This is a genomic window from Nonomuraea sp. NPDC050556 (assembly GCF_044457355.1).
GTDB lineage: Bacteria > Actinomycetota > Actinomycetes > Streptosporangiales > Streptosporangiaceae > Nonomuraea.
The window spans coordinates 1634538-1690803 of sequence record NZ_JBITGU010000001.1 but is presented as its reverse complement, the minus strand read 5'-3'; the positions used below and the strand labels follow the sequence as shown (position 1 = coordinate 1690803).

General features: G+C 71.7%; 54 protein-coding genes (1 of these 54 running past the window's edge). 26 read left to right on the top strand and 28 right to left on the bottom strand.

The window, feature by feature from the left end:
- The 3 genes in view from ACIBG8_RS08545 to ACIBG8_RS08535 are tightly spaced (at most 30 nt apart) and all read left to right on the top strand, a layout consistent with a single transcriptional unit that may run on beyond the window.
- On the top strand, positions 1-174 hold the final stretch of the coding sequence (locus ACIBG8_RS08545) for an MFS transporter (RefSeq protein WP_397341963.1). 1029 nt of this gene lie to the left of the window's left edge; the window shows 174 of its 1203 coding nt (coding positions 1030-1203); the start codon falls outside the window, past its left edge; it ends in the stop codon at positions 172-174.
- Between the two features lie 30 nt (positions 175-204).
- A complete protein-coding gene (locus ACIBG8_RS08540) occupies positions 205-558 on the top strand; it encodes a metalloregulator ArsR/SmtB family transcription factor (protein ID WP_397341962.1) in 354 nt (117 codons plus the stop codon).
- Positions 555-1568: an ArsO family NAD(P)H-dependent flavin-containing monooxygenase gene (locus ACIBG8_RS08535; RefSeq protein ID WP_397341961.1), complete on the top strand. Its 1014-nt coding sequence runs from the start codon at positions 555-557 to the stop codon at positions 1566-1568. Before ACIBG8_RS08540 ends, ACIBG8_RS08535 begins: the two co-directional genes overlap by 4 nt.
- Here the strand turns inward: ACIBG8_RS08535 and ACIBG8_RS08530 are convergent.
- Together ACIBG8_RS08530 and ACIBG8_RS08525 are read right to left on the bottom strand one after the other, a co-directional pair.
- Positions 1565-2197: a LuxR C-terminal-related transcriptional regulator gene (locus ACIBG8_RS08530; protein ID WP_397341960.1), complete on the bottom strand. Its 633-nt coding sequence runs from the start codon at positions 2195-2197 to the stop codon at positions 1565-1567. The genes ACIBG8_RS08535 and ACIBG8_RS08530 overlap by 4 nt on opposite strands.
- Before the next feature lie 182 nt (positions 2198-2379).
- A complete protein-coding gene (locus ACIBG8_RS08525) occupies positions 2380-2505 on the bottom strand; it encodes a hypothetical protein (RefSeq protein ID WP_397341959.1) in 126 nt (41 codons plus the stop codon).
- 21 nt (positions 2506-2526) lie between these two features.
- On the opposite strand from ACIBG8_RS08525, the gene ACIBG8_RS08520 reads away from it, so the two are divergent.
- The gene (locus tag ACIBG8_RS08520; RefSeq protein ID WP_397341958.1) at positions 2527-2889 is read left to right on the top strand and encodes a GNAT family N-acetyltransferase; all 363 of its coding nucleotides are present in this window, start codon (positions 2527-2529) and stop codon (positions 2887-2889) included.
- A gap of 134 nt (positions 2890-3023) precedes the next feature.
- On the opposite strand, the gene ACIBG8_RS08515 is transcribed toward ACIBG8_RS08520, so the two are convergent.
- The gene (locus ACIBG8_RS08515) at positions 3024-3719 is read right to left on the bottom strand and encodes an aquaporin (RefSeq protein WP_397341957.1); all 696 of its coding nucleotides are present in this window, start codon (positions 3717-3719) and stop codon (positions 3024-3026) included.
- Positions 3716-4051, bottom strand: coding sequence for an ArsR/SmtB family transcription factor (locus ACIBG8_RS08510; RefSeq protein ID WP_397341956.1), 336 nt, complete (start codon positions 4049-4051; stop codon positions 3716-3718). Before ACIBG8_RS08510 ends, ACIBG8_RS08515 begins: the two co-directional genes overlap by 4 nt.
- Before the next feature lie 83 nt (positions 4052-4134).
- Here ACIBG8_RS08510 and ACIBG8_RS08505 point away from each other — a divergent pair, with 83 nt between their 5' ends.
- Positions 4135-4476: an arsenate reductase ArsC gene (locus ACIBG8_RS08505; protein ID WP_397343911.1), complete on the top strand. Its 342-nt coding sequence runs from the start codon at positions 4135-4137 to the stop codon at positions 4474-4476.
- On the opposite strand, the gene ACIBG8_RS08500 is transcribed toward ACIBG8_RS08505, so the two are convergent.
- From ACIBG8_RS08500 to ACIBG8_RS08490, 3 genes are all read right to left on the bottom strand, one after another.
- Positions 4421-5659 (bottom strand): GNAT family N-acetyltransferase, encoded by a 1239-nt coding sequence (locus tag ACIBG8_RS08500; protein ID WP_397341955.1) that lies wholly within the window; start codon positions 5657-5659, stop codon positions 4421-4423. The genes ACIBG8_RS08505 and ACIBG8_RS08500 overlap by 56 nt on opposite strands.
- Positions 5660-5671: 12 nt before the next feature.
- Complete coding sequence (locus tag ACIBG8_RS08495) at positions 5672-6001, bottom strand: ArsR/SmtB family transcription factor (protein ID WP_397341954.1); 330 nt, start codon at positions 5999-6001, stop codon at positions 5672-5674.
- A 147-nt stretch (positions 6002-6148) separates the two neighbouring features.
- The gene (locus tag ACIBG8_RS08490) at positions 6149-6460 is read right to left on the bottom strand and encodes a DUF1330 domain-containing protein (protein ID WP_397341953.1); all 312 of its coding nucleotides are present in this window, start codon (positions 6458-6460) and stop codon (positions 6149-6151) included.
- A gap of 91 nt (positions 6461-6551) precedes the next feature.
- On the opposite strand from ACIBG8_RS08490, the gene ACIBG8_RS08485 reads away from it, so the two are divergent.
- From ACIBG8_RS08485 to ACIBG8_RS08465, 5 genes are all read left to right on the top strand, one after another.
- The gene (locus ACIBG8_RS08485) at positions 6552-7016 is read left to right on the top strand and encodes a MarR family winged helix-turn-helix transcriptional regulator (protein ID WP_397341952.1); all 465 of its coding nucleotides are present in this window, start codon (positions 6552-6554) and stop codon (positions 7014-7016) included.
- A 31-nt stretch (positions 7017-7047) separates the two neighbouring features.
- Positions 7048-7824: a hypothetical protein gene (locus tag ACIBG8_RS08480; protein WP_397341951.1), complete on the top strand. Its 777-nt coding sequence runs from the start codon at positions 7048-7050 to the stop codon at positions 7822-7824.
- Positions 7825-7905: 81 nt separating this feature from the next.
- A complete protein-coding gene (lanL, locus tag ACIBG8_RS08475; protein WP_397341949.1) occupies positions 7906-10623 on the top strand; it encodes a class IV lanthionine synthetase LanL in 2718 nt (905 codons plus the stop codon).
- 6 nt (positions 10624-10629) lie between these two features.
- Positions 10630-10764, top strand: a complete 135-nt coding sequence (locus ACIBG8_RS08470) for a hypothetical protein (protein ID WP_397341948.1) — start codon at positions 10630-10632, stop codon at positions 10762-10764.
- Positions 10765-10835: 71 nt separating this feature from the next.
- Complete coding sequence (locus ACIBG8_RS08465) at positions 10836-11864, top strand: radical SAM protein (protein ID WP_397341947.1); 1029 nt, start codon at positions 10836-10838, stop codon at positions 11862-11864.
- Here ACIBG8_RS08465 and ACIBG8_RS08460 read toward each other — a convergent pair.
- The gene (locus ACIBG8_RS08460; protein WP_397341946.1) at positions 11831-12547 is read right to left on the bottom strand and encodes an SDR family oxidoreductase; all 717 of its coding nucleotides are present in this window, start codon (positions 12545-12547) and stop codon (positions 11831-11833) included. The genes ACIBG8_RS08465 and ACIBG8_RS08460 overlap by 34 nt on opposite strands.
- A gap of 69 nt (positions 12548-12616) precedes the next feature.
- On the opposite strand from ACIBG8_RS08460, the gene ACIBG8_RS08455 reads away from it, so the two are divergent.
- From ACIBG8_RS08455 to ACIBG8_RS08410, 10 genes are all read left to right on the top strand, one after another.
- The gene (locus tag ACIBG8_RS08455) at positions 12617-13474 is read left to right on the top strand and encodes a LysR family transcriptional regulator (RefSeq protein WP_397341945.1); all 858 of its coding nucleotides are present in this window, start codon (positions 12617-12619) and stop codon (positions 13472-13474) included.
- A 131-nt stretch (positions 13475-13605) separates the two neighbouring features.
- A complete protein-coding gene (locus ACIBG8_RS08450) occupies positions 13606-21456 on the top strand; it encodes an amino acid adenylation domain-containing protein (protein WP_397341944.1) in 7851 nt (2616 codons plus the stop codon).
- A 14-nt stretch (positions 21457-21470) separates the two neighbouring features.
- Complete coding sequence (locus ACIBG8_RS08445) at positions 21471-28193, top strand: amino acid adenylation domain-containing protein (RefSeq protein WP_397341943.1); 6723 nt, start codon at positions 21471-21473, stop codon at positions 28191-28193.
- Position 28194: 1 nt separating this feature from the next.
- On the top strand, positions 28195-29190 hold the full coding sequence (locus ACIBG8_RS08440) for a hypothetical protein (protein WP_397341942.1): 996 nt from the start codon (positions 28195-28197) through the stop codon (positions 29188-29190).
- Positions 29191-29203: 13 nt separating this feature from the next.
- Positions 29204-29467: an acyl carrier protein gene (locus tag ACIBG8_RS08435; protein WP_397341941.1), complete on the top strand. Its 264-nt coding sequence runs from the start codon at positions 29204-29206 to the stop codon at positions 29465-29467.
- Positions 29451-30602 carry an acyl-CoA dehydrogenase family protein gene (locus ACIBG8_RS08430; protein ID WP_397341940.1) on the top strand — a complete coding sequence of 384 codons (1152 nt, stop codon included), beginning with the start codon at positions 29451-29453 and terminating at the stop codon, positions 30600-30602. The genes ACIBG8_RS08435 and ACIBG8_RS08430 overlap by 17 nt, the downstream gene beginning before the upstream one ends.
- The gene (locus ACIBG8_RS08425) at positions 30599-31621 is read left to right on the top strand and encodes an HAD-IIIC family phosphatase (protein ID WP_397341939.1); all 1023 of its coding nucleotides are present in this window, start codon (positions 30599-30601) and stop codon (positions 31619-31621) included. The genes ACIBG8_RS08430 and ACIBG8_RS08425 overlap by 4 nt, the downstream gene beginning before the upstream one ends.
- Positions 31618-32472, top strand: coding sequence for a 3-hydroxyacyl-CoA dehydrogenase family protein (locus tag ACIBG8_RS08420; protein WP_397341938.1), 855 nt, complete (start codon positions 31618-31620; stop codon positions 32470-32472). Before ACIBG8_RS08425 ends, ACIBG8_RS08420 begins: the two co-directional genes overlap by 4 nt.
- Positions 32473-32547: 75 nt before the next feature.
- On the top strand, positions 32548-32961 hold the full coding sequence (locus tag ACIBG8_RS08415) for an SgcJ/EcaC family oxidoreductase (protein WP_397341937.1): 414 nt from the start codon (positions 32548-32550) through the stop codon (positions 32959-32961).
- 51 nt (positions 32962-33012) lie between these two features.
- A complete protein-coding gene (locus tag ACIBG8_RS08410) occupies positions 33013-33975 on the top strand; it encodes a sigma-70 family RNA polymerase sigma factor (protein WP_397341936.1) in 963 nt (320 codons plus the stop codon).
- On the opposite strand, the gene ACIBG8_RS08405 is transcribed toward ACIBG8_RS08410, so the two are convergent.
- Both ACIBG8_RS08405 and ACIBG8_RS08400 read right to left on the bottom strand, forming a co-directional pair.
- Complete coding sequence (locus tag ACIBG8_RS08405; RefSeq protein WP_397341935.1) at positions 33951-35216, bottom strand: MFS transporter; 1266 nt, start codon at positions 35214-35216, stop codon at positions 33951-33953. The two genes, ACIBG8_RS08410 and ACIBG8_RS08405, sit on opposite strands and share 25 nt — an antisense overlap.
- Entirely contained in the window at positions 35213-35962 is a 750-nt protein-coding gene (locus ACIBG8_RS08400; RefSeq protein WP_397341934.1) for an MBL fold metallo-hydrolase, read from the bottom strand. The genes ACIBG8_RS08405 and ACIBG8_RS08400 overlap by 4 nt, the downstream gene beginning before the upstream one ends.
- An 87-nt stretch (positions 35963-36049) precedes the next feature.
- Between ACIBG8_RS08400 and ACIBG8_RS08395 the strand changes: the two genes are divergently transcribed.
- Positions 36050-36625, top strand: coding sequence for a CGNR zinc finger domain-containing protein (locus tag ACIBG8_RS08395; RefSeq protein ID WP_397341933.1), 576 nt, complete (start codon positions 36050-36052; stop codon positions 36623-36625).
- Here the strand turns inward: ACIBG8_RS08395 and ACIBG8_RS08390 are convergent.
- From ACIBG8_RS08390 to ACIBG8_RS08380, 3 genes are all read right to left on the bottom strand, one after another.
- Positions 36616-37635, bottom strand: coding sequence for a BtrH N-terminal domain-containing protein (locus ACIBG8_RS08390; RefSeq protein ID WP_397341932.1), 1020 nt, complete (start codon positions 37633-37635; stop codon positions 36616-36618). The two genes, ACIBG8_RS08395 and ACIBG8_RS08390, sit on opposite strands and share 10 nt — an antisense overlap.
- Positions 37636-37820: 185 nt before the next feature.
- On the bottom strand, positions 37821-38231 hold the full coding sequence (locus ACIBG8_RS08385; RefSeq protein WP_397341930.1) for a VOC family protein: 411 nt from the start codon (positions 38229-38231) through the stop codon (positions 37821-37823).
- Between the two features lie 72 nt (positions 38232-38303).
- Positions 38304-39470: an MFS transporter gene (locus ACIBG8_RS08380; protein ID WP_397341929.1), complete on the bottom strand. Its 1167-nt coding sequence runs from the start codon at positions 39468-39470 to the stop codon at positions 38304-38306.
- Positions 39471-39526: 56 nt separating this feature from the next.
- Here ACIBG8_RS08380 and ACIBG8_RS08375 point away from each other — a divergent pair, with 56 nt between their 5' ends.
- Positions 39527-40486, top strand: coding sequence for an ArsR/SmtB family transcription factor (locus ACIBG8_RS08375; RefSeq protein WP_397341928.1), 960 nt, complete (start codon positions 39527-39529; stop codon positions 40484-40486).
- Here the strand turns inward: ACIBG8_RS08375 and ACIBG8_RS08370 are convergent.
- Both ACIBG8_RS08370 and ACIBG8_RS08365 read right to left on the bottom strand, forming a co-directional pair.
- Positions 40483-41061 (bottom strand): FMN-binding negative transcriptional regulator, encoded by a 579-nt coding sequence (locus tag ACIBG8_RS08370; RefSeq protein ID WP_397341927.1) that lies wholly within the window; start codon positions 41059-41061, stop codon positions 40483-40485. The two genes, ACIBG8_RS08375 and ACIBG8_RS08370, sit on opposite strands and share 4 nt — an antisense overlap.
- Positions 41045-42079 (bottom strand): helix-turn-helix transcriptional regulator, encoded by a 1035-nt coding sequence (locus ACIBG8_RS08365; protein WP_397341926.1) that lies wholly within the window; start codon positions 42077-42079, stop codon positions 41045-41047. The genes ACIBG8_RS08370 and ACIBG8_RS08365 overlap by 17 nt, the downstream gene beginning before the upstream one ends.
- Positions 42080-42159: 80 nt before the next feature.
- Between ACIBG8_RS08365 and ACIBG8_RS08360 the strand changes: the two genes are divergently transcribed.
- Entirely contained in the window at positions 42160-42585 is a 426-nt protein-coding gene (locus tag ACIBG8_RS08360) for a VOC family protein (protein ID WP_397341925.1), read from the top strand.
- Positions 42586-42666: 81 nt separating this feature from the next.
- On the opposite strand, the gene ACIBG8_RS08355 is transcribed toward ACIBG8_RS08360, so the two are convergent.
- From ACIBG8_RS08355 to ACIBG8_RS08345, 3 genes are all read right to left on the bottom strand, one after another.
- Positions 42667-42960: an AQJ64_40280 family protein gene (locus tag ACIBG8_RS08355; RefSeq protein ID WP_397341924.1), complete on the bottom strand. Its 294-nt coding sequence runs from the start codon at positions 42958-42960 to the stop codon at positions 42667-42669.
- A complete protein-coding gene (locus ACIBG8_RS08350; RefSeq protein WP_397341922.1) occupies positions 42911-44134 on the bottom strand; it encodes a hypothetical protein in 1224 nt (407 codons plus the stop codon). The genes ACIBG8_RS08355 and ACIBG8_RS08350 overlap by 50 nt, the downstream gene beginning before the upstream one ends.
- 202 nt (positions 44135-44336) lie before the next feature.
- Positions 44337-45020 carry an HAD family hydrolase gene (locus ACIBG8_RS08345; protein ID WP_397341921.1) on the bottom strand — a complete coding sequence of 228 codons (684 nt, stop codon included), beginning with the start codon at positions 45018-45020 and terminating at the stop codon, positions 44337-44339.
- A gap of 251 nt (positions 45021-45271) precedes the next feature.
- Between ACIBG8_RS08345 and ACIBG8_RS08340 the strand changes: the two genes are divergently transcribed.
- On the top strand, positions 45272-45673 hold the full coding sequence (locus tag ACIBG8_RS08340) for a hypothetical protein (RefSeq protein ID WP_397341920.1): 402 nt from the start codon (positions 45272-45274) through the stop codon (positions 45671-45673).
- Between the two features lie 236 nt (positions 45674-45909).
- Here the strand turns inward: ACIBG8_RS08340 and ACIBG8_RS08335 are convergent, their stop codons facing one another.
- The 4 genes from ACIBG8_RS08335 to ACIBG8_RS08320 form a co-directional block, all read right to left on the bottom strand.
- A complete protein-coding gene (locus ACIBG8_RS08335; RefSeq protein WP_397341919.1) occupies positions 45910-46293 on the bottom strand; it encodes a hypothetical protein in 384 nt (127 codons plus the stop codon).
- A gap of 213 nt (positions 46294-46506) precedes the next feature.
- Positions 46507-46950, bottom strand: coding sequence for a VOC family protein (locus tag ACIBG8_RS08330; RefSeq protein WP_397341918.1), 444 nt, complete (start codon positions 46948-46950; stop codon positions 46507-46509).
- Positions 46951-47011: 61 nt separating this feature from the next.
- Positions 47012-48037 (bottom strand): helix-turn-helix domain-containing protein, encoded by a 1026-nt coding sequence (locus ACIBG8_RS08325; protein WP_397341916.1) that lies wholly within the window; start codon positions 48035-48037, stop codon positions 47012-47014.
- A gap of 46 nt (positions 48038-48083) precedes the next feature.
- Positions 48084-48701, bottom strand: a complete 618-nt coding sequence (locus ACIBG8_RS08320) for a TetR/AcrR family transcriptional regulator (protein ID WP_397341914.1) — start codon at positions 48699-48701, stop codon at positions 48084-48086.
- A gap of 95 nt (positions 48702-48796) precedes the next feature.
- Between ACIBG8_RS08320 and ACIBG8_RS08315 the strand changes: the two genes are divergently transcribed.
- A complete protein-coding gene (locus ACIBG8_RS08315) occupies positions 48797-50005 on the top strand; it encodes an FAD-dependent oxidoreductase (RefSeq protein WP_397341912.1) in 1209 nt (402 codons plus the stop codon).
- Here ACIBG8_RS08315 and ACIBG8_RS08310 read toward each other — a convergent pair.
- On the bottom strand, positions 49979-50164 hold the full coding sequence (locus ACIBG8_RS08310; RefSeq protein ID WP_397341910.1) for a hypothetical protein: 186 nt from the start codon (positions 50162-50164) through the stop codon (positions 49979-49981). The two genes, ACIBG8_RS08315 and ACIBG8_RS08310, sit on opposite strands and share 27 nt — an antisense overlap.
- A 108-nt stretch (positions 50165-50272) precedes the next feature.
- Entirely contained in the window at positions 50273-51232 is a 960-nt protein-coding gene (locus tag ACIBG8_RS08305) for a helix-turn-helix domain-containing protein (protein ID WP_397341909.1), read from the bottom strand.
- Between the two features lie 88 nt (positions 51233-51320).
- Between ACIBG8_RS08305 and ACIBG8_RS08300 the strand changes: the two genes are divergently transcribed.
- The gene (locus ACIBG8_RS08300; protein ID WP_397341908.1) at positions 51321-53573 is read left to right on the top strand and encodes an ATP-binding protein; all 2253 of its coding nucleotides are present in this window, start codon (positions 51321-51323) and stop codon (positions 53571-53573) included.
- On the opposite strand, the gene ACIBG8_RS08295 is transcribed toward ACIBG8_RS08300, so the two are convergent.
- The 4 genes from ACIBG8_RS08295 to ACIBG8_RS08280 form a co-directional block, all read right to left on the bottom strand.
- Positions 53570-54403, bottom strand: a complete 834-nt coding sequence (locus ACIBG8_RS08295; protein WP_397341907.1) for an alpha/beta hydrolase — start codon at positions 54401-54403, stop codon at positions 53570-53572. The two genes, ACIBG8_RS08300 and ACIBG8_RS08295, sit on opposite strands and share 4 nt — an antisense overlap.
- 17 nt (positions 54404-54420) lie before the next feature.
- Positions 54421-55380 (bottom strand): alpha/beta hydrolase, encoded by a 960-nt coding sequence (locus ACIBG8_RS08290; RefSeq protein WP_397341906.1) that lies wholly within the window; start codon positions 55378-55380, stop codon positions 54421-54423.
- An 88-nt stretch (positions 55381-55468) separates the two neighbouring features.
- Positions 55469-56002 (bottom strand): hypothetical protein, encoded by a 534-nt coding sequence (locus ACIBG8_RS08285; RefSeq protein ID WP_397341905.1) that lies wholly within the window; start codon positions 56000-56002, stop codon positions 55469-55471.
- A 12-nt stretch (positions 56003-56014) separates the two neighbouring features.
- Positions 56015-56236, bottom strand: a complete 222-nt coding sequence (locus ACIBG8_RS08280; RefSeq protein WP_397341904.1) for a hypothetical protein — start codon at positions 56234-56236, stop codon at positions 56015-56017.
- Positions 56237-56266: the final 30 nt, after the last annotated feature.

The window sequence follows — 56266 nt, the reverse complement described above, 5'->3', positions numbered from 1 at the left end:
GCCTACGCCTCGCTGTCCGGCCGCATCGCCGCCTTCTCCGTCGCCGACAAAGCCCTCGCCCCGCTGGGCGCGGTAGCCCTCGCGCAGGCGGTCGGCTACACCTGGGTGATGGGCGGCGTGGCCGTGGCCTGCGCGACCGCGGCGGGCGCGCTGGTCGCCTACCATCGCGTATAATTTCGACAGACGTCGAAGTAGGGAGTCCGCATGACCGCCGTGACGATCCAGTGCTGCGCGCCGATCGCCCGCGAGCCGCTGTCGGAGACCGAGGCGACCGACCTGGCGGTCCTGCTGAAGGCCGTCGCCGATCCGGTACGGCTGCGCCTGCTGTCCATGATCGGCTCCCACGCCGGGGGAGAGGCCTGCGTCTGCGACCTGACCGGCGCCTTCGACCTGACCGCCCCCACGATCAGCCACCACCTCAAGATCCTCCGTACGGCAGGCCTCATCGACGGCGAACGCCGCGGCACCTGGGTCTACTACCGCATCGTCCCCGAGACAGTGAACAAGCTCGGCGCCCTCTTCGCCCCCCTCGCCGAACAGGTCCCCGTCCTCGCGTGACCGACGTCGTCGTGATCGGCGGCGGGCAGGCGGGCCTCGCGGCGGGCTACTACCTGCGCCGCGCCAAGGCCGACTTCGTCATCCTCGACGCCCAGGCCGAGCCCGGCGGCGCGTGGCGACACGCCTGGCCCTCGCTCCGCCTGTTCTCCCCAGCCCAGTACAGCTCGTTGCCCGGCCGGATGATGCCCGCTCCCGCCGACGGCGGCTACCCGACCGCCGCCGACACCGTCGCCTACCTCACCGACTACGAGCACCGCTACGACCTGCCCATCCACCGCCCGGTGACCGTCCAGGCGGTACGGCGATCCGACGACCACTTGCTCGTCGAGACGGACAGGGGCACCTGGCAGGCCCGCACCGTGATCAGCGCCACAGGCACCTGGCAAAGCCCGTACGTCCCGCACTACCCCGGCATGCGCGACTTCCAGGGCGAACAGCTGCACACCGTCAACTACCAGGGCCCCGAGCCTTTCGCCGGAAAGCGCGTCGTGATCGTCGGCGGCGCCAACTCCGGCGCCCAGATCCTCGCCGAGGTCTCCACCGTCGCGGACACCACGTGGGTCACCCTCCGCCCGCCCCGGCTCCTCCCCGACGACCTCGACGGCCGCGCCCTGTTCGCCCTGGCAACCAACCGACTCCAGGGCGACACCGCCGACCTGGGCGACATCGTGGCCGTCCCACCCGTGCGCGACGCCCGCGACCGCGGCGTCCTGAAGGCCGAGCCCATGTTCAGCCGCATCACTCCCGAAGGCGTCGCCTGGCCGGACGGCAGCAGCCTGGCCTGCGACACCATCATCTGGTGCACCGGCTTCCGCCCAGCCCTCAGGCACCTGGCACCACTCAAACTAGGCAGCAACATCGCGGTCGACGGCACCCGCGCGATCGGCGAACCCCGCCTGCACCTGCTCGGCTACGGCGACTGGACCGGCCCGGCGTCGGCCACCCTGATCGGCGCCAGCCGTACCGCCAGGGAAACAGTCCTGCGGTTGGGGCTCGCACCCCGTACCTAGCTCCCGACCTCGGCACCGGCCAGCAGCAGTGCCAGATGGAACCGGCTGCGCCCCCCGTACTTCTCCATCAGGTCCGCGACCGTGTAGGTGATGGTCCGCCGGCTCAGCCCCAGCTGTTCGCCCACCGTCTGGTCGGTGCAGCCCTCCGCGAGCAGCGTCACCACGGCACGCTCCCTGGCCGACAGCCCCGCCGGCCACCGCACCGGCTCGGCCGCCTGGCCCCACAGTCGCTGGTACATCTCGACCAGGGCGCGCACCAGCGGCTTGGCGGTGATCTGCCAGACCCCCTTCAGCGGATCCTCCGGGTCGATGGGCGTCATGACGACGGCCCGGTCGATGATGACCATCTTGACCGGCAGGGTCGGCAGGATCCGATGCTCGCCACCGGCGGCGATCAGGCGCACGTCATGCCCCGACGGGGCCGATCCCAGCCAGCGCGTACGCACATCCGGCGGCACCGGGAGCGTCCCCAGCAGCGGGCGCTGGGACGACGCAGGAACCATCACCAGGCGCTCGCTGCGGTCGACGGAGACGATCTCGGTGAACCGGGCCACCACGGCATCGGCCCCGAACAGCGGGCACACACCGCGCCCGGCCCGCAGCGACTTCAGCCACGCCAACTCCGACATCGCCGACCATCCCCTGACGTCCCACCCCGTGAATCCGCATCGTGCCCCGGAAACCGCGCGGCGGCAACGCCGGGCGGACACCGTTGCGACTTTGCGCAAGAACGGGGCGGGAGCGATGCGCGCGCCCCGCCGCGCCCCGCATGGTTCCTTTCATCACCAGCCCCGAAAGGACACCTCATGAACTACTGGTCGAACGGTTTCGCTACTGCTGGACGCCGGACTGCGGCGTGCCCGCGCGCCCGGGCCGCCTCGAATTCCGTCCCGAGCCCGACGACGCGGCGATCCTTGACGTTTTCCGTCGTCTTCACCAGGGGAGTCTCGATGCCCATGTGCGCCGCACCGTCGCCGCATCCGGGCTGGACGTGGCCGCCCAGGAAGAGCTGGACTATCTGCGCTGGTTGCCGAGCCCGCGCGAGTGGTGGCGGCTTGCCTACAACCCTGCCGGGGAACTCGTCGGCCTGAGCGTCCCCGCCCGCAACTACGGGGACCCCCTCATCGGCTACATCGGCGTGGTGCCCGAGCATCGGGGGCACGGATACGCGTACGACCTGCTCGTCGAGGCCACGCAGATGCTCGCTGACGAGGGCGTGGACCGGATCGTGGCCGGGACTGACCAGACCAACGTTCCGATGGCCGCCCACCTCGCGAAGGTCGGCTATCCCGTCGCCCAGGAACGCGTCGATCCGATCTGACCCGGAGGCAGGAATCGGTGTGGGGCTCGGGGTGTGACAACCCGAGCCCCACAGCTCGCTTCTGGGGGCCGCGGTGAGCAGGGTGTGTCTGCAGGTCGTCGAGGTGGGTGAGATCGGCGGAGGCGTGCCCGAAGTCAACGCTTGACGGTGGGGTGGGGGGTGACGGGCTCCGGGGTGCCGAACAGGGCGTGGATCAGGAGCATGCCGATGGTTCCGCCGACGAGCTGGGCGGCCACGAAGGCGGGGACGGAGCTGGGGGCGATTCCGGCGAAGGTGTCGGAGAAGGCGCGGCCGATGGTCACGGCGGGGTTGGCGAAGCTGGTGGATGAGGTGAACCAGTACGCGGCGCCGATGTAGGCGGCGACCGCGGCCGGGGCGGCAGCCGTGCGGCCTGCTCGGGCCAGGCAGAAGATGACCAGGATGAGGCCTGCTGTGGCCACCAGTTCGCCCAGCCACAGGTGGGGGGAGGTGCGGTCGGTCGTGGACCAGGTGATGGGCGGTCTGGCGAACATGAGGTTGGCGAGCATGGCGCCGCTGATCGCGCCGCTGGTCTGGGCGGCTATGTAAGGGGCCAGGTCGCGAGCGGGGAGTCCGCCGTGCCACCAGTCGGCCAGGGAGACGACCGGGTTGAAGTGGGCGCCTGAGATCGGGCCGAGGATGAGGATGAGTACGGCGAGGCCGAGGACGGTCGCGGTGGAGTTCTGCAGGAGTTGGAGGCCTGTGTCGCCCGGGGAGAGGGTCTGGGCCATGATGCCGGAGCCGACCACGACGGTGACCAGGAGGGCGGTGCCCAGGAACTCGGCCAGCAGGCGGCGGGGCAGGGGGATCATGGGGCGGTCTCGAGCAGGGAGGACAGCTCGGCAAGGGCCTCGGGGACGAGGCGGTAGTAGACCCAGGACGCGCGGCGCTCCGAGGTGAGCAGGCCCACCTCTTTGAGGACCTTGAGGTGGTGGCTGATCGTCGGCTGGGACAGGTCGAACGCTGCCGTGAGGTCGCAGACGCAGGCCTCGCCGCCCTCGTGGCTGGCCACGATCGACACGATGCGCAGCCGTACCGGATCGCCGAGCGCCTTGAACACCCGCGCCAGATCGGTGGCCCGCGAGGGGTGGAGCGGCTCGCGCGCCAGCGGGGGAGAACAATCCAGTACGGTCAACGGTTCCACCGGCCACCTCCATATTGACTAGCATCAATATAGTGAACCCAAGTGTCTTGTTCGTCTGCGTGCACAATGCGGGCCGTTCCCAGATGGCGGCGGGCTGGCTCGCCCATCTTGCGGGTGATCGGATCGAGGTGCGGTCTGCCGGATCCGCGCCTGCTTCTGCGGTGAACCCGGTCGCGGTCGAGGCCATGGCCGAGGTCGGCATCGACATCACCGGTGAGCAGCCCAAGGTGCTCACGGTGGACGCGGTTCAGGCGTCCGATGTCGTGATCACGATGGGCTGCGGGGACGCCTGCCCGATCTTTCCCGGCAAGCGGTACGAGGACTGGCAGCTCGACGACCCGGCTGGGCAGGGGATCGAGGCGGTTCGCCCTATTCGTGATGAGATCCGGACTCGCATAGAGAAGCTGATCTCGGAGCTTCGGTAGGGCGCTCCACGAGGATGGTGTCGCGCCACGCGCCGTGGTGCCTGGCGATGTTCTTGCGGGTGCCGACGACCCGGAAGCCCAGCGCCTGGTGCAGGGAGAGGCTGGCGGCGTTCTCGGGGAAGATGCTCGACTGGATCGTCCAGATTCCGGCGTCCTCCGCGGCGGCGATGAAGGCGGTCAGCAGGGCGCGGCCGATGCCGTGCGCCTGGCAGCCGGGGTGCACGTAGACGCTGTGCTCGACCACTCCGGCATAAACCGGGCGGGTGGAGACGGGCGAGGCGGCGACCCAGCCCACGACCTCACCGGTCTCGGCGTCGACGGCGACGTAGCGGAGTCGTCGGCTCGCGGTGAAAACCTCCCAGGTCGGGGCGCTGGTTTCGAAGCTGGCCTGGCCGGTGTCGAGGCCCTGCTGGTAGATGGCCAGCACCTGGCCGGCGTCCGCGTCGCGCATCGGGCGGATCTCCAGCCCCGGGCCGATGGCGGGCTTGGTGGCCTGGACGATGGCCGAATGCACCCCGCCGCCGTGGTCGGCGGTAAGCGTGATGGTCGTGCTGACGAAACCGCTGGATGCCAGCAGCTCGCCGTACTTCTCCAGGCTGAGTGCGCCCGCTTCGCACCCGACCCGGCGCAGGGCGGTCGGGTCGAAGGTCTCGTCGGTGACCACGTCGCTGATGCCCAGCCGCCCGCCCGGCCTGAGCACCCGGAAGGCCTCGGCGAGTACGGCGGGCTTGTCGTCGGACAGGTTGACCACGCAGTTGGAGATGATCACATCCACCGCGTGGGCGGGCAGGGGGATGGCTTCGATGGTGCCGTGCAGGAACTCGACGTTGTCCACGCCTGCCGCGTTGTGTCTGGCCAGCTCGATCATGTCGGGGCTGGCGTCCAGTCCATAGGCCTTGCCGTACGGACCGACCCTCCGTGCGGACAGCAGCACGTCGATGCCGCCGCCCGAGCCCAGATCGAGTACGGTCTCCCCTTTCCGCAGCTCCGCGACGGCCACCGGGTTGCCGCAGCCCAGGCTCGCCAGAAGTGCGCCCTGGGGGAGTCCAGAAATATCGTCGTATCCGGCGGTGCCGAAACAACCCTTGTCGAACTCGTCTGCCTCGCAGTCGATGACGGATCTGCCGGTCATCGCGGTGCGGGCCAGTCCGGAGTAGCGCTCGACGACCTTGTCATGTGCCATGGCGGTTGCTCCTCAGTCGCAGGTGGGAGGGTCCGGGACGGGGTTGCCCATCACCACGTCTGCGGCGGTGGGGAAGCAGCTCACGCACTGCTCGTTGATGCGGTAGAGGCTGGAGGTGCCTTGTTTCTCCACGAGCACGAACCGCACGTCGGCGAGGATCCTGAGGTGGTGCGACACGGTCGACTGCCCCACGCCCGAGGCGGCGACGATCTCGCCGACGGTCATCGGTTCGCGGCGTCTGGCCAGCAAGGACACGATCTGGATGCGGGTGGCGTCGGCGAGCGCCTTGAACCAGCTCGCATACTCTTCGGCCTCGTCGCGGCCCAGCGGTTTCTCGTCCATCGAACATCGACGATAATAGATTAATGCTCGCAAGGGAAGGGCGGACCCGCGGCCACGTCGCCCTCGATCACCCCAGCGCTGTTCGCGGGTGGATCGGGGGTGATGCTGTTGCCGCCGCCTCGCCCGTGAGGCGGATGGCGTCCAGGCTCAGTCGGCGAGGAGGTCGGAGGGCGCGGTCTCGAAGAACACGGCGTTGGCGCTGGAGCCGGACTGGCGCAGTGCCTTGAGGTCCTGGTATTCGGGCGAGTCGTACCAGCCGTGTGCCGCGGCCAGGCTGGCGAACTCGATGAGGACGGGGTAGGTCAGCACGGCCTCGCCTTCGGCCACGTCGACCCGGCCTCCGACGGCGAGGTAGCGGCCGCCGTGCCTCTCCACGATCGGCCGCACGCGCGCGGCGTACTCGGCCAGCTTGGCGGGATCCGTGACCTCGATGTTGTCGAAAAGGGCGTAGGCGACCATGGGGGTCTCTCTTTCGTGGCGTAAGATAGTCCCGTTCGGGACAATCCCGAAGATACTAACGATCGGGACAATCCCGCAAGCGAGTACATTTATGGATGAGCTGTTCGGTGACCCGCGCTGGGACGCCTACGGAATGCTTCGCGAGGCCTACCTGGCCGTGACCAGCAACATCGACGCTGAGGTCAGCCCGGGAGGCGACTTCGAGGCCTCGATCTCGGACCTGCTGTTCAGGCTGGCGAGGACGCCCGGCCACGCCCTGCGCGCGGTGGACATCACCCGAGCCCTGGCGACCAGCACCACGCGGACGACCCGGCTGCTGGACGTGGCGGTCGAGCGCGGGCTCGTCGGCCGGACGTCGCATCCCAACGACCGGCGGGCCACTCTCGTCTCGCTGACCCCCGACGGGCTGGCGGAGGCCCGCAGGCGCGGCGCCCTGGGGCTGGACTCGGCCCAGCGCCACATCCACGACGTGCTGACGGCCGAGGACGTGGCGGCGATGGTGCAGATCCTGCGCAAGGTCCGCGACGCCAACCAACGCCCGGCCGCCCACGGCTGAACCACTCGCTGGACCTGGCCGTCTCAGGATCATGAGGTCTGGTTGGGCGATCGCCCTGGTGCTGGTGCTCGCGGCGTGCAGTGGCACCGGGGTCGAGCGGGAGGGCCGTGTGACTGCGCCGAGCCCGGAGCAGACAGTCCGTCCATCCCCTGGGCGAGTCTCCAAGGCGACCTCGGGGCGTCCGGTCGCTCAGTGGCTTCGGGCGGGCGGCTTGGCGGCGCACAACCTTGCCGCTTCCAGCCCTCCCAGCCTGGTGGTGTACGCCGACGGCCGGGCCATCGCCGACGCCGCGCACGAACTGCGCCTCCCACCCCCCGAGGTAAAGGCCCTGCTCAAAGCGTTGGAGCACGACCTGGCAGGGCAACCAGAGACGGCTTCGCCCCGACCCGGCACGCCCGTGGTGTATGACGCGCCCACCACGGTCCTCGGCTTCGACGGCGGCGGTGGGATGGAGGAGGTGGCCGTGCCGTATCTGGAGGCAGGTGGCTACGACGCCGTGCTCGTCGACGCCCGCGACCGTCTCGCCCGCCTGGCAGGCCGTGTCATCGACGAGGGGCATGACTACGCCGCCGACCGCCTGCAACTTTCCGTCTCGTACAGGGGCGCCGGGCAGGCCGTCGAGCTGTGGCCGGACGATGCTCTCCTGCCTCCCGGGACGCAAGCCGGCTCGGGAGCGAAGACCTACAAGGGCGACAAGGCGCTCGCCATCGTCCGCCTGATACCGCGTGCGGGGATCTGGCACTTCTACCGCACCTCGTCCGGCAAGCAGATCGCACTCTCCTGGCGCTACCTGCTCCCTCACGAGTAGGAACGGGATGGAACGGGTTGGAACGCATTACCTCTGTGCGCGGCGTCCGCCGCGAGTGAACCTTGCATGGAGGTCGTCCGCATGGAGAGCCCAACGCCCGACCCGGCCGACAGCCTGCTGGCCGACGTCGCCGACAGCGTCCTGCGGCGGCACGGGGCCTCCGGCTGGACGTCGGCCAGGTCCGGGTTCTGGCACCGCATGGAGCCGCCGGACGGCAAGCGCCGCGAGCAGGGCTGGAAGCTGCACGTGTCGGCGACCCCGCTGTCGTCGCCGGTGGTGCTGGCGCGCGCCGCCGAGGTGCTGGTGCGCCGGGGCTGTCCCTTCAAGTTCGCCGCAGGACTGAAGGAAGTGATCTTGCTGGCGAGCCGCAACTACGACCGCGGCGGCGCGGGGAAGTTCATCACCGCCTACCCGAGCGGGGACGAGGAGTTCGCGATCCTGGCCGAGGCGCTGCACGAAGCCACGCTGGGCCTGCCAGGGCCGAAGATCCTTTCGGATCGGCCGTGGCGGCCGGGGAGCCTGGTGCACTACCGGTATGGCGCCTTCACCGGCGTGCCGTACCTCAGCAATGACGGCGCCCTCGAAGCGGGACTGCGCGCGCCGGACGGGACCGTGGTCACCGATCATCGGCAGGCCTGGTTCTCGCCGCCCGCGTGGGCCGGGGAGGCGCCGGTCGAGCAGCGGGACAGCGCGCCGCCGCCCGACGCCAAGGTCCTGCTGAACGACCGGTTCGTCGTCACCCGGGCGCTCAAGCACAGCAACAAGGGCGGCGTCTACCAGGCCACCGACCAGGTCACCGGGGACGAGGTCATCATCAAGGAGGCCCGCGCCCACGTCGGCGGCGCGCTGACCGACACCGACGCGAGGGACGCGCTGCGCGGCGAGGCGGCCGTGCTGGACGCACTGGCCCCGCTCGGGTTGACGCCCCGAAGGATCGACCTCTTCTCGCAGGGGGACAACCTGTTCCTGGCTGAGGAGTTCCTGCCGGGGATGTCGCTCCGCGTCTGGGTCAGTGACCGCCTGGGCCAGGTGAACCACGGGCAGGACGACGCCCACACGCTGGGACTGGACGCCACCACGGCAGCGGAGCTCGCGGGCAAGGTGATCGAGCTGGTGTCGGCGGTGCACGAGCGCGGCTTCGTGTTGCGGGATCTGTCGCACAACAACCTGATGGTCGTCCCGGACGGCACGCTGCGCCTGATCGACCTGGAGGCGGTCGCGGAGCCCGGCCACCTGGTCATCCGCGCCTACACGCCGGGGTACGGCGCGCCGGAGGTGGTCTTCGCCCCCGACGTGGGGGCGGCGCCCGAGCGCACCGCTGACCTGTTCTCGCTGGGCGCGATCGTGCTCTTCCTGATCACCGGGATCGAACCCGATCTCATCCAGGACCTGCCCCGGGCCGACGCGCGCGGCACCCATGAGCGGCTCATGCTGCTGGTGGACACGGTCGGCCGGTCCCATCCCGCGTTGCGGCGGTTCGCCCCGCTGGTGTCCGGCCTGACGGCCGACGAGCCGGAGCGGCGCTGGTCCCTGGAGCGCGCACGGCGGTTCGTGACCGACCTCCCAGCGGAGGACATGGGAACGTCCAGCGACCGGATCACCTCGCAGGCGCGCGATCGCCTGCTCGGCGACGGCCTGGCCCACCTGGTCGCCACCAGGGCGAAGAAGGACCAGCCGCGGCTGTGGCATCCCGGGCCGATCCCCGACGACAGCGACCCGCTGAACGTGCAGTGCGGCGCGGCGGGCGTGCTCGCCGTCATGGTCAGAGCCGCCCAGACGGACCCCGACCTGGACGAGGCGATCCGCGAAACGGCGCGATGGATCGACACGCGGCTGCGCGCGGTGCCCAAGCTCCTGCCCGGACTGTATTTCGGCCGCGCGGGCACGGCCTGGGCGCTGCACGACGCGGCGACCCACCTGAGTGACGGGCCCATGGCGGAACGAGCCGTGGCGCTGGCCCGCGACCTGCCCGCCACCTGGCCCAACCCCGACGTCTGCCACGGGGCCGCTGGCGCGGGCCTGACCACCCTGCACCTGTGGCAGGCCACCGGCGACCCGACGCTGGCCAAGCAGACGCTCGCCTACGCCGACGCGCTGGTCGCCTCGGTGCAGCGACGACGAGAGGGGATCTTCTGGCGGATCCCCCAGGATTTCGACTCCGGACTGGCCGGGGTGGCGCATTACGGCTTCGCCCACGGGATCGCCGGAATCGGGACGTTCCTGCTGCTGGCCGGTACCAGTTTGGACCGTTCCGATTACGTGGAGCTCGCCGTCGAGGCAGGCGACGCGCTGGCCAACGCGGCGATCCTGGAGCGGGGCCGCGCCTGGTGGCCCAGCGGCGAGCGGCCCGAGGGCCGGGAGCGGCTCACCAACTGGTGCAGCGGCTCCTCCGGCGTCGGCACGTTCCTGGTACGGCTCGGCCTGGCCACACACGAGCCCCGCCACCTGGAGCTGGCCCGGCAGGCGGCGGCAGCCGTACGGCAGGACCGCTGGTTCTCCCTGCCCGTGGCCTGCCACGGCCTGGCGGGCAACGCCGAGTTCCTCCTGGATCTGGCCGACGCGACGGGCGATGCCCGCTATGTCGGCTGGGCCGAGGAGCTGGCCGCCGCCATCCACGCCCGCCACGCGATCCACGACGGCCGGATGGTCGCCCCCGACCAGTCCCACCAGGGCGTCTCCGCCGGGTACAACACCGGCCTGGCGGGGATCGTCGGCATGCTGCTCCGGCTGCGCCACGGCGGCCCACGCCTGTGGCTCCCCAGCACCCCCCATCCGACGCCGATCGCAGAAAGGAGGTGAACCTTCATGACGGCCAACATCGACGTCCTGCAGACCCTTGCCTCGGGCACCCGTGAGCACGGTCGCTGGCCGCAGACCCCGACCTGCACGGTGAGCTGCACGACCAGCTGCATGCCGCTGACCTGCGACTCGACCTTCTGAGTCGTGACGAGGAGCTCGGGCGGTCCGCCTCACGACCGCCCGAGCCCCTACGAGAAACCCTGGAGAGAGACATGAGCGACCTGCCGGACGGAGTGATCTGGGATGTCACCTACGCCTGCCCCCTGCGCTGCGTTCACTGCTATTCCGAGTCCGGCAGGCGCCCTTCCCGGCGGTTGAGCGACGCGGACATGGTGCGGGTGGCCGACCGCATCGTGGCGATGCGCCCGCAGGGCGTCGCCATCGCCGGTGGCGAACCCCTGCTGATCAGGAACATCGTCGAGGTCATCGGCCGCATGGCGGACGCCGGGCTGGACGTCGCCCTCTACACCAGCGGCTGGCCGATGACCGCCGAGCTGGCGAGCCGCCTGGGAGAGGTGTGCGGACGGATAGTCGTGAGCGTGGACGGCGCGACGCCCGAGACCCACGACCGGATCCGCGCCAGGAAAGGGGCGTTCGCGCACGCGATGCGAGCGCTGCGGCTGCTGGACGACGTCAGCCCCGAGAACGGGACCCCGTTCGGGATCGACTGCGTGCTCCTGCAGAGCAACTTCGCCGAGATGGAGGAGCTCTGCCAGGTCATCGCCCCGCAGTTCCCCTCCTTGGGGTTCGTCGCCTTCGGCGCTGCCGTCCCCGGCGGGCTGGCCAACCAGCCCGGATTCGACGAGCGCGAACTGCTCACGGAGGACCAGATCAAGCTGCTGAACGATCCCGCGCACGCCCGCCGGCTGCGCGCGCTGGCCCCGGAATCCGTCGCGGTCACCACCACCGACAACCGCATCCTGCAGATGCACCCCCAGCTCATCGCGAACGGCATGGTCCTCAACGCCCTCCAGCTCGAACCGGACGGCGAAGCGCGGGCGATGCCCATTTACGAGGGCACCGTGGGCAACATCCTGGATGAGCCGCCCGAGGTGCTCTGGGGGCGGGCGCGAGCCCGCTGGAGCGACCCCTTCGTGGTGGAGGCGCTGTCGCCCGCTCTGACCATGCGGCAGTGGGCGGAGGCGGCCCGGCGCATCGACTACCACTTCGGTTCGGACGCGGTGCGGGCGAGAATCGACCGCCGCAACTACCAGGGGACCGGGCCGTCGTCGTTGAAGTAGCCGCCGGTGGGACCGTCGGCGTCGAGGGTGGCCAGGTGTACGGCTATCGCGGCGCCCTGAGCCGCGCTGCGGAATCCGCGGTGGCCGTTCAGGTCCGTCGCGCAGTAACCGGGATCTGCGGCGTTGACCAGGATGCCGGTCTTGGCCAGCTCCTTGGCGTACTGCAGGGTGAGCGCGTTGAGCGCGGTCTTCGACGGGACGTAGGCGGCCGACGCGGGCAGTTCCGCCAGCTGGCCGTCGGGGTCGCTCATCATGGCCAGCGAGCCGACGCCGCTGGAGAGGTTGACGATGCGCGCGGCGGGGGAGCGGGAGAGCAACGGCAGCATGGCGTTGGTCACGGTGATCACGCTGAACACGTTGGTCTCGAACACGGCACGGACCTCGTCCAGGTCCGCGCTGGACGGGAGCTGGCCCCAGCCGCCGGCGATCCCGGCGTTGTTCACCAGCACGTCCAGCCGGCCGTACCGGCTCTCGACGAACGCGGCGGCCGCCGCGACCGACTTCGGGTCGGTCACGTCGATCGTCACCGGCTCGACGCCGAGAGCCTTCGCGGCGTCCGCGCCGCGCTGCGGGTCCCGGGAGCCGAGCAGGACGGTCATCCCCAGCGCGGTCAGCTGGGCGACGATCTCGTACCCGATGCCCTTGTTCGCCCCGGTGACCAGGGCTGTCTTCTTCTCGGTCATGATCCAAGCTCACCACTGCTCCGGCGGAACCACCAGGATCGGTTCGGTCAGCAGCGATACCCTAGGGGTATGGATGCGCTGGAGACGCGGGAGCTGGCCTACTTCGTCATGGTCGCCGAGGAGCTGCATTTCGGGCGGGCGGCAGAACGGCTGGGCATCGCGCAGCCGCCGCTGTCGCGCGCGATCAAGCAGATCGAGCAGCGGCTCGGCGTGACGCTGCTCGAACGCAGCAGCCGGAAGGTGACGTTGACCAGCGCGGGCGCGGTGCTGCTGCACGAGGGGCGCAAGGCTCTGGACGCCGTGGCCGCGGCCGGTCGGCGGGCTCAGCGCGCCGGTCAGCAGGAGCCGCGGCTGGTGGTCGTGCTGAAGCCCGGCGGTGACAGTGGACTGCTCGGCGAGATCCTCTCTGCCTACGCTGAGGAGCCGGACTCGGTGCCGGTGGAGGTGCTCGTGTGCGGGATCGGCGAGCAGGCGGGCATCCTTCGCGACGGCCGGGCCGATGTGGGCATCCTGCAGCGCCCCTATGACGATCTTTCCGGTTTCGACACGGAGGAGCTGCGCGCCGAGGGTGCTGTCGCCGTGCTGCCGGTGGGTCACCGGCTGGCGGGCGAGCGTGATCTGATCATGGCCGATCTGGCGGGGGAGCCGTTGCCGCGCTGGCCGGGGATGTCGGCCGAGGACGCCGCCGGGCCGCTGGTGCGGGACAGCGGGCAGCTCCTGCAGCTCATCGCGTTGGGACAGGCCGTCGCCGTGATGCCGGACTCCGTCCGGCGGCATCTCACCGACGATCTGGTGGCGGTGCCGGTGCTCGACGGGCCGGTCACCACCATCCTGGTCGCCTGGCCGGAACGTTCCCGGTCCCGGGCGGTGGCGGCGTTCGTCCGGGCGGCCACCTCGGAGCGTGCCTTGCTGGCCGCCGTGCGGTAGGGACGTTCCGGGCGCTCACGAAGATCGATAACGAGGTAATAGGTCGGCTGCCTATTGTCCTGGTCAGTGGGGTCGTGACCGAAACGATCGATCCGTGAACGAGCCGTCGCCTCGCGCCCGGGGAGAGCCCTTTGACCCTTACCGAGTTGTTCGCCGAGCAGGTCGCGCGCAGCCCTGAGGCGATCGCCGTCGTCGACGGGGAGCGGCGGCTGACCTTCGCTGAGCTCGATCGGCTCACCGGCGAGGTGGCCGGGCGGCTCGCGCGGCGAGGGGTCAGGCCCGAGGTGCTGGTGGGGCTGTACGTCGAGCGCGGGGCCGACATGGTCGTCGGGGTGCTGGGCATCCTGAAGGCCGGTGGCGCCTATGTGCCGCTGGATCCCGCGTATCCGCGTGACCGGCTGGAGCTGATGGCGGCCGACTCCGGTGTCTCCCTCGTGCTCGCCCGGTCGCCCCTTGCTTCTGGTCTTCCGGAGCCGGTGTTTCTCGATCCGGGCCCCGAGCCCGGTGGTCAGGTTGCCGGGCCGCTGCCGGGGTCGGCTGCCTACCTGATGTACACCTCGGGGTCGACGGGCGTGCCCAAGGGGGTCGTGGTCGAGCACCGGGGGCTGCTCAGCGTGTTCGAGGCCTGGGAGGGTCTCTACGGGCTGCGTCGCGAGAAGTTGCGTTTCGTGTCGACGACCAGTCTCTCGGTGGATCTCTTTCTCGCCGACCTGCTGCGGTCGGTGTTCGCGGGCGGGACGATCGTCATCGCGCCTCAGGACACCGTCACGGACCCTGCGCGGCTGCTGGACCTTCTGGAGTCGGAACGTGCCGACGCCGTTGAGCTGGTGCCGAGCATGGCCAAGGCGCTGGGCAGGGAGGCCGCGAAGCGTGGGCGGTTGCTGCCTCCGTTGAAGCTGCTGTCCGTCGGCTCGGAGGGCTGGCTCGCCGAGGACTGCGGGGAACTGCTGGACCTCCTCTCGCCCGGCACCACGGTCGTCAACGCCTACGGGGCCACGGAGACCACCGTGGACTCCTGCCTCTTCTTCCCGGCCCGTCAGGACGTGGGGGACAGCCCTCTGGTCCCGATCGGGCGGCCCGTTCCCGGCACTACCGCTCATGTCCTGGATGTACGGCTGCGCCCGGTGGCGGACGGGGAGACCGGGGAGTTGTGGATCGGCGGGCCCGGCGTCGCGCGTGGGTATCACGGGCGGCCGGGGGAGACGGCGCTGCGGTTCGTGGCCGACCCGTGGGGTGTGGGCGGGCGCATGTATGGGACCGGTGACCTGGCGCGCCGGCGGCCGGACGGGGTTCTGGAGTTCCTCGGCCGGAGTGACGAGCAGGTGAAGGTCCGCGGGTTCCGGATCGAGCCGGGGGAGATCGAGAACACGCTGGTGCGTCACCCGGATGTCGCCGCGGCGGCCGTGGTCGTGCGTGGTGGCGGGGTGCTGGGGCCTCGGCGGCTCGTCGGCTTCCTGGCGCCTGCCGTGGGCGACCCTGAGGAGCTGCTGGCGTTCCTTCGCTCGCAGTTGCCGGAGCACCTGGTGCCTGCCTCTCTGGTCCTGCTGGATGAGCTGCCGCTGCTGCCGAACGGCAAGGTCGACCGGCACGCCCTCCCCGACGTGCCGTCCCACGGCGCCTCGCCCCGTGACCCTCGGGAACGGGCGCTGGCCGCGCTCTGGGCAGAGGTGCTCGGTGTGGCACACGTTGGCGTGCACGAGGACTTCTTCGCCCTCGGCGGCGACTCGGTGCACGCCACCCAGCTCGTCGGGAGGATCCGCGCCGCCCTGGCCGTCGACGTCCCGGTACGCGCCCTTTTCACTCACCGCACGGTCGCCGCACTCGCCCGGGTGCTGACCGGCTATCCGGCAACCGTCGGACCTTCAGCCCCCACCGTGGAGCACAAGGACATGCGGACGGGGCCGCTCGCGCCCGTCCAGCAGCGGCTGTGGTTCCTGCACTGCTACGCCCCCGGCCCCGACTACAACGTCGGCTGCGCCGTACGCCTCGAAGGCCTTTTGGACCCCGAGGCGCTGGACCGCGCCCTCACCCGGCTCGTGGCCCGCCACGAAACGCTCCGCACCACGTTCGCCGCCGACGCGACGGGCAGAGGCACGCGAACAGTGCACCCGCCGGGCCCGATCGCGGCGGACCTGACCGACCTCACCGGAATGCCCGAACAGGCGCTGCGGGAGCTGCTGCGAGAGGACCTGCTGCACCCCTTCGACCTCTCCAGTGGACCGCTCCTCCGCCCCCGCCTCATCCGCCTGGACCGGACCCACCACGTCCTCTCCTTGACCGCCCACCACCTGGTCACCGATGACTGGTCCTACGAGATCCTCCTCGCCGACCTGGGCGCGTACTACGGCGAAGAGGCCGCCGACCTGCCCGCCCTGCCGACGACGTACACCGACTACGGCGACAGGAGTCGCGAACGCCTCGAAGGCGGCACAGCGGACGCCCAGCTGGCCTACTGGAAGCAGCGGCTCGACGGCGCGCCCCCGCTGGAACTCCCCACCGACCGCGCCAGAACCCCGAACACCGGCACCGACGGCGCCCGCATCAGGCACCGGATCCACCCCCAGGTGACCGCCAGACTGCGCACCCTCGCCAACGAGCACGGCGCCACCCTGTTCCACGCCCTCATGACCGCCTGCCAGATCCTCTTCGCCCGCCACAGCGGCCAGTCCGACATCGTCTCGGGAACGGTCAGCGCCGGAAGGGAGGACCCGGAGCTCGACCAGCTCATCGGCTTCTTCGTCAACACCCTGGCCCTCCGCACCCAGGTGACCGGCGACAGGCCCTTCACCGACCTGCTCGCCGACGTCCGCGACGCCATGCTCGACGCGGCAGAAAACGCCGAGCTCCCCTTCGACCGCGTCGTCGAAGCGCTGGCCCCCCAACGTGGGGGAGACCGTACCCCGCTGATCGACACCCTCGTCGTCATGCGCAACGCCCCCTCCCGCGCCCGCCGCTTCGGCGCCCTCCACGTCAGCGACGTGGACGCCGCCCCGGAGCGCGCCGTCTTCGCGCTGACCGTGGAGTTCCAGGAGAGCGGCGACGGCCTGACCGTCGACCTCCTCTACAACACGGCCCTGTTCGACCGCGCGACCATCCAGGCGATGGCCGACGGGTTCGAGACGCTGCTCACCGGCATCACCGACGATCCGGCGCGCACCCCGGCCCGCCTGCCCCTGCTCACCGATGAGAAGCAGCACCGGCTGAGGGCCGCCTGGACTTCCCCGCTGGAGCGTACGGACGACTCCTGCGTACACGACCTCTTCCACGAACAGGTCCTGGAGGGCCCCGACCGCGTCGCCGTCGTGTGCGGGGACCGGCAGCTCACCTACGCCCAGCTCGACACCGAGGCCAACCGGCTCGCCCACCACCTCGCCGAGCGCGGCGTCGGCCCCGACGTCATCGTGGCGCTCTGCCTCGACCGCGACCCCGACCTCCTCGTCGCCGCGCTCGCCGTGCTGAAGGCGGGCGGCGCCTTCCTGCCCCTGGACCCAGCGCAGCCCGCGAGCCGCCTCGCCGACATCGTGGCGGACAGCGGCGCTCAGCTGGTGGTCGCCGGAGAACGGCACCTGCCGCGGCTCCCCGGCACCGTCACCACCGTGGTGTGCCCGGACGTGGCCGCCTACCCCTCCACCCCGCCCGGGCATCGAGCACACCCCGCAAACCTGGCGTACGTGGTGTACACGTCGGGCTCCACGGGACGCCCCAAGGGCGTGCTCGTGCCGCACGCCGGGGTCGGCAACCTGGCCGACGACAGCCGGACCACCCTGGGGCTGCGGCCGGGCGCCAGGATGCTCCAGCACCTGCCGTTCGCCTTCGACGGCGGCATCTGGCAGGCGTTGATGCCGCTGCTGACCGGCGCGACCGTCTGCATGAGCCTGCCGGAGGAGTACGAGGACCCCGCGCTGCTGGCCGAGCGGATCCGGCGGGACGCCGTCACCGTGCTGATGCTTCCCCCGGCGCTGCTCGCGACCCTGGACCCGGCGTCCCTGCCCGCGCTGGAGCTCGCCTGCGCCGCCGCCGACGTGTGCTCGGTGGACACCGCCAGGCAGTGGCGTGCGGTCCATCCGTTCGCCAACCTGTACGGCCCGACCGAGACGACCATGTGCGCGACCGCCCACCTCGTGGAGACCGGCGAGGACCGCGTCGTTCCCATCGGCAGGCCCGTGCGCGGGGTACGGCACTACGTGCTGGACCGGACCCTGAACCTCGTCCCGCCGGGCGTGACGGGCGAGCTGTACCTGTCCGGTGCCGGGCTCGCCCGGGGTTACCGGGGCAGCCCGTCCGGCACCGCCGTACGGTTCGTCGCCGACCCCTGGGGGGAGCCGGGCGATCGGATGTACCGGACCGGCGACCTGGTGCGGTGTCGCGCCGACGGCGTGCTGGAGTTCCTCGGGAGGGGCGACGACCAGGTCAAGGTCCGTGGCTACCGGGTGGAGACCGGCGAGGTGGCCGCGGCCCTCGCCACCCATCCCGACCTCGCCGAGGTGGTGGTGACCGCCGCTGCCGGGGCCGGTCGGCTGGTCGCCCACGTGGTTCCCACAGCGGGGCGGACACCCACGGCCACCGAGCTGCGCGGGCACCTGGAAACGCTGGTGCCCGCCTACATGATCCCCTCGGCGTTCGAGGTGCTCGACGCCATCCCGCTGACCGCGCACGGCAAGGTCGACCTGCGTGCCCTGCCCGAGCCGCAGGGCGGGCGGAACGTCGCGACCGCGTACGCCGCGCCGTCCACCCCTGAGGAGAAGACGCTCGTCGCGGTGTGGGCGCAGGTGCTCGGCGTCCGGGAGGTCGGCGTCGACGACGACTTCTTCGACCTGGGTGGCGACTCTCTCACCAGCGTCCGGCTGGTCGCCGGGGCACGCGCCGCGGGTCTCGCCCTGACGCCGAAGGACGTCTTCACCCGGCCGACCGTCCGCGCCCTCGCGCAGGCGGCGATCCCGCAGGACATCGCCGGTCCAGCGCCCTTGCCGTCAGGTGAGGACCCGGATCTCTATCCCCTCACTCCGCTCCAGAGCGGCCTGCTCTACCACGCCCTGACCGCCGGCGGCGCGCCGGACGTCTACGCCCGGCTGATCGACGTCACGATCAGTGGCGTCACTGACCCGCAGCTCCTGATGCGGGCCTGGCAGTTCGTCGTGGACCGCACTCCGGCGCTGCGCAGCACCGTGGAGAACGACGAGATGCAGCGCGTACATCCGCGTTTCACCCTCCAGGACGGGGAGGCGCACGACCTCGACCCACGCGAGGAAGTGCCCCTGAGGCTCACCGTGATCCGGACGGCAGACGACGAGGTGCGGCTGCTGTGGACCTGCCACCACCTCTTCCTGGACGGCTGGAGCATCACCGAGGTCCTGCGCGACGTGCTCGCCGCCCACACGGCCCTGGCGGCAGGACGCATCCCCGACCTGCCCGCCCGTACCCCCTTCAGCCACTATGTGCACTGGCTCGCAGCCCAGGACCTGGGCCCCGCCCGCGCCTACTGGAGCCGGGCCCTGGCCGGATTCCCCGCCCCCACACCGCTGCCCTACGTCGGCACCCCCGCACGCAGGCTGGGACCCGACGAGGTGCACCTGGAACGGCTGGACCAGAGCGCGCTCCAGAACTTCGCCAGCAGCAGCGGGCTCACCCTCAACACCGTGATCCAGGCCGCCTGGGCGCTCCTGCTGGCGCGGCACAGCGGAAACGACGACGTCCTCTTCGGCTCCACGGTGGCGCACCGCGGCCCGGAGCCGCAGGGCGTGGAGTCCGTCATCGGCCTGCTGGTCAACACCCTGCCCGTACGGATCAGGGTCGACGGGGCGGCCTCGGTGAAGGACTGGCTGCGCCGGGTCCAGGCGGAGCAGGCGGAGGCCAGGCAGCACGACATCCACCCGCTGCACGAACAACGCGCCCACACCGAGGTCCCACCCGGCGCCCCGCTCTTCGACACCGCGGTCTCCTTCGACAACCTGCCGGTCGACCCCACCACGCTGGCCGACGGCAACGCGAGGGTCACCGCGCTGGACACCGCCAACGCCACCAACTACCCGCTGACCCTCCACGTCCGCACCGAGTCCACCCTGGTGCTGGAGGTCCGCTGCGACAGCGAACTGTTCGACGAGGGTACGGCGGGGCGGCTCGCGGGGCAGTTACGCGCGCTGCTGGCGCAGCTCTCCGCGCCCGGCGATCGGCGGGTCGCCGAGCTGGCCCTGCCCGCCGAGGAACGTTCCCCGGCTGACCCGGCACCCCCCGCGCGATGCGCGCACGACCTGTTCGCCGAGCAGGCCGCGCGAACCCCCGAGGCGCCCGCCCTGCGCGAGGGCTCGCAGGTCATGACCTATGCCGAACTGGACCGCAGGGCCAACCAGCTCGCCCACCACCTGCGTGAGCACGGCGTGGGCCCGGACCTGCCGGTCGGCCTGGCCATGCCGAGGGGCATCCGCCACACGATCGCCCTGCTGGCGATCTTCAAGGCGGGCGGCGCGCACCTGCCGCTCGACCTCTCCCACCCAGGCGAACGGCTCAGCGCCATGCTGAAGGACACCGGCGCGACCCTCCTCCTCACCGACGGGGCGACGCGGGCCGACTGGTGCCCGCCGGAAGTAGCGGTCCTGCACGTCGACGGCCTCCCGGCCTATCCGGAGACGCCGCCGCAGGTCCAGGTGCTGCCCGACCACCTCGCCCTCGTCATCTACACCTCGGGGTCCACTGGCCGTCCCAAGGGGGTCGCGGTCACCCACCGCGGGATCACCGGCATGCTCGCGGGAGCCGCCCGCTCCGCTCCCGTCGGCCCGGGGGACCGGGTGCTCCAGTTCGCCGCCGCCGGTTTCGACGGCGCCTTCTGGGAGACGGCCATGGCCCTCTTCACCGGGGCAGCGCTGGTGCTCGCCCCCACCGAGGACCTCCTCGTGGGGCCACCCCTGGCCCGCACCCTCGCCGAGCACCGGGTGACGCACGCGACGCTTCCGTCCGCCGCGCTGGCCGTGCTGCCTCCCGGCAGCCTTCCGCCCGGAATGACGCTCTTCGCCGTGGGGGAGGCGTGCAGGCGTGAGGTCGCCGCCCGCTGGGCTCCGGACCGCGCGATGTTCAACGGGTACGGCCTGACCGAGACGACCGTCGCCGCCACGATCAGCGCCCCGCTGGACGGCGCCGGCGAACCGGAGATCGGCGAACCCATCCCCGGCACCGGCGCGTGGGTGCTCGACGAGCGGCTGCGGGCCGTTCCCGACGGGGTGACGGGCGAGCTGTACATCAGCGGACAGGGGCTCGCACGCGGGTACGTCGGCCGGGCGGCGCTGACCGCCGAGCGGTTCGTGGCCTGCCCCTACGGGCCGCCCGGAGCCCGCATGTACCGGACGGGGGACCTGGCGCGCCGCCTGCCCGGCGGCGGGCTGGTCTTCCGCGGAAGGGCGGACGACCAGGTCAAGGTACGGGGGTTCCGGGTCGAACCCGGCGAGGTCGAGAGGGAGCTGACCCGCCACCCGGAGGTGGCCCAGGCCGCCGTCGTGGCGGTCGGTGAGGCGCAGACGCGCAGGCTGGTGGCCCACGTCGTGCCCGTGGCTGGCAGCACACCGAGCGTCCGCGAGCTTCGGGAGCACCTGGCGCGCAGGCTGCCGCCGTACCTGGTGCCCGACGTCGTCAGGTTGCACCGGGCTCTGCCGTACACCGTCAACGGCAAGGTCGACCGGCGCGCCCTGGAGACGCGGGTCGTCGGCGAGGCCCCGCCCGCCCGGCACCGCGCGGCACGGGACGAGGCGGAACGGACCGTGGCCAAGGTGTGGGCGGGGTTGCTGGAACGCGGGGCCGACGGCATCGGCGTGCAGGAGAAGTTCTTCGAGGCGGGCGGCACCTCCCTGACGCTGATGCAACTCGCCCAGCGGCTCACCGCGCTCGCCGACGCGCCCGTGCCGGTGGCCGCGCTGCTGGAGCACTCCACCGTCGAGGCCATGGCCAAGCTGCTGAAACAGACCGGCTCCGACCACGAAGGCGACTACGCACTGTGAGGCGAGGAAACGACATGAACCGGGACGCGGTGGCGATCATCGGAGCGGCCTTCTCCCTTCCTGGCGCCGACGACCTGGACACCCTGCACGACGGGCTGGCTGCCGGACGCACCAGCGTCGGCGAACCGGCCGACGGGCGGGTCCGCCACGCGGGCGGCGACGCCGGCACCGCCTACGCGGCGGGCGGTTACCTCGACAGGATCGACCTCTTCGACCACCGGTTCTTCGGCATCTCCCGCCGCGAGGCCGAGCTGATGGACCCGCACCAGCGGCTCACCCTCCAGCTGGTCCACCGGGCGGTGGAGAACGCCGGGTACGCGACCCGCTCGCTGCGGGGGACGCGCACGGCGGTCGTGCTCAGCGCGCCCCGCCCCGAGTACGCCACCCTGTTCCACGAGGACGACCCGCAGCAGATCCTCGGGACCCTGCCCGCCGGGACCGCCGCCCGCGTCGCCTACCTGCTGGACCTGACGGGCCCGGTGCTCGCCGTGGACACCGCGTGCAGCGGCAGCCTGGCCGCCCTCGCCGACGCGGTCGGTCACCTCAGGGAGGGGCGGGCTGACCTCGCGATCGCGGGCGGGCTCAGCGTGCAGGCGCTGCTCATGCCAGCCGCCCGGCACGACCCGCTGCCCGGCATCGAATCCCCGAGCGGCGTGTGCCGCCCCTTCGACGCCGGGGCCGACGGCACCGTGGGCGGTGAGGGCGGCGGCTTCGTCCTGCTCAAACCGCTCGCCGACGCGCTCGCCGACGGCGACCACGTCCACGCGGTGGTGCGCGGCGTCGCCGTCAACCACAACGGCTACCGGGCGACCGCGCTCAGCGCCCCCAGCCAGGACGCCCAGAGCGACCTGCTCACCGCCGCCTGGCTGGACGCGGGCCTGACCGTGTCCGACGCCGGATACATCGAGTGCCACGGTTCAGGCACGCCGCTGGGCGACCAGGTGGAGGTGGGCGCGCTGCGCCGGGCGCTGGAGGGCGCGGGCTGGAACGGTGACCCGGTGCTGATCGGCGGCGCCAAGGGCAACGTGGGACATCTCGACCACGCCTCGGGCATGGCGGGCCTGTTCAGGGTCCTTGCCGGGGTACGGCACGCCACGCTCTACCCGACCGCCGGGTTCCGCACCCCGCACCCGTCCCTCACCCCAGAGGGGCCGGTGAGGGTGTCCGGCAGCAGCCAGCCGTGGCCGCCGGGCCCGCGCCGCGCCGGGGTCAGCTCCTTCGGCCTGACCGGGACCAACGTGCACGTCGTGGTGGAGGAGCCGCCCCGGCCCCTGCCACGCCCGGACCGCGCCCGCCCGGACACCGAGGTGGTCACCCTCTCGGCCGCCTCCCCTGAGGCGTACCTCAGGTACGCGCGGAGCCTCGAAGACTTCCTGAAAACCACGGACGACGACCTCGCCACCGTCGCCCACGCGCTCAACCGGGGGCGCGACGACCACCCGTGGCGGCGGGCCTTCACGGTGGGCGACCTCGCGGAACTGGCCGACGCGCTGCGGGACACGAAGGCCCCCGAGCAGCCGGTCCCGGACCGGGCACCACCCCTCGTCCTGCTGTTCTCCGGCGACGGAGACGGCGACGGCGACGGCGACGACGCGCAGGGCCTGCTGCGGCGTCACCTGGCGCTGTACGAGCTGGTCCGCTCGCGGGGGCTGGACACCGGCAGGCTGGTGGGCTCGGGACCGGGCAACCTCGCCGTCAAGGTCATCCGGGGACAACTCTCGGAAGAGGACGCCCTGCGCGAAGCGGCCAACCTGACACGCACCGGAGACGTCGACGACGCCGGGCTCCGCCGCGCGGTACGGGACTTCGAGCGGGACGGCGCCCTCCTCCTGGAGCTCGGCACCGGCGGCGTCCTGTCCCGCCGGATCAGCGAGCTCGCCCCGGACCTCACCGTGCTCACCCTTCAAAGCGACGTCCTGGCCCGGCTCTACGAGCAGGGCGCGGCCATCAATTGGGACCGCCACTACGAGGGCGCGGGAATCCCCCGCATCGAGCTCCCCACGTACCCCTTCGAGCCGGACTCCTCCTGGTACCAGCCACCCCAGCACACCACACCCAGGCCCACGGCACTGGACGACGAGGAGATCCAGAAGGCCGTCGCCGACCTCTGGTCCCGCATACTCAAAGCCCCCGACCTCACCCCGGACTCCGACTACTTCGCCCTCGGCGGCAGCTCCATCGCGGGCATCACCTTCATCCGCGAGTCCGAGAGCCACTTCGGCGTACGGACCACCTTCGCCGACCTCTACGCCCACCGAACGGTGCGGGAGATGGCCGGACTCATCGCCGCCCGCCGGGCAGAGGGCGCGACCACGCCCGCGGAAGGAAGGATCGCGCGGCTGCCGGAAGGAGCCAGGATCCCGCTCTCCTACAACCAGGAGCAGCTCTGGTACCTCGACCGGCTGGCCCCGCCGGGGCCGCTCTACAACATCCCCGGCGACCTGCGCCACCGCGGCGCACTCGACCACGACGCGCTCCGGGCAGCCCTGCACGACGTGGTGGAACGCCACGACGTGCTGCGCACCCGCGTCCTGGACGACATGGGCCGCCCCTACGTGCTGTTCGACGCCCCGCCCCCCGCGCTCACCGTCGTCGACCTGCGCGGGTCGGCAGACCCTGAGGCGGAGGCACGCAGGCTCGCCCACGACGAGGCCGTCGCCCCCTTCGACCTGTCGTCCGGCCCGCTCATCCGCACGATCCTGCTGCGGGTGGCCGACGACGAGCACATCCTGCTCTGCACGTGGCACCACATCGTGTTCGACGGCTGGTCGCCCACCACGTTCTTCCGCGACCTCGGCGCCTGCTACACCGCCCGGGTGACCGGACGGCCCGCCGTACTGCCTGAACTGACCTGCGGTTACGGCGACTACGCCGCCTGGCAGCGGGAGGTGCTGACCGGTGAGCGGCTGGAGGCGGGGCTGCGGTTCTGGCGCGAGGAACTGGCTGACCTGCCGACCGCCGAGCTGCCGCTGGACCGGCCGCGTCCCGCTGTCGAGTCCCACGCGGGCAGCCTGGTGCAGTTCGCCCTCTCCACGGAGCACGCCCTGGCGGTCCGCGAGTTCAGCAGGCAGGAGGGCGTCACCCCCTTCGTCACGCTGCTGTCCGTCGTGGACGCGCTGCTACACCTGTGGGCGGGGCAGGAGGACGTGGTGGTCGGCGGCGCCACCTCGGGCCGCTCCCACCCGGACACCCACGAGCTGATCGGCTACTTCAACAACGCCCTGCCCTTCCGCACCCGCGTCGAGAGGGGACTGACCTTCCGCGAGCTGGTGCGGCGCTGCGCGCGGACGGTGGCCGGGGTGCTGGACCACGAGGAGATCCCGTTCGGGAAGATCGTCGCGGACCTGGGCGGCCGCCGGGACCCGGCACGGCACCCGGTGTTCACGGTCTCCTACATCCATCAGAACACCGCCGGGCACTTCAGCGCTCCGGCCTCGCTCGACCTGGCTCCCGCCGGCGGCACGATCGGCGGCGTCGCCCCGGGCACCGCGAAGGTCGACCTCACCATCGGGATGAACGACGAGCCGGACAGCCCGATGAACGGGTATCTGGAGTACGCCGTCGACCTGTTCGACCTCTCGACGGCGGAGCAGCTCGTCGCGTTCTTCCAGGACCTCGTCGGCGCGGCGATGGCCACTCCCGATCGTCGGCTGGCCGAACTCGATGCCAAGGCGCCGGGCGCACGAACCAGCGTGCTGCGCGGCCAGGAGCGGCCGGTCGCGGCGCTGCCCGCGCACCGGGCCGTGGAACGGTGGGCCGCCCAGCAGCCCGACCGGCCCGCCGTGGTCGACCCCGAGGCGGGCCGCACCCTCTCCTACGGAGAGCTGGACTCCCGGGCGGACAACCTCGCGCGGCGGCTGGTCGCCGCGGGCGTCACTCCGGGCACCCCCGTTCCCGTCGTCGCCGGGCGCGGCCCGGACCTCGTGACCGGATGGCTCGGCGTACTCAAGGCGGGCGGGGCCTTCACGCCGATCGACCCGAAACTGCCCGACGCCCGCGTGGACGGGCTGCTGGCCGGGCTCGGCCGCCCGCTCACCGTCCTGGGCGACGGACAACGGCCCCCGGCCGGAACCGAGGTGATCCCCGTCGCGGGCAGCCACCTTCGCGACGTCGTCCTCCCGCCGGACCCGCTGCCCGACGCCCTCGCCTACATCGCGCACACCTCGGGAACCACCGGCAGGCCGCAGGGCTGCGAGATCACCCACGCCGCCCTCGACAACCTGCTCGCCTGGTACGCGGCGACCACGGACCTCGGCCCGCAGGACCGCGTCGCCCAGGTCCTCGCCCCCGGACTCGACGCCGCCGTCCTGGAGACGCTCTCGGCGCTGACCCGGGGCGCCGTCCTGCACGTCCTGCACGACGCCGCGCGCCCGCCCGCCGACCTGCTGCGCTGGATGGCGCGGGAGCAGATCACCGTGACCTCCCTGGCGGCCCCCCTCGGCGAGATGGTGCTGGCCGACCTCCCTGACGTGCCCGGCCTGCGGCTCCGGGTGCTGGGCATCGGGGGTGATCGGCTGCGGGTACGGCCTCCGGCACACGCGCCCTTCCGGACTATCAACATGTACGGCCCGTCGGAGTGCGCCGTCGTCTCCACCTGGGCGGAAGTGGCCCCCGGCCCTGCGGACACCCTGCCCGGCATCGGCCGCCCCGTGGACAACTGCTCCGCCTACGTCCTTCGCCCCGACGGCACACCCTGCGCGCCAGGCGAGCGGGGCGAGCTGTACATCGGCGGGGTGGCCGTCGGCCGCGGCTACCACGGGCTCCCCGGCGTCACCGCCACCCGCTTCGTCGCCGACCCGTTCTCCGAACGCCCTGGAGCCCGGATGTACAGGACCGGAGACCTCGCCACGCTCGGCTCGGACGGTGACCTCGCCTTCGAAGGCCGCGGCGACCAGCAACTGGAGATCCGCGGCAACCGCGTCGAACCCGCCGAGATCGAGCGCGTCCTGCTCGAACACCCCGGCGTGCGCGAGGCCGCGATCCTGCCCGACACCGGCCCGCGCGGCGCCGTCCGCATGGCCGGGCACGTCGCAGGAGAACGGCTCGCCCCCGACGCGATCCGCGAATGGCTGGCGGAACGGCTGCCCGCGCACATGGTCCCCACCCGGATCGTCATCCACGACCGGCTGCCCCAGACGCCCAACGCGAAGACCGACCGGAAAAGGATGACGGACATGGCACCTCGGACGGCAGACGGCACCTCCGACCCCGAGCGGACGCTCGCCCTGATCTGGGCCGACCTGCTGGGCCGCGAGACGGTGAACCCCGGCGACGACTTCTTCGCGATCGGCGGGGACTCCCTGCTGAGCGTCGCGGTCGCGGCACGGGCCGAGAGCGCGGGCCTGTCGATCACCCCGCAGGACGTCCTCGAACGGCCCACCCTGCGTGCCCTCGCCGCCGGAGCGCTGCCCACGCCCGCGGACTCCCCGCCCACGACGCCGATCCCGCTGACCCCCCTCATGTACGGCATGCTGAACCACGCCCAGGAGGACGCCAGGGACTTCGTCGTGGCGGAGGTCCTGGAGCTCGCCGCAGGAGTGCGGAGCGACGCGGTACGGCACGCGGTCGCCACCCTCCTCGACCTCCACGAACCGCTCCGCTACCGGCTGCGGCGCAACTCCGCAGGGTGGCGGATCGACGTGGGCACCGCCCGCCCGGACGACGTCCTGGACGTCACGGTGCTGCCCGCCATGGGCGAGAGCGCGGAACTCGCGGTGCTGGCGGGCGACAGGGACGAGCTGCTGAAGGACATCGACCCCGGCAGGGGCGCGATGCTGCGGATGCGCTTCTATGACAGGGGTCCCGCCCGCACCGCCCTGCTCACCATGATCGTCCACCACTTCGCCTACGACCACACCTCGGCCGTCCCGCTGCTGGAGGACTTCAACGCCGCGCTGCGCGACTCCGCGCCAGACCCCCGCCAGGACCCCGCGGCCCGCACCGCCTGGAGCCGGTGGAGCAGGCACCTGACCGCGATGGCCGCCAGCGACGAACTCGCCGCGGAGGCCGGGTACTGGGCCGCCGTCCTGGAGGGCGGCCAGTCAGCGGGCGGGCTGCCCACCGGCCTCGAACCGTCGAGCGTTCCCGGAGCCCCGGAAGTGCTGCGCCGCGTGGTGCCCGCCGACCGCGTCGCCAAGGCGCTCGCCACCAGCGGTACGGCCGGCCGTACCGCTGCGACCGCCGCGGTCGCCTGTGCCTGGAGCCGGTGGACGGGACGGGCAGACGCCTACCTCATGCTGGTCGGCGAGGCCACCCACAACGCCTTCCGCCCGTCAGGCAGGTCCCGGTCGATCGGCTGGTTCACCAACTCCTACCCCGCAGTGGTCCCGGTCGCGGACGGGCAGCGGGCCGACGACGCCCTCGGGCCGGTCACCGACGCCCTGGCCGCCGTGCCCAACGACGGGGTCGGCTACGGCATCCTGCGCCAGCTCAGCGCCGACACCCCGGCTACCGCGCGGATCCGCGCGCTCCCCGAGCCCGCCGTCATGGTCGAGCACACCGCGACCGGGGGAGAGGCGATCCGGGTAGGCGGCGGCGCCGCCTGGATCCGGTCCGTGCCGCTCATGGTCGAGCACCGCTCGCTGGTCGCCTGGTTCCCGGTCGCGGTGAACTCCATGCTGAGCGACGGCGAGCTGGTCATCCACCTCGTGCACGACGGTCAGCTTCCCGGCGACCGCATGGAGGAACTCGCCGACCACCTCGCCGACGCCTTCGCCGAGCTCGCCGGGGACCGCTGACATGGCCGCACCCCTGGCCGTCCTCGCCGCGGCCTGGCACCTGCCAGAACGGTCCACGCCCCTCTCCGAGATCCCCGCCCTCACCCCGCAGGAGCGGGAGACCATGAACGGCCTGGGCATCGAGCGGGTCCTGGCCGACGACGCCCTCGGCGACCACGACCTGGCGGCCGCAGCCGCCCGTCAGGTCCTGGCCGACGCGGCGCTTCGGCCCGAGGACGTCGACGCCCTGATCCTGGTGGAGTCGCGAGCCCCGCAGGACCTGCTGACCTCGGAGGCGACCCGGCTCCAGGACGCGCTCGGCCTGCAAGATGCCCTCACCTTCTCGGTGGGCGGCCTGGGCTGCGCCTCCCTGACCCCCGCGCTCCTGACCGCGCGCGGGCTGCTCGCCGCCGACCCAGCGCTGCGCCACGTGCTGGTGGCCCACGGCAGCAAACCGGCGACCCCGGGCCGCTACCGCCACCCGGTCACCCTGAACGGCGACAGCGGCCAGGCGCTCGTCCTCGCCCGCACCGGACCCGTCCGGGTGCTCGACCTGCTCCAGGAGACGAACGGGTCCTACTGGGACCTGTTCCGCGTCGACTTCCGCGACCGGCCGGTGGCCGAGTGGCGCGAGGAGTGCCGCGACACCGCCGCCTACTCCTTCCGCCTCGCCGTGGAGTCGCGCAACAGGCTGCGCGGCCTGCTCGAACGCCTCATGGAACGCAGCGGGATGCGGGCGGGCGACCTGGCCGGGCTGGCCGTACAGAACCTGTCCGCAGGCGGTCACGCGTTCGTGCAGGACGCGCTGGGGGTGGAACTCCTGCCGTCCTGTACGGAGAACCTGCGGCGCTACGGGCATCTGGGCTCCAACGACTCGCTGTTGAACCTCTACACCGCGCGGGAGGACAAGCATCTGGCCGACGGAGACCGCGTCGTCGTGGTCAGTACGAGCCCGGTCGCGGCGTGGAGCATGCTGCTCGCCGAAATCGGCGACGGGCAAACCGCACACCTTCTCTGAGGGCAGGAAGAGCGTGAAGCAGGAAATTGACGTGGAGATTCGGGAGTTCCTCGAATCCGCGCTGGGGCAGGACATCGGCCCCGACGACGATTATTTCGCCAAGGGGATCGTGGATTCCCTGTTCGCCCTGGAACTGGTCACGTTCCTGGAGCACAGGTTCGGCTTCGAGATCGACGTGGACGACCTGAGCCTCGACAACTTCCGCACGGCGTCCAGCGTCGCCGCCTTCGTCAGGAAGAAGACCGCCTCGGAGGTGGCCCGTGGCGGGAGCCTCTAGCGACACCGGGATCGGACCGTCGGCCGCCCGCTTCGCGCGCTTCGCGGCCGCGTGCGCCGGAGACTGGGACCGGCAGGGCCGCCTGCCGGAGGACGTCCGCCGCGCCCTGGCCAGGACGGGACTGCTCGGCGCCGACATCCCGGTCCGGTACGGCGGGCTCGGCGGCGGCCAGGCCGACCTGGGGGAGCTCTGCGCCAGGATCGGCGGGGCCTGCAGCGCGCTGCGCGGCCTGGTCACCGTCCAGGCGATGGTCGCGGCCGCGCTGTCCCGCTGGGGAACGGAGGCGCAACGCGCCCGCTGGCTGCCCGGCCTGGCGGCGGGAAGCACGATCGCCGGATTCGCCGCCACGGAACCCGGAGCGGGCACCGACCTGGCCGCCGTGCGCACCCAGGTCCGCGAGGACGGCGACTGGCTGCACGTGACCGGCACGAAGAGATGGGTCACCTTCGGCCGCATCGCGGACGTCTTCCTGGTTCTCGGCGTCTCCGCCGGCCGTCCCACGACCGTCCTCGTCGACGGAGGGCTGCCAGGAGTGCGGCGCGAACCCGTCGAGGGGCAGCTCGGCATGCGGGCCGCCGAGATCGCGCACGTGCGCTTCGACGACGTCCTGGTGCCGCGCGAGAACCTGGTGGCGCCCCCTGGCCTGGGCCTGTCGCACGTCGTGGCCACCGCCCTGGACCACGGGCGGTTCACCGTCGCCTGGGGATGCGTCGGCATGGCCGAGTCCTGCCTGGACAAGGCGGCAGCGCACGCCGTCGGCCGCACCCAGGGCGGGACGGCGCTCGCCGAGCACCAGGTGGTCAGGGCGCAACTCGCGCGCGCCGCCGTGGAGAGCGCCGGGGCGCGCGAACTGTGCGCGCACGCCACCCGGCTGCGCACCGAGCGCACCCCCGACGCCGTGAACGCCACCATCACCGCCAAGTACGCGGCGGCCCGCGCGGCCGCCTCGGTCAGCCGCTCCGCGGTGCAGCTCCTCGGCTCGGCGGGCTGCGAGCCGGACAGCGCCGTCGGGCGCTTCTCCAGGGACGCGCAGGTCATGGAGATCATCGAGGGCTCCGCCCACGTCCTGGAGCTGCACATCGCCGACCGGCTGCTGCGCCGCCACACGCGTGACTTCGAGGAGACCGCCCTATGACCACGACCGTGAAGTGCCTCGTGTGGGACCTGGACGACACCCTGTGGGACGGCACGGTGCTCGAAGGGGACAGGCCTGTCCCGTTCCACGAGGCGGTGTCCGCGCTTCGCGCCCTGGACGAGCGGGGCGTCCTGCACGCCGTGGCCAGCCGGGGCGACCGCAAGCAGGCCATGGACCACCTGGTCGCGAAGGGGCTGGACGGGCTGTTCACGGTGGAGGAGATCGGCTGGGGGCCCAAGTCGGAGGCCCTGCGCCGGATCGCCGACACCCTCGGCATCGGCGTCGACAGCGTGGCGTTCATCGACAACGACCCGCTGGAACGTGCCGAGGTGAGCGCCGCGCTGCCCGCCGTACGGACCTATCCGGCGGAGGCGGCGGGGTCACTGGCCGAGTTGCCGGAGTTCCGCACGGGGCCGGTGACGGCCGAGTCGCGGCAGCGGCGGCTGCTCTACCGGCGGGAGGCCGAGCGCAGGCGGGCCAAGGAGAGCTACGCCGGGCCCCCGGCGGAGTTCCTCGCCACGCTCGGTCTGGAGCTGACCGTGCGCAGGGCCGGGGAGAACGATCTCGTGCGGGCCAGGGAGCTGACCGTGCGTACGCACCAGCTCAACACCACCGGCCGCACCTACGACCTGGCGGAGCTGCGCGCGCTGTGCGACTCGCCGTCCCACCGTGTGCTCGTCGCCGATCTCACGGACCGCTTCGGCGCCTACGGGACGGTGGGGCTCGCCCTCACCGAGGACCGCGAGGACACCCGCTGCCTCCGGCTCCTCCTGCTGTCCTGCCGGGTGATGTCACGCGGGGTGGGACCGGCGCTGATCGGTCATCTGGTGCGGGACGCGCTGGCCGCCGGCCGCCGCCCCACCGCTGAGTTCGTCCCTACGGAGGTCAACCGCGTCATGCTCGTGAACCTGAGGTTCAGCGGATTCGAGGTGTTGAGCCAGACCGGGGACGCCCTGCTCCTCGGCTACACCGGCAGTTCTCCTGCCGCGTCCGGTCCGGTGCGGGTGGTCTGCTCATGATCGGCGTCGTCGGCGCGGGGACCATGGGGGTCGGGGTGGCGCAGTGCGCGGCCGAGGCGGGACACCGGGTGGTGGTGGTCGACAGCGACCCCGCGGCCCTGGACAGCGGGCCCGCGCGTCTGCGCGACGGCGTCCGCATGAGCCGCCTGCTGGGCCGTACGTCCAAGGGCACTGACCAGGGGGTGCGCTGGGTTCGCGACCTCACCGAGCTGCGTGAGGCCGACTTCGTCGTGGAATGCGTGCGCGAGCGGATCCCGGTCAAGGAGGCCGTGCTGCGGAAGCTGGACGAGGTCTGCCCGCCGGAGGCCGTCTTCGCGTCGTGCACGTCCGCCATTCCGATCACGCGGCTGGCCTCCTACACCCGGCGACCCGCCCAGGTCATCGGCACGCACTTCATGAACCCGGCGCCGCTGAAGGACGCGGTCGAGGTGATCAGGTCGCCGCACACCTCAGCCGAGACGCTGCGCCGTACGACAGAACTGCTCGACGCGATGGGCAAGCAGGCGATCGTCGTCCGTGACGCGCCGGGGTTCGTGTCGAACCGGGTGCTGATGGCCACGGTCAACGACGCGGCCCGGGTGGTCCAGGAGGGTACGGCTGACGCGGTGGCGGTGGACCGGGTCTTCCAGGAGTGTTTCGGGCATGCCATGGGGCCGCTGCGCACGGCGGACCTCATCGGGCTGGACACCGTGGTGGACTCGCTGCACGTGCTGCTCGCATGCACGGGCGACACGGGATATGAGCCCTGCGAGCTGCTGGCCGGGCTGGTGGCGGACGGACACACCGGGCGGAAGAGCGGGCGCGGGTTCCATACGTACCGGTCGCTGGAAAAATTCTCCCCGGCGCGATGAGTTTCGGCCGTGCTCCCGGTATGTACTCACGAGCTCGCCGGAAAACCCGGCGAACCGCGTACAAGGGAGCACCCGATGACAGACAGCCGTGTGGACGACCAGGCCGCCATCCAGGCCGTGCTCGCCCAGTCCTACAAGGCGTGGGAGGCCGGCGACGCCGACGGCATGGTCGCCGACTACGCCGAGGACGCGACCGCCATCATGCCCGGCTCGCTGCGCGACAGCCGTGAGGTGATCCGCAAGAGCATGGCGCTGGGCTTCGAGGGGCCGCTCAAGGGCAGCTCGACCTACAACAGGCAGCTCAGCATCCGCTTCGTCGGCAGGGACGGGGCGATCGTCATCAGCGAGTCGGCCATCCTGTTCGCGGGCGAGACCGAGGTGCCGGACGAGCCGCGCCGGGTGAACGCCACGTGGGTCTTCGAGAAGCGCGACGGCCGGTGGCTGATCGCGGCCTACCACAACAGCCCGGTGCTGACGCCTGCGAGCTGACCGCGGGTACGTTGTGGAGCAGGGTTCCGTATGGATGAGATGGGGCGTGGCGTGACTGAGGGCTTCGATCGGCGGATCGAGCCGTTCCGTACGGAACTGCTGGCGTACTGCTACCGGATGCTCGGCTCGGCGCACGACGCGGAGGACCTGGTCCAGGACACCTATCTGCGGGCGTGGCGGGCGCGGGAGCAGTACGACGAGACGCGCAGCTCGCTGCGCACCTGGCTCTACCGGATCGCGACGAACGCCTGCCTGACCGCCCTGGACGTCCACGGCCGCCGGCCGCTGCCGTCCGGGCTGGTGGCCGCGTCGGATCCGCTCGGGCCGCTCGTCCAGGGGGAGCACGCCGCCTGGCTCCAGCCCCTGCCGGACTCGCTGCTGGTCGCGGGCGACCCGGCCGGGGCAGTGATCGACCGCAGCAGCCTGCGCCTGGCGTTCGCCGCGGCCCTGCAGCACCTGTCGGCGCGCCAGCGCGGTGCGCTGATCCTGCGTGACGTGCTCAGCTTCTCCGCGTCCGAGGCGGCGGACATCCTCGGCACCACCGTCGTGTCGGTGAACAGCTCCCTCCAGCGGGCACGTACCCGCCTGAAGGAGGTCGAGGCCCGGCAGGAAGGGGTCGTCGAGCCGTCGGCGGCCGAGCAGCGGGTCTGGGTCGACCGCTACATGAGGGCGTTCGAGCTGGCCGACGTCGAGGGCCTCAAGCGGCTGCTCACCGAGGACGTCGTCATGGAGATGCCGCCGATGCTCAACTGGTTCGCCGGTCGCGGCAACTACGGGCTGTTCATGGAGTGGGTCTTCGAGGCGGCGGGCAAGGACTGGATCCTCCAGGAGATCACCGCCAACGGCGGCCAGCCTGGGTTCGCCGCCTACGTGCGCAGCGGCGACGGGTACGGCCTGCACACGCTCCAGGTCTTCACCGTCACCGCGGAGGGCATCAGCCGGAACTCGGTGTTCCAGGACCCCGACGTCTTCGCGGCCTTCGGCCTGCCTCAACGGCTGGAGCCCCGCCCGTGAGCGCCGGGTGATCGCTTTCTGGCGGCCAGGACCGCCGGGACGATGACGAGGGCCAGGAGGCCGCCGCCGAGGGCGAGGGCCGGGTAGCCCACACCCGCCACGACGAGCCCCGAGACCATCCCGCCACCCGCCCCGGCGACGGCGATGCACACGTCCACCAGCCCCTGCGTCCTGGCCCGCGTGGCCAGCGGCACGGCGTCGGTGACGATCGCGGTGCCGGAGACGACCCCGAGGTTCCAGCCCACGCCCAGCAGCACCAGCGCCACCGCGAACCCCGCGACCGACCCGGCGGAAGCGCTCGCCGCCACGACGCCCGCCGCCAGGAGCACCACTCCGGACGCGGCGGCGACGGTGAGCCTGCCGTACCGGTCGACGAGCCATCCGGTCAGGGGCGACGGCAGGTACATCGCGCCGATGTGCAGCGCGATGACCAGCCCGGAGGCCGCCGCGCCGTGCCCGTGGCCGTGCATGTGCACCGGCGTCATCGTCATGATCGCGACCATGACCACCTGCGTGAGCGCCATGACCAGCACCCCCACCAGGAGACCGGCTCGGACGCCCGCACGCGGCGGCACCGCGTGCGGGACGTCCGGCACCTCCAGGGCGCGGGCCAGCAGCAGCGGGTCGGGGCGCAGCCACACGGTCAGGACCAGGGCCGCTATGCCGTACGCCGCACTGGCCAGCAGGAACGGCCCGGCCAGGTAAGGGATGCCCAGAGTGTCGGCCAGGGCGCCGGTGGGTGCGGCGAGGTTGGGGCCGACCACCCCGCCCAGGGTGGTCGCGACCAATACGGTGGACACGGCCCGCGCCCGGCGCGATGGGGCGGCCAGATCGGCACCCGCGTAACGCGCCAGCAGGTTGGTGGCCGTCCCCGCCCCGTAGACGAACAACGCGACCATCAGCAACACCGCGTTGCCCGCGACCGCCGCGGCGATCACGCCCGCGCTGCCGACGGCCCCGGCCAGGTAACCACCGGCCAGACCTGGCCGCCGCCCGCGAGCCTGCGAGACGCGCCCGACCACGACGGCCGCCAGCGCGGAACCCGCGGTGCCCACCGCGCTCGGCAGCCCGGCCAGGCTCGTGGAGCCGAACATCTCCTGCGCCAGCAGAGCGCCGACGGTCACGCCCGCCGCCAGCCCCGCGCCGCTCAGCACCTGGGCCGCCACCAGGACACGCAGAACCCGGCGCTGAGCCTCGGGGCCGGGGAGCGCCGGGACCAGGACAGGTGCGGAAGCGGTCACGCCAGGTCGAGGCGGTCGGCGAGGCCCGCGGCTGCGAAGGCGGCCAGCAGGGCGTCGCGGCCCTCGGTGAAGTGCGCCCAGCCCTCGTAGTGGACGGGCACCACCCGGCGGGCGCCGAGGATCGCGGCCGCCTCGGCCGCCTGCGCGCTGTCCAGCACGATCACCTCCCCGTCGAACAGCACGTCGAAGCGCGGCGCCCCGGCGAACATGATCGCGGTGTCCACCGGGCCGAACCGCTCGGCGATCTGCCTGACCGCGTCGAGGGAGGCGTTGTCGCCGCTGACGTAGACCGTGGGCAGGTCCTGCCCGGTCAGGACGAAGCCGACGACCTGGCCGGTGACCGGCTCGACGTCCTCGCGGGCGCCGGGGCCGTGAATGGCGGGCACGCCCGTCACGGTGACGACGCCGCCGCCCGGCCGTTCCAGCTCGATCGACTCCCAGTCGGCCAGCCCCCTGGCGCCCTTGCCGAGCCGCTCGCCGCCGCCGGGGGTGGTGAGCGTGAGGGGGACGTCGGCGAGCAGGGCCCGGCCGGAGGTGTCGAGGTTGTCGGGGTGCTCGTCGTGCGAGAGCAGCACCACGTCGACCTCACCGGGTGCGCCGGGGGAGTCCGTGGTCTTGGTCAGGCGCCCGCCGGGCACCTCGTAGTCGCCTGGCCCGTCGAAGGTCGGGTCGGTCAGGAAGCGCAGGCCACCGTACTCGAACAGGGCGGTCGGACCACCGAAGACACGGACCGGGAAAGCAGTCATCACAGGACCTCACGTTTGGGGAGTGGTCTATCCGTGATGGACCCTAGTCGTACCTCACGGATGAGCGCAAGCTGTACCATGAGAGACATGAACGACGCCGTGCTGCCGCCCGCGCCGGGAGCTGACGACTACCTCGCCATCGACTTCGTCAACAGCGCCATCGCGCTGCCCGGCGGGCAGTACGTCGACCTGATCGGCACCCCGGCGGGCACCAACGAGTGGCTCGCCGAGCGCGGGCTCGCCCCGGTCGACGCCGGGGTGCAGGAGATGTGCGCGACGCAACTGCGCTCGCTGCGCGAACACCTCAGGTCGCTGTTCGCCGCCCGCGTGGCCGGGGTGCCCGCCCTGCCGGGGGCGCTGTCTGCCGTCAACGACGCGCTGAGCAAGGCCCCGACGGCCGCGCTGCTGCAGTGGGACGAGAAGAACGGCCCCTACCGGGCGACGCCGTGCCCCACCAACGAGATCCTCGACCGCGCCCTGGCCGCGCTGGCGGCGAACGCCGCCGACCTGCTGACCAGCGAGGACGCCGAGCGGCTCACCGCCTGCGGCTCCAGCCCCTGCAACCGCTACCTGCTGCGGCACGGCCGCCGCCACTGGTGCTCCGTACGCTGCGGCGACCGCGCCCGCGCGGCACGCGCCTACGCCCGCCGCAGTCAGCCCTGACCGAGCGCCCGCACCGCCTCTTCTTCTTGCTGTACGGCCAGCGCCACGCGTTCAGCCACCCGCTCCAGCGGGTCGAAACGCCTGGCGGCGGTGGACACGGCCGACCACCGATCCCCGGCAGCCCGGTACGCGGCCGAGGCTTCGGTGTGGCCGGTCTCGGCGAGGAAGTCGGCGTAGAGCGGACGGCTCGCGCCCGGTGCGGTGTATTCGACCTCCAGGCAGTCGTGCAGCCGGGTCAGCACCGCCTCCCGGTCGGGGAAGCGCCGCGCCCAGCCCTGCCTGCCCGTGGTGTCGGCGAGCTGCGCTGCCAGCTTGCGCATGCCCGACAGCCCGAAGTTGACGTCGAAGGTGTTGCCCAGCACCGGACCGGTGAGCTTGGCCGCCGTACCCCTGATCGCCCCCGCGACGTCCGGTGGCCCGCCCGGCTGCCCGGTGATCTCGATCAGGTGGTGCCGGTCCTTCCTGAGCGCCGACCAGGCGGCCATGAACTCCGCCAGCGGGAGTTCGTGCGGCCCGTCGTCGTCGACGGACACGGTCTCCCCGTCGAGGCCGGTGACCGCGACGTCCACCGGGTCGGGGAAGGGCAGGTCAGGACGCCAAGGGAGCTGGAAGCGGCCGACCCGGCAGATCGCCGGACGTCCGGACGCCAGGGCCTCGCGCAGGTTGCGCTCGGCGACCTTGGCCGAGCCCGTCTGCCTGACCTCGTGCGGGACGGACGCCCGGTCGAGGGCGAGCGGGATCATCGGCGCGGGGTGCGCCTGCGCCACGACGGTCATCGTCGGCTGCACCTGGCCCTGGTACTCGAACACGAAGTACATGAACCCGACCCCGCCGCCCAGCCCGAACACCATCGCCTCGGAAAGGGCGCCGCCGAGGGCGCGATGGAGGAGGGCCGACTCGTGGTGTCGCCGTTCGCCGAGGAGGCGGAGGGCGTGGGTGTAGGTGATGCCCCGGGCTGCGGCGAGGGCGCGGGCCTGCTCGCGGCGGGCGGCGCTGCTGTTCTTCGGCATGGATGTCGGCTCTCCGGCACGGCACCCACGCTGCCCTGCCTACGACGACGCTCATGCGATCAGCGGGCAATGCCAGACCAGCGCGGGCCCGAGGGACCTTGGCCGACGGCGCCAACCGTCCGGCGTGGGCGGCGGTGGCAGCGACGAGGAGCGTGCGCGTCCTGACTCCGCCACCAGGATAACGCCTAGCCGCGCTCGGGCCAGATGATTTCCCCGTCGGTCCAGACGACACCCTTGTTGTGGCACAGGCAGAAGGGGTGGCCGACGGGGTCGGTGTAGACGCGCCAGCCGTAGCCCTCCTCGTCGAGGAAGTCCTGCACCAGGGACGCGCCGAGCGCCAGGACGCGGCTCTGCTCCGCCTCGATGTCGTCGACCTCGAAGTCGAGGTGGAACTGCTTGGGGTGCTCGCTGTCGGACCACCGCGGGGGGCGGTAGTCCTCCACCGGGTTGAAGGCCAGCTCGATCTCGCCGAACTGCACACCCGCCCAGTCCTCGCGGCTGCCCTCCTTGATCGGCCGGCCCGTCACCTCGGCGTAGAAGGCCGCCAGTTTCATCGCGTCCGGGCAGTCGATGATGAAGTCGGTGAGTCGCAACATCCCAAGATCTTACAAGCAGGCGGCCTTGCCGACCCGCTCGTGCCAGTCACCGAGCCCGCTAACAGGAGGGCTCTATGACGTCGCCCAGCGGGTGGCCGGGATCATCGCCGTTCCCGCCGCCACGAACAGGGCCGCCAGGATCAGCCATCCGGCGGGGCCGTGCTGGAGTGCGGTGGCGGCGACCAGGCTTGGGCCCAGGAGGATGCCCGCTGCCTGGCCGGTGCTGAACAGGCCCTGGTAGGCGCCGGGGGAGGCGGGGTCGGCGAGGTCGTAGCTGAGTGCCCAGCTCGCGGCAGTCGAGTAGAGCTCGGCGGTGGTCTGGACGACGGCTCCGGCCAGCAACAGCAGCACGGCGGCGAGTGCGCCCCCGCTCCCGGCGCCGCTGAACAGCAGGCAGGCTACGGCCAGTAGGACGGCGGAGCCCGCGCACACCCGGGCCGCCTTCCTCACGCCGGTGATGCCCCGGCTGGCTCGTACCTGGAAGAGCACGCACATGACCGTGTTGGTCACCAGGACGGCCGCGACCATGACGGGCGGCGCGTCCGTCGCCCGGACGATCCACAGCGGCAGCCCGAACTCCAGCACCGCGATCTGCACGCACAGGACCGCGTTGAGCGCCGTGACCAGCAGGTAGGGCGCGTCGGTCAGCGCGTTGCGCCCGCCGCGGGCCTCCTTCGCCTGCCGTACCGGCTCCGGGACCTTGCGCATCAGGACGGCAGCGACCAGGAAGGTCGCCGCGTCGGCGACCACGACCAGCTCGTAGGCCTGCCGGGTGCCCGCCTGCAGCGCCAGCGCGGCCAGCGCGCAGCCCACCCCGACCCCGGCATTGATCACCGCCCGGATGAAGGCGCGGCCCCCGACCCTGGCTTCAGGCGCGAACGAGGCGGCGACCAGCGTGTTCCGCACCGCCGTCGAGCCCCGGTCGAGGAACGTCACCAGGCAGACCAGCGCCACGAACGGCGCGAACCCGCTGACCTGCGTATACAGCAGCACCGCGGCGCCTTCGAGGACGAGCAGCACGATCAGCAGGCGGCGCGAGCCCCAGCGGTCGGCGAGGCGGCCGAGCGGGATGCCCGCCAGGATCCCGGACAGGCCCGCGGCGCCGAGGCCGAGCCCGACCTGGGCCGGGCTGAGCCCCATCACCTGGGTGAAGTACAGCGCGCTGACCGTCATGAAGAGCCCGTTGCCCACGCAGTTGACCAGGGTGGCAGCGGCGAGCGCGCGAAGGGTGAGCGTCATGCGCAGAGTCCACCCCGCCGTCGAGGCGGCCGGAATCGTGTTAGAGCATGGCTTAAATGGGGGACTTCGCGTTCGACGTTCAGGACCTCGCCGAGATGGCGTTCCGCTACTCACCGCTGTTCGAGACGGTCTACAGCCTCAGCGTGCACTTCTTCCCCGAGCTCCGCCCCGAGCACACGCCGTTCCGCCGCCGCACGGCCGACGCGCTCGGGCGGCTCGACACCGAGGTGCTGCGCGCCCTCTACAGCCACGGGCGGGGCTGGCTGCCGGACTTCGTCACCCCGGCGGGGGTGTCGATCGTCGCCGACATCGCCGGGGAGCTGGCCGCGCTGCGCGCGACCCCGCACGAGGTGGTCGAGCGGCATTTCGACGACGCGTACGGCGGGGCGCCCAGGCCCGACGTGCTCCGCCAGCCGCCAGGACCGCTGCTGGAGCGCATCGCCGCAGCACTGGAGGCCTACTGGACGGCCTGCATCGAGCCCTGGTGGCCGCGTATGCGGGCCGTACTGGACGCCGACCTGGCCCACCGAGGCCGGAGCCTGGCGCGCGGGGGAGCGGCCGGGCTCTTCGAGGACCTCGACAGCCGCCTGTCGTGGTCAGAGGGCATCCTGACGCTCACCTACCCCAGGCGGCTCCCGTTCGACAGCGTCCGGATCGCCGGTCGCGGGCTGGTGCTGCAGCCGTCCCTGTTCCTGCGCGGCGCGGTCACGGCGATCAGCGCCGACTCGACGCCGACGATCGGCTACCCCGCCAGGGCCAGGGGCACGGTCTGGGAGTTCGCGCCGCGGCCCGCTCCCGCCGCGCTGGTCAACCTGCTCGGGGCGACCAGGGCACGGCTGCTGCTGGAGCTCGACACCCCGGTCTCGACCGGAGAGCTGGCGCGGCGCTTCGAGGTGACCTCCAGCGCGATCAGCCAGCACCTGTCGGCACTACACGCCTGCGGGCTGCTCAACCGGGCGAGGGAGGGCCGTTCTGTCCTGTACTTCCGCAGCCCCCTCGCGGACGCCCTGGTCTAGGTCTGCCGCATTTCGCGGGCCAGCGCGGGGTTGGCGTAGCGGGGGTCGGTGCCGAGCGCGTCGATGACCCGCTCGACCACCGCTGGAGGTTTGTCCTGGCTCAGCTTGGCCTTGCCCACCCAGCGGTCCGGGCGCAGGCGGAACCCGGCCGCGCCTGGGGCGATGGAACGCGCGTAGCCGCTGTCCGCCGGCGCGCCTTCGTAGCGGGCCACGGTGTCCATGAGGACCTGGTAGGTCTCCTCGGGGCCGAGGACCTCCGGCCTGCCGTACAGGTGGACGGTCAGGTAGTTGTAGGTGGGTACGGCGGGGCTGATGCCGTACCAGCCGGGCGAGATGTACCCGCCGGGTCCCTGCACGATCATCAGCACCTCGTGCTGGCCGAGCTCGTGCAGCTCGTCGTCGGGCCTGCCGAGATGGCCGACCAGGGACAGCTCAGGACCCTCCTCCAGCAGGACGGGCAGATGTGAGGCGGTCAGCCCACCCGCCGGGCTGACCAGGACGGCCCACGGGTTCTCGCTGATCAGGGCACGGACGCGGGCGGGATCGTCGAGCGTGTAGTCAGGGTTGTCGCGCACGACACGACGATGCCACGCCAGAGCCCGCAGCTCGGTCAGATGGACAGCGTGGCGGCGACGCCGTCCGCGCGCTTCCGCCGCTCGCGGCCCCGGCATAGCGGGTGGCCAGGCGCGCGAAGGCGTCCCTGAGCGCGGCTGGGCCGACGACCTCGATGTCGGCGTCGAACCTGCCGACGCTCGTCGCCAGCCCGATCCACGACCACGAACCCAGGATGAGCCTGCTGCGGTCCGGGCCCAGCTCCTCGACGACACCGTCGCGGACGTAGGGGGAGACGGCCGCGGCGGGCAGGGAGAGGATGACCTCGCCCTGGCAGGGCCAGCCTCCTGAGCCGCCGGAGCCGCGGAACCGGCCGGTCACGAAGGCCGCGACGTCTCCGCCGGGCAGCTCGCGGGGCGTGAAGCGGGGTCCGCCCGGGGTGCGGGGCGTGATGCGATCGGCGCGGAAGGTGCGCCAGTCCTCCCGGTCGAGGTCCCACGCCACGAGGTACCAGCGCCCGCCCCAGGTGACGAGGTGGTGGGGTTCCGCCCGGCGCGGTGCGTCCTGGCCCGCGTAGTCGAAACGCAGAACCTCCCCGGCGCGTACGGCGGCGCCGAGCGACCGCAGCACCCCGCTGTCGACCTGCGGCTCCGGCTGATGCCTGTCGACAGCGGTGATCTGGAGAGCGTCGATCCGGTGGCGCAGCCGGGCGGGCATCACCTGCCGCACGGTGGCCAGCGCGCGGGCCGCCGCCTCCTCGATGCCCGCGCCGGTGGCGGTCTGGAGCGCGATGGCCAGCGCGACGGCCTGCTCGTCGTCGAACAGCAACGGCGGCAACTGCGTACCCGCCTCAAGCCGGTAACCGCCGTCGGGACCCTTGACGGCCACGATCGGATAGCCGAGCTCACGCAGCCGGTCGACGTCGCGGCGCACGGTGCGCGGGCTGATGTCGAGGCGCTCGGCCAGCAGCGCTCCAGGCCAGTCCCTGCGCACCTGGAGCAGCGAGAGCAACGACAGCAGCCGGGCGGAGGTTTTCTGCACCGTCCCAGTATCGCCCCGAGTAGAGGCCACATCCTGACCTCTACTCCTGGGAGCGTGCAGGCAACGAAAGGGAGGACACCATGTCCGTAAAGTCAGTCACCCACCTGAACTTCCGGGGAGAGGCCCGCGCGGCGCTCACGTTCTACCAGGCCGTGTTCGGCGGCGACCTGGCCCTGGTCACCTACAAGGACGCGGGCGACCTCCAGGAACCGGCCGAGGCCGACCAGGTGATGTGGGGCCAGGTGAGCTCCGCCGCCGGGTTCCACGTCATGGCCTACGACGTGCCCGCGCGCCTGCCGTACAGCAGGGGAGAGAACGCGTTCTTCGTCTCGCTGCGCGGCGAGACGGCCGAGGAGATCACCACCTACTGGGAGAGGCTGTCCGACGGCGCGACCGTCGCGCAGCCTCTGGGCCCCGCGCAGTGGGCTCCTTTGTACGGCATGCTGACGGACCGGTTCGGCGTCACCTGGGTCGTCGACGTCGTCACCCCGTACGCCGCGCCCTGACGGCCGTGCGCTCGTGCCGGCGGCGCATCATCGCGGTTCTCCTGGGGACACCCCGTACCCCGGTGAGGTCAGGGCACTGGATCACGACTGACGCGGTCCCCACGCACTCCGGAGCGCCGGTTGCACATCCGATCCGAACACCCCGTGCGTCTTCCCGGCGGGCAGGGTGGGCAACCGGGCCCAGTGCGTCACGGTCTCCTCGCCGGCGAGCCCGTAGGGGAGACGCACGACCCCGTCGGAGTCGACGAAGCAGTCCCTGTGCTCCGTCCCGTCCTCGCTCCGGTGCAGGTCCATGAAGACCATCGGCCGCACCAGCCAGAACTCCTCACCCGGCCCGCCCTCGGCCGGATAGCGTCCCGTGATCGCCGCTGCCACCGGGGTGCCGCTGGTGGGCAGACGCTCCCGGGCATCGACCCACGTCACCGTCGAGCTCAGATCCGTCACCCTCAGAGTATTCCGGTCGAGCGCCCTTCGGCCGGTCTCCGGAGTTCCTTGCGTGAGGTGATGCCGAGCTTGGCGAAGATCTTGCGCAGGTGCCACTCGACCGTGCGGGCGCTGAGGTACGGTGCCTGGCCCGTTCCGCGAAACCGTCGGCGCCCATCGAGGCGAACTCCTCGAACGCCTGCTTCAGCTGGCCGCGCGCGTCCGATCGGCGACGTTCGCGGCGCAGCCACTCGCCGTACAGCAGCCGGGTACGGGCCAGTTCGAACTGGTCGACGGCCTCGGCGTAACAGCGGTCGGCCTCCTCCCCGTCGCCGAGCTGGGCTCGCAGCCCGGCCGCCCATTCCAGGTCAGAGCCCGCCGTGTACCCCTCAAGGCGCACCAGGGCCGATGCGGCGACCGCGGTCGCTCCGCTGCGCACCGCGGCCTCGATGAGATCGGGCAGCGCCTGCGCGGTGAACGGGCCGAGCTCGCCGGTCGCCGCGCGCCGGGCCGCGGCCGCGGCTTCCGCGTAGTGTCCGAGACCCAGGTGGAGCAGCGCGGTGGCCCGGTCAGTGAAGTACAGGCCGAGGCCTTCCCCGCGCGCGGCCGCTTCGGTGACCAAGCTGATCCCGGCCAGTCCACTGCCCAGGTCGAGGCGTCCTGCAAAGTCAGCGCCGCCGTCGCCCGATCGGCGGGTTAGCCGGCCTTCGACATACCGCTGACCAGACCCGTGCAATACCCGCGCGGCGACCGTCGCAGCCACAGCCTCGAAATCGTGCTTGCGTCCATCGAACCGGCGGTGGACCGCCTCCAAGTCGGCAGCGTCCGGGCTCCCTGTAACCGGCCTTTGGTCGCTGGCCTTGCTGATCCGCGATCTGGCCATGCGCCGGCGCACCCTGGGAAGTGCAGAGTTGCCGTCCTTGATCCACTCACGCCAGGCGTAAGGCGCGTGCTTAAGGACCTGAACAGGGGTCAGTGGGCTAACCCCGCGGGCATGGATCCACTCCCAGGACACGACATCGTCTTTCGCGGTGAGGTCGATCAGCGCGATGTCGTACAAGTAGTTGATGAACGCGGTGGGCCTGGGCAGCGTCTGCCGTCGCCACCACACCGGGGACATCGCCACCCTCACCACCGTCCTGGCCGATCGCGGCCTGATCTTGCACGGCTTCGGCGCCAAAGCCAGCGGACTGGGCCGCTATGCGCCTGCCCTTGGCTCAGCCGATTCCATGGCCTGGAGTCTTCGAGGGCGCTACCTGCCCGGCTGCACGCCCAGCCATCAGAGCGAATCCAACTGCCTGCGCTTCGCCTTGGCTTGGCGCGAGCGGCTACTGGTCCAACAGCACCTTGATCGCCCCGACGGTGTCGGTGACGACGTGATCGGGCCGCAGTCCTGGCGGTGCCGGCAGTCCTGGCAGGTCTGGCAGTCCTCGCCACGGTCGAACGCCCCGGTCGATCCAGATCGTTCTCAGCCCGGCGAAAAACCCGCCCACGATGTCCTCGAAGGGATCGTCCCCGATCATCCAGCCGCCGTCGCGCACGTTCGCCTCGCACCGCCGCGCGGCAATCTGGAACAGCTGCGGACCCGGCTTCTCGCGCCGCTCCTCACCGGAGATCGCCCACCCGTCCACGACGTCGACCAGCCCACTGCGGTAGATCTTTCCCCTCTGGTGAGCAGCCGTCCCATTGGCCACGATCCCGACCCGCCACCCGGCCTTACGCAACCGCCGCAACCCGCGCAGCACCGGCCGAGGACAGACCACCAACTCCGGCATGCGCGCCCGGTAGGCATCCCACAGCATGTCAACCGGCTCGACCAGCCCGAACCGCTCATGCACCGCGGCGAAGAACTCCTCCGTGGACAGCGTCCCGTCGGCATCCAGCTCGATCATCCAGGCGGCATCCTCCTTGCTCAACCCCCGCCGCCCGGTGAACTCGGCCACCCAGCGACGGAAGCCATCCAGCCGATCGACGAGCGTGTCGTCCAGGTCGAAGAGCGCCAGCTTCTGCACGATCACCCACCTTATGACGATCTTCCCGGCTATGCCCGTCCGTGGATCGGCAGTATGTGCACCGGCGCCGGGGCACTCGACCTTGCCGTCATGGACGTCCACCACGCTCGGCCCGCAACGTCACGAACTCCTTGCCGCCGAACTCCCGGTGCTCGGTGACAAGGTGGAGCAAGAGTGGGAGGCCCGGTGCAGGTCGCTGAAGAAGGGCATCGCGGGCGTGATCAGGAAGCAGGACCGTCTGATCACGCAGATTGGAGACAACGACCCGCTTCACCGAGCTGGAGACCGATCGTCGCGCCAAGTGCGTGGAGCTCTCCGAGGCCGAGGCGAACCCGCCGACGCGAGATCACCAGGTCGACCTGCTTCACAAGATTCCCATGCTCCAGAGCCGGCTCGCCGAGCTCCGTGACGCACACCAGCGCAAGCTGTTCGCGGCCTTCCATCTGGAGGTCCGCTACAACGACACCACGCAGGTCGCCCTGCTCAGAGGCAGTCTGGACGCGGAAACAATCGAAGAAGTAGCCGCTATGTCAGAACACATCCCCGGAAACCACAACAGCCGCCCGCAGGTTGCGGACGGCTGCGCCGTAGATTCTCTACGTGCCCCCGGGGTGACGGTTGTGCGTCGAGGGTTGGGGCCCGCCAGCTCTTAGCGGTGAAGGCTTCACGCAGGTGCCACTGGACGGTGCGGGGCTCAGGAAGGCGCGCGCGGCGATCTCCGGGTTGAACGGCCGCCGCGTAAGTGATCCGTGGTTCTAGCGTGGCGCGCGTCGATGGTGCTTGCGGCACCCCGGGCGGCTCGCGGCCATCCAGGGTCCGCTGCTGCCATCGGAAAGTCCCACTTTCTGCGCGCGCCCAGAGGGGCTGACTGTGCCAGGTGCGTTGCGGGCTAGGGGATCGCTACGAACACCCACTCTGTGGAGGGGTACTTCTGCACCTCGTAGCCCTGCTTCCCGTAGTAGCCGTCGCCCTCGGAGCACTTGGCCGAGGAGATCTGGCCCGCCCTCAGGACTACGGCGCCGCGTCGGTAATACGTGGGCCAGCCGTTGCAGTGGACTCGCGCACGCAAAGCCCAGCGGCAGTTGTTGGCGGCGGTCATACCCGCTCTCACCCCCACCACGTTGCCCCAGGACGTCCTGACCGCCGTGATCGGCACGGCGCAACCGCCGCCGCTGACCTCCGCGCCGGGGTCGGCGTGGGCTGGGGACGCGGTGGTCACGGTGAGGAGTCCGGCGATGAGGCATGCGGTGATCGGCGCGATGCGGGCGTTCATGCGGGGCTCCTTCGATGGCGCTGACGTCAGTCCAAGGAGGAACGTAGATCGCCCGGCTATAGATGCGATATGTGGCAGCCGGAACCCTGCCGAGTCGGCTGTCGGGTCGTTGACGAGGCGGAAGCGTGGATGAGGCCGTTGGTGGCGGCCTCATCCACGCTGGCTACGTCTCGGGCTGGGAGGGGACAACCGCCCGGGGGGAGGAGCGGGCTCCTACCTGCAAGCCTCCTCCAAAGCCTTGACGTCGATCTTGGTCATGCCGAACATGGCCTGGCTCGCGCGCTGGGCGATGTCGCGGTCCGGGTCGGCCAGCAGTTCGTTCAGGCGCTTCGGGATGACCTGCCAGGCCAGGCCGTACTCGTCCGTCAGCCACCCGCACGGCCCGGGCTTCGCGCACAGGGCGTCCCAGACCCTGTCGACCTCCGCCTGGTCGGGGCAGTCGATGTACAGGGAGAAGGAGTCGCTGAAGGTGAACTGCGGGCCGCCGTTGAGCGCCATGACCTTCTGCCCCTCGATCTGGAAGCTCACCAGCATCGCGGAGCCGTCGTCGTTGCGCTTGACGTCAAGGATCTTCGAGTCGTTGAAGATGGACACGTAGTGGTGGGCTGCTTCTTCGGCCTGGTTGTCGAACCACAGGTACGGAGTGATCGTCGGCATTGCGGGGTCCCTTTCGAGGAAGTGGTGCTGATGACCGGAATCCTCCATGGGCAGGGGCGGCTCATTCTTGTGCGTGAGCGCCGTCCGGTTGACCGTGGACGACAAGATGGCGAGAGCCGGTGGGTGTTTCCCCGAAGGTTCGGTGGAAAAGTCTGCTGAAGTGGGCGGAGTCGGGGAATCCCCAGCGCGCCCCGATGGCGCTCACGCTCTGGTGGCGCAGTGCCGGTTCTGCGAGATCGGCTCGGCAGCGTTCAAGGCGGCGTTGCCGGATGAATCCGTGCACCGTGATCTGCTGCTCGGCGAAGAGCCGCTGCAATTGCCGTTCCGACAGGTGATGTGCGGCGGCGATCGTCGTCGTGGACAGGTCCGCGTCGCCCAGGTGCTGTTCTATGAATGCGCGTACGCGCAGCAACACGGCGCGGTTGCGTGATTCCGGTGACCATTCCGGTGGCTCTTCGAGTTGTTCGGAAAGGGCGGCGGTCAGCAGGTCGACCAGCGCCGCCGAGGCCCTGCCCAAGGTCGCGGCCTGGTATTTGCCGAAGTCCCTGGTCACCCGGTCCAACGTGGCGACGAGCAGGCCACCGGCGTCCTGCCCGCCCGGGATCGCCGCGGCCGAGAGTTTCTCGACGTCTTTCGGCCGGAAAGGCAGAGCGCTTCGGGGAAGGTGGATGACGGCGTGCCTGTACGCCACGTCGGCGCTGATCTGCCGGGCCTCGTAAGGGCGGCTGTAGTCGAGAACGGCGAATCCGCCCGGCGACAGCCGCGACGTCCGGCCGTCCTGGGATATGAGAAACTCCCCACTGATCGCCGCGAACACCCGGTAACTGTCGGCGTCGTCGAGACGGAGATGCGTCCTGGTACGGCTCGCGCTGTATCCGGCGCTGGCTTCCACGCGCCCCAGGCGGGCCGGGCCGAGGACCGAGACCGTCATGCCGATCCGCCCCCGCACCAGATCGGAACTGGGGCCGACCTCGAAAGCGTGGCCGAAGGTGGAATGCAGCTGGTGCAGTAATCCCTCCCTCCACTGCTGAGCGGACAATCCCCGAGGCAGGGTGTCGCTACTGAAACGAATGAGCGAGGGGGTCACGAAGCTCAGCGTAGGTCCACATATTTGGAGCGTCCAGAAAGACTCTTCACGACAGGTCCGCCGTGATGAGGTCGGCGTCGAGAGGGACGCCAGGGAGCGGGGTGGCGCCTCCGGGGCGCAGGCCGTCCAGGAGGGTGGCGAGCAGGCGGGCGCGAACCGCGTCGTCGAGCTCGCGGGACACCGACGGCAGCGGCCGGGTCAGCACGGTCAGGAACATGACCAGGTCGGCGGCGCTCACGTCGGCGCGCAGCGCCCCCTCGGCACGGGCGGCGCCGACGAGGGTGTCCAGCGCGTCCAGGAGACGGGTCCTGGCCTCGTGGAACTCGGGGCCGGTTGTCACGTGGCGGCCCAGGATCGGCAGCATCGCCACGATGCGCCGCTCGACGACCCCCCGGGCGAAGGCGGCGAGCGCGTGCGCGGCCGACGGTTCCTCGGCCAGGACGTCGGTGGCGAGCGCGGCCACTTGCGCCATGTTGTCCACCACGACGGCGTCGACCAGGTCGGCGCGGGCGGGGAAGTGGCGGTACAGGGTGGCGTTGCCGACGCCCGCGCGCGTGGCGATCTGGTCGAGGGGCACGTCCGGCCCCTGGTCGAGAAAGGCCAGGTGCGCCGCGTGCAGGATGTGCTGCCGGTTGCGCCGGGCGTCGGCGCGCAGCTCCTTCATTGGCCTCTCCCGATCTAAGCGTGGACATGTTCCCCGGTTATGTTACTGTGCTCCAAAAACGGGGATTTACTCCCCATTTCATCCTGGAGGGTCGGATGGGATCGACGGCGTGCGTGGTGGCCGGGGGTGGCCCGGCGGGGATGGTGCTCGGACTGCTGCTGGCCAGGTCGGGCGTGGACGTGACGGTGCTGGAGAAGTACCCCGACTTCCTGCGCGACTTCCGCGGGGACACGGTGCACGCCTCCACCCTCAACCTGCTGGACCAGCTGGGCCTCGGCGACCGGTTCGCCGCCCTGGAGCAGCAGCGCGTGCGGCGGCTCACCATGGAGTTCGACGACGGCGTCATCGGCGAGGACTTCAGCCGCCTGCCCGGACGCCACCAGCACCTCGCGCTCGTCCCGCAGTGGGACTTCCTCAACCTGCTGGCCGAGGCGGCGGCGGAGTCGCCGCACTTCCACCTCAAGCAGAACGCCGAGGTCGACGGCCTGCTCCGGCGCGACGGACGCGTGTGCGGGGTGCGTTACACCGACAAGGACACCGGCCAGGCGGGCGAGGTGTCTGCGCCGCTCGTCGTGGCCGCCGACGGGCGGCACTCGACCGTGCGCGACCTGCTCGGGCTGCGGCCGCGCTCCTTCGCCGCGCCGCACGACTGCCTCTACATGAGGATCCCGCGCCTGGAGGGCGACCCTGACGGCACGTTCCTGCGTTTCTCCTCCTCGGGCGGGCTCATCATGATCAACAGGGGCGACTACTGGCAGGCGGCTCTGCTCATCGCCAAGGGGACCGGGCGTGCCGACGACGGGGAGTGGGCCCGGCGGACGATCGCCCGGCTCGCGCCGTACACCAGCGACCGGATGGCCGCGATCGGCGCCCGCGACATCAAGGTCCTGGAGATCCGCATCGACCGGCTCGCGCGCTGGTGGGCGCCGGGCGCGCTGCTCATCGGGGACGCCGCGCACGCCATGTCGCCGATCGCCGGGGTGGGGATCAACCTGGCCATCCAGGACGCCGTCGCCGCGGCCCGGATCCTGGTCCCCTCGTTACGGCGTGGCCGGGTCGCGGAGAGGGAACTGGCCCGGGTGCAGCGCCGGAGGCACTGGCCGACGTTGATCACCCAGGCGGGGCAGCGCGTGGCCCAGGAGCGTTTCGTGGCCACCGGTGAGGACGTCCCGCTGCGCCTGCCGCAACCGTTGCGCACCCTGCGGCACTGGCGGGGGTTCCCGCACGTGCTGGGCAGGGTGGTGGGGCTGGGGATCCGGCCCGAGTACCTGACCGGTTCACTGGAGCCGCTGAGCCACGGGTGAGCGGATCTTCGTCTGGGTCAGCGCGGCCACGACCCTGGTGACGACCGCGGTGTCCGTCCTCGTGATCGTCGATCCGGCGATCGCGCTGCCGGAGGGCTCAATGGTGACACCGGCGGTGGAGTCGTGCGCCCTTCGATCGCTGCTGGCCCGCTGTTCCACTCCTGGTCTGGGTGTCCGGTCTCTTCCAAGCCGGTGACGCGCGCGGAACGGCAGCGCCGCCACTTTCGCGGCCGTAGTCCTGGCGCTGGTGGCGTTCGCCTCAGCCGGTCATCGGCCGCTGCGAGAGGATGACTCCCGGTACTCCCGGGGCGTCACGCCGTAGGCCTGCTTGAACAGGCGGCTGAAATGGGTGGCGTTGGTGAACCCCCAACGCCGCGCGACGGCCTCGATCGTCAGGTGTCGCGCTCCCGGCCGCGTCAGTGCCTTGCGGCATTCCTCGAGCCGCTGGGTTCGCACCCAGGTGGCGAGGGAGATGTCCGCCCGCGCCATGACCGCGTAGAGCTGTCGGATCGAGATGTGGTGGGCGTGGGCGATCCGCGCCGGGCTGAGGTCGTGGTCGGACAGGTGCGCCCGCAGGTACTCCATGATCCGCCGCTCCAGGGTGGTCTGCAGCGGCTCCGCTGCGAGCCGGTCGTCGCCCAGCCGGGAGGTGATCACCGCGCGCAGGAGGTCGATGCTGGGCTGGGCGAGCCGCTCCTCGCGGCCGAGCTGCCGCTGGCTGTCGGCCAGGCGGGTGAAGTAGGTGGCGGCGAGGCCTGCCACCGGATCCTCGCTGCCGAGCCGTACCGCGGTGATCTGCTCGATCGCCTTCTGCGGCAGCGCCAGCTCGCCGCACGGGATGCGGAAGAAGTGCTGGTGGATGCCGGTGGGATTGACCAGCGTGTAAGGGATTCTGGTGTCGTAGAGCGCCAGGTCGCCGGGGTTGAGCACCGCCTCGCGCGCCCCCTGGACCACCATGCTGGAACCGGAGAGCTGGAGGCTGACGAACACCGAGGGCTCCAGGTCGTCGCGGACGAGCGGCCGGGTCCTGGACACCGTCGTGGCGTTGGAGCGCACCGAGCAGATGTTCAGCGCGCCGAGCTGGGTGATGGCGCCCACGGCCGAGATTCGCTCCTTCACGGGATGGTGCTCGATCTCGACCCGGACGACCTGGCGCCAGATGACGTCACGGATCGCCTCGGCCCGTTCGGCGGGAGCCACGACGCTGGAGTCGATCACTGTGGCCACGGGGCTCCCTTCGAGAACGTGCACAAAGAGAAAAGAAGTCTGCAGCGCCAGTCGGGCCGGAAAGCCGCATCCATCGTAACTTCGCGGGATGATCGGAGCAGACTTCGGAGCGTTGTTACGCGGCTTCCGGCATGCGGCGAAGCTCACCATCGAGGAGCTGTCCCACGCCTCCGGCGTGAGCGTGCGCGCCATCGGCAACATGGAGCGCGGGGCCAGTCGCGGCCCGCAGCGCCGTACCGTCCAGGCTCTGGCCAGGGCGCTGGACCTGACGCCGCAGGCGGCCCAGGAGCTGACAGAGGCGGCGAGCGGCGGCCGTCCGCGCTCGGCCGTCACGGTCGGCGGCGCGTGCGAGTTTCCCCGTGACATGGGCGATTTCACCGGCCGTACGGCGGAGCTCGACGTGCTGGACGACCTCGCCGACGGCGTCCGGGCGGGCGGCCCGGCGGTGGTGGTCACGATCTCGGGGCCAGCGGGAATGGGGAAGACGTCGCTCGCCGTACATGCCGCAGAACGGCTGGCCGGGCGGTTTCCCGACGGCCGCCTGTATGTGGACCTGCGCGGCATGGACGCGCTCCCGCTGGCCCCCGCGACGGCGCTGGCGCGGCTGCTGAAGGGGCTCGGGGTGGCCGAGCGGAGCATCCCCAGTGACGAGGCCGAGCGGGCCGGGCAGTACCGGGCGCTGCTGCGGGAGCGGCGCTGCCTGATCGTGCTGGACAACGCCGCCGGTGAGGCCCAGGTGCGGCCGCTGCTGCCAGCGGCAGGACCGGGCATGACGCTGATCACCAGCCGCCGCAGCCTGGCAGGGCTGGAAGGGGTGCGCCAGATCCCGCTGGCCCAGCTGCCGGGCGAGGAGGCGGCGGCGCTGCTGGCGGCCATCATCGGCAGGGAACGGGCAGGAGCGGACCCGCGCGGGCTGGCCGAGGTCGCACGGTTGTGCGGGAACCTGCCGCTGGCCGTACGGATCGCGGGCAACCGGCTGCAGAGCCGTCCCGGCTGGGACCTGGGCCAGCTGGCCGGGCGGCTCGGCGACGAGGAGCGGCGGCTGGAGGCGCTGGCCGCCGGGGACCTGGCGGTGGCCGGCGCGTTCCACCTGTCCTACCGCCAGCTCTCGCCGACGGCGCAGCGGGTCTTCCGTCGCCTGGCGCTGGCCGCTGCCCCGGACTTCGGGGTGCCGCTGGCCGCGGTCCTGGCCGAGCTCGACGTGTGGGAGGCGGAGGACGCGCTGGAAGAGCTGGTCGAGCTGGGGCTCCTGCAGTCACCGTTCGCGGCGCGCTACCGCTTCCACGACCTGGTGCGCCTGTACGCGCGTGCCCGGCTGTCGGAGCAGGAGCCGATCGAGGAGCAGCGGTCCGCGCGGCGGCGGATGGAGAGCTGGCTGCTGGACGTGGCGGTGGTCGCCGGTCGCTGGTTCGAGCCCGGGTTCGGCGCACCGCCCCCGGGCTGGAACGCGGTGATCGCGCTGGAGGGCGCGGATGAGGCCGAGGCGTGGCTGCGGAGCGAGAGCGAGGCGTGGCTGGCGGCGCTGCGGGCGGCTTCGCGCGATGGGGAGCACGCGCGGGTGGTCGAGGTGGCCGAGTCGATGCACTGGTTCTCCGACCGGTGGATGCACTGCGGGTTCTGGCGGGAGGTGTTCGAGAGGTCGTCGGCCGCCGCGGGAGCGCTGGACGATCCGGGGCTGCAGGCGGTGCACCTCAACTACCTGTCGTGGGCTCTCAGCATCACCGAGCGGCGCTTCGCCGACGGCGAGCGGGCCGCACTGGCCGCGCTGGAGCTGGCGGAGAAGGCCGGTGACGTGCGGCAGATGGGCTGGTCCCTGATGTACGCGAGCTGGGCGCTGCGCGACCTCGGGGGTACGGACGACCTGCGGGGCGCCGTCGAGCACGCCATGCGGGGCGCCGACCTGCTGGCGCGGGAGGGCGACGCGGAGGGGTATGCGCAGGCGGTGCTGTCGGCGGCCGACTGCCTGTCCCGGCTGGACCAGGTGGAGGAGGCGCTCGCCCTCCTGCGAGAGCTGGCGGCCGCCCTGGGCGACCCGTCGTACGGCGGGTCCCCGGCGATCATCGCCTTCAGCCTGGGCTCCGCCCTTGACGGGCTGGGGGACGCCTACAGCTCGCTGGGCCGCTGGCCGGAGGCGGTCGAGCACTACCGGCAGGCGCTGCCGCAGCTGCGGGCCCACCCGATCGTCCGGAGCATCGGGCGGACCCTGCGCCACCTGGCCACCGCGCTCGATGCGACCGGTGAGCCGGAAGCGGCCCGGCAGGTTCTCCTGGAGGCGTACGAGATCTACACCGCCGCCGGTGAGAACGAGCTGGCGGCCGCGGTGAAGGCGGACCTCCCCTAGACGAACCGCCGCACGAACGCGAGAGCCGTACCGCAGACCTCGCGCCAGCCGCTGTCGATGGTGAGCGAGTGGCCGCGGCCGGGCATCTCGACGATCTCGGTGACCGCGTGCTCGTTGCGCGCCTGCTTCTTGTAGGAGGCGTTGGTGATGGCCCACGGCACGGTGTGGTCCTTCTCCCCGGAGATGAGCAGCAGCGGCCCGCGGTGCTCCGCCGTACTGTCGACCTTGGTCTCGCTCCACGGGTTGAAGTTGGCCACCGCCGCCTGGAACAGGGGAGCTCCCGGCGCGGGTACGGAGAACTCGTCGTACAGCTCCCTGGCCTCCTGGTCGGTGAGGGCGTTGGCGAAGGCGTAGCGGAACTGGTCGTAGGTCAGGGGCACGGCCCGGTGGATGTTGGCCGGGTTGGCCAGCACGGGGGCGGCGGCGCGCAGCGAGGAGACCGGCAGCGGGAGCACGCCCTGGAACGGCGCCGGGTCGATCGCCACGCTGACGCAGGCCAGGCCGCGCCCGGCGAGGATCTGGGTGAGCAGCCCGCCGAAGGAATGGCCGACGATGACCGGCTTGCGCTCCAGCTTGCTGATGAGGCCGGTGAAGTGGTCGGCGACCTGGCCGACGGTCTTGTGCGCGAACACCTCGGGGTGCTCTTTGGCCTCGGCCACCGTCTCCGGGTCGTCGGGCCAGCCGGGCAGCACCGGGTGGAACCCGGCCTCGGCGAACACCCCGGCCCAGCGGTCCCAGCTGCTGGGCAGCAGCCACAGGCCGTGGACGAAGACGACGGGGACACGGCCGGACGCGTTGGCGGCCTCGATCTGGGCGAGATCATGCGACATGCGGTTGTCCTTTCAGGTCAGGCGGAGCGCAGGGCGTGGCGCAGGATGGCGATGGCGAGGTCGATGGCCGCCTGGGCGGCCCGCGTCTCGCGCAGGGCGTTGAGCATGACGAAGTCGTGGATGATCCCCTGGAACCGCACCGCGGTCACGGGCACCCCGGCCGCGCGCAGCTTGTTCGCGTAGGCCTCGCCCTCGTCGCGCAGCACGTCGGCCTCGGCGGTGATGACCAGGGCGGGCGGTAGGCCGGTGAGTTGCTCGGCGGTGGCGCGCAGCGGGGATGCGGTGATCTCGGCGCGGTCCCGCGGGGAGGTGGTGTACTGGTCCCAGAACCACCGCATGCCGTCCCGGCGCAGGAAGTAGCCGGTGGCGAACTGCTCGTAGGAGCCGGTGTCGAAGGCGGCGTCCGTCACCGGGTAGAACAGCACCTGCTGCCGCAGCTCGATCCCGCCGCGCTGCTTGGCCATCAGCGTCAGTGCCGCGCTCATGTTCCCGCCGACGGAGTCTCCCGCCACCGCGATCCGGTCCGGGTCCAGCCCCTTGGTTCGTCCTTCCGCGACGATCCAGGTGGCGACCGTCCAGTTCTGCTCGATCGCCACCGGGTAGCGGTGCTCGGGCGACAGGTCGTACTCGGGGAACACAACGGCCGCGCCCGTTCCGACGGCCAGCTCGCGCACCAGCCGGTCGTGGGTGTGCGCGTTGCCGAACACCCATCCCGCACCGTGGATGTAGACGATGACGGGCAGCTCACCCACGGTCCCCGCGGGTTTGACGATGCGCGCCCTGACCTCACCGGTCGGGCCTCCGGCGATGGTCACCCACTCCTCGTCGACGGCGGGCATGCCGATCGGGCCCGACTGGACGTCGTCGACGGCCTTGCGGCCCTCGCTCGGCTCGATCTGGAAGAGGTAAGGGGGCTGGGCGGTGGCCTCGGCGAAGGCTTGGGCCGCGGGCTCCAGGACAGGCTTGCTCACGATCACTCCAGAAACGCTTGGGGGTTACGTGATCCATGCAAGCAACGCCGGCCATCGGAGCCCAGGCACAACCAGGGGTAGAAGTAGGGAGTGCCTAACTGCCCGCGGCGGCGTCCAGTTCGTCCGCTCGCCTGAGGTCCTTGGGGCGGCCCAGGGCGCGGCGCATCAGGATCAGGTCCTCCCTGGAGACATAGCGGACGGCCAGGCCGCCCGGGTCGACCGTGGTGATCGCGCGGTCGAGGCACTCCCGGACGGAGAGGTTGCCCCAGGGGAGCGCCGGGGTGCAGCAGTCGCCGACGGCTCCGGGCGAGGTGAACTGCACCTTGGGGCGCAGGAGGGACTCCGGGCGCATCGCCAGCGGGCCGCCCCTCTCGTCCGCGAGCCGGGCGCCGACGGAGGCGAGGGCGGCCGCCAGGGCTGGGGCGTGCGCAGGGGAGCCGTCCCAGAGCAGGTCCAGGTCGCCGGTCGGTTCGATGGATCCGTGCATGATGCCAGCCACCTGCCCGATCACAACGGCGACGGCGCCGTGGCGGTGGAGGGCCTCAAGCAGGGGGAAGGGATCGAACGCGGGGGTACGGCGGGCGGAGGCGCGGAGTCGTTCCAGCGGGTAGTCGATCATCTGAGACATGCAACACGAGCGTCACCAGCCTTGCACCCGGGGCGTGTCGTTCGCCGTGGTGTTTCTTTTGCGCGCCGACACCGCCACCGGGCGGCTCGGCTCTTCGAGCTCGGCCGCGACGATGCCCCCGGCCGGCTCGTGCTCGGCGTGCAGGTGGACGTTCTTCTCCTGCTTGGCCAAGCCAGCAAGGTATGCGGCGACGTTGATGAGGCAGTCGCGCAACTCGTGCTCACCGTCTTTCATGCATACAGGATCCGCCCGCGAGCCGCCGAC

Excerpts from the sequence above, each read along its gene's own strand:
- ACIBG8_RS08490 (WP_397341953.1), bottom strand. The coding sequence starts at position 6,460 with ATGGTCGCCTACGCCCTTTTCGACAACATCGAGGTCACGGATCCCGCC.
- ACIBG8_RS08380 (WP_397341929.1), bottom strand. The coding sequence starts at position 39,470 with ATGACGCTCACCCTTCGCGCGCTCGCCGCTGCCACCCTGGTCAACTGC.
- ACIBG8_RS08390 (WP_397341932.1), bottom strand. The coding sequence starts at position 37,635 with ATGCCGAAGAACAGCAGCGCCGCCCGCCGCGAGCAGGCCCGCGCCCTC.
- ACIBG8_RS08315 (WP_397341912.1), top strand. The coding sequence starts at position 48,797 with ATGGGATCGACGGCGTGCGTGGTGGCCGGGGGTGGCCCGGCGGGGATG.
- ACIBG8_RS08440 (WP_397341942.1), top strand. The coding sequence starts at position 28,195 with ATGGCCGCACCCCTGGCCGTCCTCGCCGCGGCCTGGCACCTGCCAGAA.
- ACIBG8_RS08495 (WP_397341954.1), bottom strand. The coding sequence starts at position 6,001 with ATGGACGAGAAACCGCTGGGCCGCGACGAGGCCGAAGAGTATGCGAGC.
- ACIBG8_RS08485 (WP_397341952.1), top strand. The coding sequence starts at position 6,552 with ATGGATGAGCTGTTCGGTGACCCGCGCTGGGACGCCTACGGAATGCTT.
- ACIBG8_RS08425 (WP_397341939.1), top strand. The coding sequence starts at position 30,599 with ATGACCACGACCGTGAAGTGCCTCGTGTGGGACCTGGACGACACCCTG.
- ACIBG8_RS08540 (WP_397341962.1), top strand. The coding sequence starts at position 205 with ATGACCGCCGTGACGATCCAGTGCTGCGCGCCGATCGCCCGCGAGCCG.
- ACIBG8_RS08465 (WP_397341947.1), top strand. The coding sequence starts at position 10,836 with ATGAGCGACCTGCCGGACGGAGTGATCTGGGATGTCACCTACGCCTGC.
- ACIBG8_RS08415 (WP_397341937.1), top strand. The coding sequence starts at position 32,548 with ATGACAGACAGCCGTGTGGACGACCAGGCCGCCATCCAGGCCGTGCTC.
- ACIBG8_RS08505 (WP_397343911.1), top strand. The coding sequence starts at position 4,135 with ATGGCGGCGGGCTGGCTCGCCCATCTTGCGGGTGATCGGATCGAGGTG.
- ACIBG8_RS08480 (WP_397341951.1), top strand. The coding sequence starts at position 7,048 with ATGAGGTCTGGTTGGGCGATCGCCCTGGTGCTGGTGCTCGCGGCGTGC.
- ACIBG8_RS08445 (WP_397341943.1), top strand. The coding sequence starts at position 21,471 with ATGAACCGGGACGCGGTGGCGATCATCGGAGCGGCCTTCTCCCTTCCT.
- ACIBG8_RS08420 (WP_397341938.1), top strand. The coding sequence starts at position 31,618 with ATGATCGGCGTCGTCGGCGCGGGGACCATGGGGGTCGGGGTGGCGCAG.
- ACIBG8_RS08455 (WP_397341945.1), top strand. The coding sequence starts at position 12,617 with ATGGATGCGCTGGAGACGCGGGAGCTGGCCTACTTCGTCATGGTCGCC.
- ACIBG8_RS08335 (WP_397341919.1), bottom strand. The coding sequence starts at position 46,293 with ATGAACGCCCGCATCGCGCCGATCACCGCATGCCTCATCGCCGGACTC.
- ACIBG8_RS08400 (WP_397341934.1), bottom strand. The coding sequence starts at position 35,962 with ATGACTGCTTTCCCGGTCCGTGTCTTCGGTGGTCCGACCGCCCTGTTC.
- ACIBG8_RS08320 (WP_397341914.1), bottom strand. The coding sequence starts at position 48,701 with ATGAAGGAGCTGCGCGCCGACGCCCGGCGCAACCGGCAGCACATCCTG.
- ACIBG8_RS08395 (WP_397341933.1), top strand. The coding sequence starts at position 36,050 with ATGAACGACGCCGTGCTGCCGCCCGCGCCGGGAGCTGACGACTACCTC.
- lanL (WP_397341949.1), top strand. The coding sequence starts at position 7,906 with ATGGAGAGCCCAACGCCCGACCCGGCCGACAGCCTGCTGGCCGACGTC.
- ACIBG8_RS08330 (WP_397341918.1), bottom strand. The coding sequence starts at position 46,950 with ATGCCGACGATCACTCCGTACCTGTGGTTCGACAACCAGGCCGAAGAA.
- ACIBG8_RS08515 (WP_397341957.1), bottom strand. The coding sequence starts at position 3,719 with ATGATCCCCCTGCCCCGCCGCCTGCTGGCCGAGTTCCTGGGCACCGCC.
- ACIBG8_RS08470 (WP_397341948.1), top strand. The coding sequence starts at position 10,630 with ATGACGGCCAACATCGACGTCCTGCAGACCCTTGCCTCGGGCACCCGT.
- ACIBG8_RS08530 (WP_397341960.1), bottom strand. The coding sequence starts at position 2,197 with ATGTCGGAGTTGGCGTGGCTGAAGTCGCTGCGGGCCGGGCGCGGTGTG.
- ACIBG8_RS08295 (WP_397341907.1), bottom strand. The coding sequence starts at position 54,403 with ATGTCGCATGATCTCGCCCAGATCGAGGCCGCCAACGCGTCCGGCCGT.
- ACIBG8_RS08285 (WP_397341905.1), bottom strand. The coding sequence starts at position 56,002 with ATGTCTCAGATGATCGACTACCCGCTGGAACGACTCCGCGCCTCCGCC.
- ACIBG8_RS08280 (WP_397341904.1), bottom strand. The coding sequence starts at position 56,236 with ATGAAAGACGGTGAGCACGAGTTGCGCGACTGCCTCATCAACGTCGCC.
- ACIBG8_RS08375 (WP_397341928.1), top strand. The coding sequence starts at position 39,527 with ATGGGGGACTTCGCGTTCGACGTTCAGGACCTCGCCGAGATGGCGTTC.
- ACIBG8_RS08360 (WP_397341925.1), top strand. The coding sequence starts at position 42,160 with ATGTCCGTAAAGTCAGTCACCCACCTGAACTTCCGGGGAGAGGCCCGC.
- ACIBG8_RS08500 (WP_397341955.1), bottom strand. The coding sequence starts at position 5,659 with ATGGCACATGACAAGGTCGTCGAGCGCTACTCCGGACTGGCCCGCACC.
- ACIBG8_RS08385 (WP_397341930.1), bottom strand. The coding sequence starts at position 38,231 with ATGTTGCGACTCACCGACTTCATCATCGACTGCCCGGACGCGATGAAA.
- ACIBG8_RS08300 (WP_397341908.1), top strand. The coding sequence starts at position 51,321 with ATGATCGGAGCAGACTTCGGAGCGTTGTTACGCGGCTTCCGGCATGCG.
- ACIBG8_RS08460 (WP_397341946.1), bottom strand. The coding sequence starts at position 12,547 with ATGACCGAGAAGAAGACAGCCCTGGTCACCGGGGCGAACAAGGGCATC.